Annotated in this window: 37 protein-coding genes (1 of these 37 running past the window's edge); 14 read left to right on the top strand and 23 right to left on the bottom strand. The window is 63.8% G+C overall.

Annotated elements, in window-relative coordinates:
• The 5 genes from AC3WLX_RS24530 to AC3WLX_RS24510 all read right to left on the bottom strand — a co-directional run.
• On the bottom strand, positions 1-2,285 hold a 2,285-nt coding region (locus AC3WLX_RS24530; RefSeq protein ID WP_492337898.1), incomplete at its 3' end, for a caspase family protein.
• 212 nt (positions 2,286-2,497) lie between these two features.
• Positions 2,498-3,025, bottom strand: coding sequence for a DUF2846 domain-containing protein (locus AC3WLX_RS24525; protein ID WP_291630603.1), 528 nt, complete (start codon positions 3,023-3,025; stop codon positions 2,498-2,500).
• Between the two features lie 159 nt (positions 3,026-3,184).
• Positions 3,185-3,928, bottom strand: coding sequence for a carbonic anhydrase (locus AC3WLX_RS24520; RefSeq protein WP_492337897.1), 744 nt, complete (start codon positions 3,926-3,928; stop codon positions 3,185-3,187).
• A gap of 130 nt (positions 3,929-4,058) precedes the next feature.
• On the bottom strand, positions 4,059-7,562 hold the full coding sequence (dnaE, locus tag AC3WLX_RS24515; RefSeq protein WP_492337896.1) for a DNA polymerase III subunit alpha: 3,504 nt from the start codon (positions 7,560-7,562) through the stop codon (positions 4,059-4,061).
• A gap of 456 nt (positions 7,563-8,018) precedes the next feature.
• A complete protein-coding gene (locus tag AC3WLX_RS24510; RefSeq protein WP_492337895.1) occupies positions 8,019-8,744 on the bottom strand; it encodes an outer membrane protein in 726 nt (241 codons plus the stop codon).
• A gap of 253 nt (positions 8,745-8,997) precedes the next feature.
• Here AC3WLX_RS24510 and AC3WLX_RS24505 point away from each other — a divergent pair, with 253 nt between their 5' ends.
• Positions 8,998-9,312, top strand: a complete 315-nt coding sequence (locus AC3WLX_RS24505) for a DUF3551 domain-containing protein (protein ID WP_492337894.1) — start codon at positions 8,998-9,000, stop codon at positions 9,310-9,312.
• Position 9,313: 1 nt separating this feature from the next.
• Complete coding sequence (locus AC3WLX_RS24500; RefSeq protein ID WP_492337893.1) at positions 9,314-9,580, top strand: DUF3551 domain-containing protein; 267 nt, start codon at positions 9,314-9,316, stop codon at positions 9,578-9,580.
• Between the two features lie 53 nt (positions 9,581-9,633).
• Here the strand turns inward: AC3WLX_RS24500 and AC3WLX_RS24495 are convergent, their stop codons facing one another.
• Positions 9,634-10,272, bottom strand: a complete 639-nt coding sequence (locus AC3WLX_RS24495; RefSeq protein ID WP_492337892.1) for an HD domain-containing protein — start codon at positions 10,270-10,272, stop codon at positions 9,634-9,636.
• Positions 10,273-10,314: 42 nt separating this feature from the next.
• Positions 10,315-10,776, bottom strand: coding sequence for a carboxymuconolactone decarboxylase family protein (locus AC3WLX_RS24490; protein WP_492337891.1), 462 nt, complete (start codon positions 10,774-10,776; stop codon positions 10,315-10,317).
• A 115-nt stretch (positions 10,777-10,891) separates the two neighbouring features.
• Between AC3WLX_RS24490 and pdxR the strand changes: the two genes are divergently transcribed.
• Positions 10,892-12,298, top strand: coding sequence for a MocR-like pyridoxine biosynthesis transcription factor PdxR (pdxR, locus tag AC3WLX_RS24485; RefSeq protein WP_291619357.1), 1,407 nt, complete (start codon positions 10,892-10,894; stop codon positions 12,296-12,298).
• Between the two features lie 148 nt (positions 12,299-12,446).
• On the opposite strand, the gene AC3WLX_RS24480 is transcribed toward pdxR, so the two are convergent.
• The gene (locus AC3WLX_RS24480; RefSeq protein WP_492337890.1) at positions 12,447-15,596 is read right to left on the bottom strand and encodes a GAF domain-containing protein; all 3,150 of its coding nucleotides are present in this window, start codon (positions 15,594-15,596) and stop codon (positions 12,447-12,449) included.
• A gap of 109 nt (positions 15,597-15,705) precedes the next feature.
• Complete coding sequence (locus AC3WLX_RS24475) at positions 15,706-16,479, bottom strand: helix-turn-helix transcriptional regulator (RefSeq protein WP_291619358.1); 774 nt, start codon at positions 16,477-16,479, stop codon at positions 15,706-15,708.
• A 109-nt stretch (positions 16,480-16,588) separates the two neighbouring features.
• On the opposite strand from AC3WLX_RS24475, the gene AC3WLX_RS24470 reads away from it, so the two are divergent.
• Positions 16,589-17,668 carry an alcohol dehydrogenase catalytic domain-containing protein gene (locus AC3WLX_RS24470; protein ID WP_492337889.1) on the top strand — a complete coding sequence of 360 codons (1,080 nt, stop codon included), beginning with the start codon at positions 16,589-16,591 and terminating at the stop codon, positions 17,666-17,668.
• Between the two features lie 96 nt (positions 17,669-17,764).
• On the opposite strand, the gene AC3WLX_RS24465 is transcribed toward AC3WLX_RS24470, so the two are convergent.
• The 8 genes from AC3WLX_RS24465 to AC3WLX_RS24430 form a co-directional block, all read right to left on the bottom strand.
• Positions 17,765-18,466, bottom strand: coding sequence for an ABC transporter ATP-binding protein (locus AC3WLX_RS24465; RefSeq protein ID WP_492337888.1), 702 nt, complete (start codon positions 18,464-18,466; stop codon positions 17,765-17,767).
• Positions 18,467-18,473: 7 nt separating this feature from the next.
• Positions 18,474-19,754: a lipoprotein-releasing ABC transporter permease subunit gene (locus tag AC3WLX_RS24460; RefSeq protein WP_291619362.1), complete on the bottom strand. Its 1,281-nt coding sequence runs from the start codon at positions 19,752-19,754 to the stop codon at positions 18,474-18,476.
• A 90-nt stretch (positions 19,755-19,844) separates the two neighbouring features.
• Positions 19,845-21,164: a proline--tRNA ligase gene (gene proS, locus AC3WLX_RS24455; RefSeq protein ID WP_492337887.1), complete on the bottom strand. Its 1,320-nt coding sequence runs from the start codon at positions 21,162-21,164 to the stop codon at positions 19,845-19,847.
• Between the two features lie 239 nt (positions 21,165-21,403).
• Positions 21,404-21,940, bottom strand: a complete 537-nt coding sequence (locus AC3WLX_RS24450; protein ID WP_492337886.1) for a copper chaperone PCu(A)C — start codon at positions 21,938-21,940, stop codon at positions 21,404-21,406.
• Between the two features lie 31 nt (positions 21,941-21,971).
• Positions 21,972-22,469, bottom strand: a complete 498-nt coding sequence (locus tag AC3WLX_RS24445) for a TlpA family protein disulfide reductase (RefSeq protein WP_492337885.1) — start codon at positions 22,467-22,469, stop codon at positions 21,972-21,974.
• Entirely contained in the window at positions 22,466-23,677 is a 1,212-nt protein-coding gene (locus tag AC3WLX_RS24440) for a sialidase family protein (RefSeq protein WP_492337884.1), read from the bottom strand. Before AC3WLX_RS24440 ends, AC3WLX_RS24445 begins: the two co-directional genes overlap by 4 nt.
• A gap of 26 nt (positions 23,678-23,703) precedes the next feature.
• Positions 23,704-26,109, bottom strand: a complete 2,406-nt coding sequence (locus AC3WLX_RS24435) for a TonB-dependent receptor family protein (RefSeq protein WP_492337883.1) — start codon at positions 26,107-26,109, stop codon at positions 23,704-23,706.
• 95 nt (positions 26,110-26,204) lie between these two features.
• Positions 26,205-26,570 carry a DUF2946 family protein gene (locus tag AC3WLX_RS24430; RefSeq protein ID WP_492337882.1) on the bottom strand — a complete coding sequence of 122 codons (366 nt, stop codon included), beginning with the start codon at positions 26,568-26,570 and terminating at the stop codon, positions 26,205-26,207.
• A 479-nt stretch (positions 26,571-27,049) separates the two neighbouring features.
• Here AC3WLX_RS24430 and AC3WLX_RS24425 point away from each other — a divergent pair, with 479 nt between their 5' ends.
• The 9 genes from AC3WLX_RS24425 (at position 27,050) to AC3WLX_RS24385 (ending at position 35,288) form a co-directional block, all read left to right on the top strand.
• Positions 27,050-27,454: a globin gene (locus AC3WLX_RS24425; RefSeq protein ID WP_492337881.1), complete on the top strand. Its 405-nt coding sequence runs from the start codon at positions 27,050-27,052 to the stop codon at positions 27,452-27,454.
• A 142-nt stretch (positions 27,455-27,596) separates the two neighbouring features.
• Positions 27,597-28,619, top strand: a complete 1,023-nt coding sequence (locus AC3WLX_RS24420; RefSeq protein WP_492337880.1) for a sugar ABC transporter substrate-binding protein — start codon at positions 27,597-27,599, stop codon at positions 28,617-28,619.
• Positions 28,620-28,625: 6 nt separating this feature from the next.
• On the top strand, positions 28,626-30,128 hold the full coding sequence (locus AC3WLX_RS24415) for a sugar ABC transporter ATP-binding protein (protein ID WP_492337879.1): 1,503 nt from the start codon (positions 28,626-28,628) through the stop codon (positions 30,126-30,128).
• A gap of 11 nt (positions 30,129-30,139) precedes the next feature.
• Entirely contained in the window at positions 30,140-31,165 is a 1,026-nt protein-coding gene (locus tag AC3WLX_RS24410; protein WP_492337878.1) for an ABC transporter permease, read from the top strand.
• Positions 31,166-31,444: 279 nt separating this feature from the next.
• Positions 31,445-32,071: a TetR/AcrR family transcriptional regulator gene (locus AC3WLX_RS24405; RefSeq protein WP_291619380.1), complete on the top strand. Its 627-nt coding sequence runs from the start codon at positions 31,445-31,447 to the stop codon at positions 32,069-32,071.
• A 128-nt stretch (positions 32,072-32,199) separates the two neighbouring features.
• Positions 32,200-32,874: a L,D-transpeptidase gene (locus tag AC3WLX_RS24400; protein WP_492337877.1), complete on the top strand. Its 675-nt coding sequence runs from the start codon at positions 32,200-32,202 to the stop codon at positions 32,872-32,874.
• Positions 32,875-32,930: 56 nt separating this feature from the next.
• Positions 32,931-33,755, top strand: a complete 825-nt coding sequence (locus AC3WLX_RS24395; RefSeq protein ID WP_492337876.1) for an oxidoreductase — start codon at positions 32,931-32,933, stop codon at positions 33,753-33,755.
• A gap of 51 nt (positions 33,756-33,806) precedes the next feature.
• Positions 33,807-34,655, top strand: coding sequence for an alpha/beta fold hydrolase (locus AC3WLX_RS24390; RefSeq protein WP_492337875.1), 849 nt, complete (start codon positions 33,807-33,809; stop codon positions 34,653-34,655).
• A 102-nt stretch (positions 34,656-34,757) separates the two neighbouring features.
• Entirely contained in the window at positions 34,758-35,288 is a 531-nt protein-coding gene (locus AC3WLX_RS24385) for a VOC family protein (RefSeq protein ID WP_492337874.1), read from the top strand.
• Positions 35,289-35,648: 360 nt separating this feature from the next.
• On the opposite strand, the gene AC3WLX_RS24380 is transcribed toward AC3WLX_RS24385, so the two are convergent.
• A complete protein-coding gene (locus AC3WLX_RS24380; protein ID WP_492337873.1) occupies positions 35,649-36,353 on the bottom strand; it encodes an L-2-amino-thiazoline-4-carboxylic acid hydrolase in 705 nt (234 codons plus the stop codon).
• 45 nt (positions 36,354-36,398) lie between these two features.
• Positions 36,399-36,791 (bottom strand): RidA family protein, encoded by a 393-nt coding sequence (locus AC3WLX_RS24375; protein ID WP_492337872.1) that lies wholly within the window; start codon positions 36,789-36,791, stop codon positions 36,399-36,401.
• A gap of 130 nt (positions 36,792-36,921) precedes the next feature.
• Here AC3WLX_RS24375 and AC3WLX_RS24370 point away from each other — a divergent pair, with 130 nt between their 5' ends.
• Positions 36,922-37,548, top strand: coding sequence for a LysR family transcriptional regulator (locus AC3WLX_RS24370; protein ID WP_492337871.1), 627 nt, complete (start codon positions 36,922-36,924; stop codon positions 37,546-37,548).
• Positions 37,549-37,802: 254 nt separating this feature from the next.
• Here the strand turns inward: AC3WLX_RS24370 and AC3WLX_RS24365 are convergent, their stop codons facing one another.
• The 4 genes from AC3WLX_RS24365 to AC3WLX_RS24350 all read right to left on the bottom strand — a co-directional run.
• Positions 37,803-38,486 (bottom strand): Crp/Fnr family transcriptional regulator, encoded by a 684-nt coding sequence (locus AC3WLX_RS24365; protein ID WP_492337870.1) that lies wholly within the window; start codon positions 38,484-38,486, stop codon positions 37,803-37,805.
• Positions 38,487-39,379: 893 nt separating this feature from the next.
• Positions 39,380-39,577, bottom strand: a complete 198-nt coding sequence (locus AC3WLX_RS24360) for a hypothetical protein (protein WP_291630216.1) — start codon at positions 39,575-39,577, stop codon at positions 39,380-39,382.
• A 530-nt stretch (positions 39,578-40,107) separates the two neighbouring features.
• Positions 40,108-40,260, bottom strand: a complete 153-nt coding sequence (locus AC3WLX_RS24355; RefSeq protein WP_366865689.1) for a hypothetical protein — start codon at positions 40,258-40,260, stop codon at positions 40,108-40,110.
• A 314-nt stretch (positions 40,261-40,574) separates the two neighbouring features.
• Positions 40,575-42,242, bottom strand: the 3' portion of a protein-coding gene (locus tag AC3WLX_RS24350) for a B12-binding domain-containing radical SAM protein (protein WP_492337869.1). 93 nt of this gene lie beyond the right edge of the window; only the last 1,668 of its 1,761 coding nucleotides appear in the window; its start codon lies beyond the right edge, outside the window; its stop codon occupies positions 40,575-40,577.

The following is a 42,242-nucleotide window of genomic DNA, read 5'->3' as shown; positions in this document are numbered from 1 at the left end:
GGTCTCGCCAGCGCCTGGGGATGGGCTGCCGGCGTGGCGGGCCTGACGGCTTGCGGCGGCGGAGCCGGCCGGTGCCCCTGCCCCCCGGACGGCTCCCGGGCAGCCACCGGCGGGGGCGGCGCCGCGGGCCTGACCGCGGTCGGGGCGGCCGGTTTGCCGGCTGTGCTCGGGGCCGGCAAGACGCCCGGCTGGGCGCTGGTGGGCCTGCCGCGCGGGTCAGTTGCGGACAAGGGCGCTACCCCCGGCTTGGGCAGTCCGGCGGAGGGCGGCGTTGAACCTCCAGGCGCCGACGGCGGGTTGGGCGCCGTGGCAGTCGCAGCGGGTTTGCCCTGAGGTGGAGCAGTGCCGGGCGCGCGTCCTGCTCCGGCTGGGGGCGGCGGTCCGCCAGGGGTCCCGGGCACCGGCAAGGTATTGGCCTGCGGCAACGTATTGGCCTGCGGCGGCACATTGGCCTGCGGCGGCTTGGCGGCCGCCGGTGCTGGCGGGGGCGCAGCCGCGCTGCCGGCAGGGGCGGTTGCGGTCGGGCTTGGCGCGGCGTTCGGCGCGACAGCGGCGGGCATCCGCCCTGCCCCGGCCGGCGGCGGCGCGGGTGTGGCAGGAGCAACATTGGCCGGAGCGACATTGGCCGGTGCCGGTGCCGCGATGCCCGGCCTCGCCGTCGGCTGGATCGTTGCGCTCGGCGGCATCGGCGCCTTGCCCTGCTGGATCAGGGCGGCGCGCTGGACCACAGCCTGCGGCACCGCAGGACCTGCCGGATTGGCGCGTCCGGCGACGGCCGGCGCCAGATTGGCCGGTCCGCCCCCTGGGCCTGCTCCCCCCGCAGGCGGCGGCGCCGGCGGGCGGTTGATCACGGTGTTGATGACCGTCGTGTTGTGGATGTTCTGATAGATGATGTTGTTCGGCGGCGGCGCGACATAGACCGGCGGCCTGACGAACACCGGGATCGGCACGAACACCGGCTGCGGCAGCACGAACAGCCCGACCACCGGCAGCGGCGGCGGCAGCACGACGAACTCCGGCGGCGGCGGCGGCAGATAGTAGACCGGCGGCGGCGGGGGCGGCACGAAGCCGAAATCGGGATCGCTGAAATACAGCACCGGGCGATCGACATAGACCACCTCCTCCGGCGGCGGCGGCGGCACGTCATAGTCGATCATGGCGAAGCTCGGCGGCGGCTCGAGCGGTGCGGTCAGGATCGCGAGCCTGCGCCGGGCATCGCCTGCATGCGGCCCGCGCGGATAGCGGCGCAGGTACGACCAGTAGGCGTCCGGCGTATCGGCGCGATAGGTCCGCCGCCAGGTTATCGCTTCCCGGCGCGCCGCCGCGATCGCCCTCACGCGCTTTGCGAGCGGATCATTCGGATAGGCCGCGAGGAATTCCTCATAGGCCGCGAGCGTGTCGCGCTCGAGCGCGGCGGCATAGGCATCCTGCACGCCGAGATCGCGGATCGGCTTGTTGCGGATCGCGGCGACCTGGTCGGGCGCGGCTTGCGGCGGCGGCGCATCGGGCCCGCGCTCGAAAAAGGAGAACGGCGCCGATATCTTCTGCTCGTTCCAGGGTACCTGCGCGCCCTTGCTGGTTTCGTTGACGCGGAGACGGACGCGGTCGAACACCTCTTGCAGCGGCAGGCCGCCGGTGCGGATCATCTCGGCCAGAGACTGGGCATAGATGCCGTAAGGTCCCGCTTCCTCCGGCGCAACCGTGCCGGGCGCGGCGTTGAAGGCGATCAGCATGTTGGCCTCGGGCTCGACCAGCGCGAGGCCACTCGCGATCGGCTGTCCGCCCTCGATGAAGGGCTGCGCACGGGCCGCGTCGAGCACGACGATGCTGGCCTTGAGCGGAATCGACGCGAGCTGGCGGACATAGTCGCTGATGCGCAGCGCCTCGGTCGGAATGTCGGTGTCGCGAGCGATGTTGGAATCGACCGGGACGAAATAGTTCTCGCCGGCCAGCTGCAGGCCATAGCCGGCAAGATAGATCATCGCGACGGTGCCCGGTCCAGAAGCCTGGGCCTTCTGGATGAAGTCGCGCAAGCTCTTGCGCAGCGTGTCGCCGTCGAGATCGCGGGCACCGACCACGTCGAAGCCCGCCGCCTGCAGCGTCTGCGCGATCAGGCCGGCATCGTTCGCAGTCGTCGCCAACGGCGATTTGGCATAGGCGCCGTTACCGACCACGAGTGCAAGGCGCTTTTCCTGCGCTTGCGCGCGCGCCGGTTCTGGCGCGACGGCGGCAAGGGTGAGGAACGGCAGGAGAAGGCAAATGACGACCCGGAGCGTCCCATGCATGGCTTTCTCGCCCGCTGTTGTTGTTGATGTGCCACGGCGCATCAGGCGCGCAGCCGGCTGAACGGTGGTTGAACGAAAGGCTCGGATTGAGGCAGTGACGTGGCCACGCCACAGGAGGTGGTTCCTGTCAGCCTCAAGTCAGCTCGAAACCATGCAAGGCGCGGTCAAGTGCTTGATCCCCGGCGATCGAAGCCAAGGATGTCGGGCACACCTCACTCCACTGCCTGCAATTCGGCGAGCTTGGTTTGCGCGGTCGCCTCGTCGAGCGGCACGAGCTCGGCCGGCCCGGGATTGGCCTCACCAGCGGTCGCGATCGAAACCGCTGCGAGTCCGACCAGCCCGCCGAGAACCGCGCCGCCGGTTGTAGCATCGTGCCTCGGGCTGCTTTTGATCAGATAGAAGTGCGTGCGGCCGGCTTCCATCACGATCTCGCGCTTGGTGTCGCCCGGAAACATCAGTTCGGTCACCAGCAATTGGTGCCGGCCCGCCGGCCGATCGGCATAGACATACTTGCCAGCCACGACCTTGCCGAGCGGCGCGCCGTCGAGCTTCACCTCGCAGGCGCAGATCGCCATGCTGAGGCCATTCCTCTTGTCCTGGAGCAGAACGATGCGCGAATGCCCGGCGCGCGGAGGCCCGACCTTCTTCGAAACAGAGGCAAAGTCGGTCCCGACCTGATTGGTAACACAGCCCACCAGCATCACGCCAACGGCCAGCAACAACGCGGCTCGTCGCAGCATTTCGCACACCCCAGTCCATTCCCCGGGATGCATGCTAGCTGGAATCAGCGCCAGGTTGCAACACCATCGACGACCATTGCGCCGATTGCGTTCTACGGGTTTCCGGCGGCCGGCCTGTGCTGGAAGAGGCCGGCCGCCCCGCTCCGATTCAGGCGAGCCTCAGGCCTGCGCGAGTAACTCGACCGTCCCGGTGCTCAGCCGATAGATCCCACCGACCACCTTGAGCTTGCCCTGCTCGACTGCTGCGTTGAGGATCGGGGCAGCCGATTTCAGCTTGGCGACGTTGTCCATGACGTTCTGGCGGATGGCGTTGTCGAGCGCGTTGCCGCTCTGCTGGGCCGCTGTCTTCACCGCCGGCGCGATCGCCGCGACGAGCGAGGGAATGTGCCCCGGCAACGGCTTGCCGTCCTGCAGCGACTTGATCGTCGCGTCGACCGCACCGCAATTGTCGTGGCCGAGCACCAGGATCACCGGCGTCCCGAGCACCGCGACGGTGTACTCCATGCTCGCAACCGTCTCGTCGCCGGCAAAATTTCCGGCGACGCGGCACACGAAGAGGTCGCCGCGTCCGCTGTCGAAGGCATATTCCGGCGCGATGCGGGAATCGGCGCAGCTCAACACGGCCGCGTACGGATTCTGACCGCCGACCAGCGCCTCGCGCTCGTGCTTGAAGTCGTGGCGCCGCGACACGCCCGACACATAGCGCGCATTGCCGTCCATCAGCCGCTTCAGCGCCGCATCGGGCGACAACACGTTCTGCGGCTTCGGCGGCGCCTTCGCCTCCTTCGCCAGCGCGGACCCGCCAAGCGCCGCCGCCGCAAGTGCCGAACCGGCGAAGAGCATCATCGCGCGCCGGGAGGGAGCAACAGCTTGATGCAGATTTTCAGAGCATTTGTCGCACATGGTTGTTTTTCTTCCTGGTTTCCCGCCAAACGAGATCGTCGAGGCAGCAACTGATAGCTGCGCTCGCGCAAGTTCGAAACCACGTGCGAGCCGAATAGTTAAGCCTTGGTTTGCGGCGATGCAGGCAATGTCAGAGTTGCTGCACGTCCACCACCCCCGCGACCGCCTTGATCGCGCCGGCGATCTGGGGCGAGACCTTGAAGCGGCCGGGCAGCTTCATCTCCACCTCCGTCTCGAGGTCGATCATCATCACCAGCGAGACCTCGCCGTCGCCGTTTCCGCGCGGTGCGATGCCGGGACTGCCGACCTTCGGCGCACTGCCGTTGGAGGCCGCCATGTCGGGCCCGGCAAGACGCTTGGCGATGGACTCCAGCGGCTTGGTGTCGCGAAGGAAGATGCGCAGGCCCTTCTGCGTCTTGGCCGCGGCGTCATCGAGCGGCTCGGCGTGGAGCACGCGGGCGCGGACGTCCTCGCCCTGGAGCTCGGCCCCCAGCTGCAGCAGCACGGCCGCGCCAGGCTCCAGCACGTCGCGATATTGCGCAAGGCCTTCGGAGAACAGCACCGCCTCGAAATGGCCCGTGGGATCCGAGAGCCCCATGATGCCCATCTTGTTGCCGGTCTTGGTGCGCCGCTCCATGCGCGAGACCACGGTGGCAGCGACCTTGCCCGCGGTGGCGCCGGTCTTCACCGCACGCGAGAACTCGGCCCAGCTCTGCACCCGCAGCCGCTTCAGCACGGTCGCGTAGTCGTCGAGCGGATGTCCGGACAGGAAGAAGCCGATGGCGTCGTATTCCCGCCGCAGCCGCTCGGCCGGCAGCCAGGGCTCGACCTGGGGCAGCATGATCGTCGGCGCATCCGCCGACATGCCGAACATGTCGTTCTGGCCGATGGTCGCAGCTTCGTTCGCGCGCTGGCAGGCGGCGAGGATCGCGTCCGCGCCCGCAAAGACGCGCGCCCGATTCGGCTCCAGCGTGTCGAAGGCGCCGGCCGCCGCGAGACTTTCGATGATGCGCTTGTTGATCGCGCGCGGCGAGACCCGCGCCGCGAAATCGGCGAGCGAGGTGAACAGGCCGCCCCTGCTGCGCTCGGCGATGATCTGCTCGATCGCCTGGATGCCGACGCCCTTGAGCGCGGCGAGCGCATAATAGATCGTCTTCTCGCCCACCTCGAAGGTCGCCCCGGACCGGTTGATGTTGGGCGGCTCGACCTTGATGCCGAGACGCTGCGCTTCGGAGCGGAATTCGGACAGCTTGTCGGTGTTGTTGAGATCGAGCGTCATCGACGCCGCGATGAACTCTACCGGGTAATGCGCCTTCATGTAGGCGGTGTGGTAGGACACCAGTGCGTAAGCCGCCGCGTGACTCTTGTTGAAGCCGTAGTCGGCAAACTTCGCCAGGAGTTCGAAGATGGTCTCGGCCTGCCCCTTCGGCACGCCGTTCTTGATCGCGCCCGCGACGAAGATGTCGCGCTGCTTGTCCATCTCGGCGCGGATCTTCTTGCCCATGGCGCGGCGCAAGAGGTCGGCGTCGCCGAGCGAATAGCCCGACATCACCTGCGCGATCTGCATCACCTGTTCCTGGTAGATGATGACGCCGAAGGTCTCTTTCAGGATCGGCTCCAGCACCGGATGCAGATATTCCGGCTCCTCGTCGCCGTGCTTGCGCGCGCAATAAGTCGGGATGTTCGCCATCGGGCCCGGGCGATAGAGCGCGACCAGCGCGATGATGTCCTCGAAACGGTCGGGGCGCATGTCGATCAGCGCGCGCCGCATGCCCTGGCTTTCAACCTGGAACACGCCGACGACGTCGCCGCGCGCCAGCATCTGGTAGCTCTCGGCATCGTCGATCGGCAGCGTCGCGAGATCGACATCGATGCCGCGCGGCTTGAGCAGCTTGCAGGCGACGTCGAGCACGGTCAGCGTCTTCAGGCCGAGGAAGTCGAACTTCACGAGCCCCGCGGGCTCGACCCATTTCATGTTGAACTGGGTCACCGGCATGTCGGATTTGGGATCGCGGTAGAGCGGCACGAGTTCGCTCAAGGGGCGATCGCCGATCACGATGCCGGCCGCGTGGGTCGAGGCGTGGCGCGTCAGGCCTTCGAGGCGCTGGGCGATGTCGAAGGCGCGCGCCACCACCGGGTCTTCGTCGCGGAACGCCTGGAGCTTCGGCTCGCTCTCGATCGCGGCGGCGAGCGTGACCGGCGCCGCCGGATTCTGCGGCACCAGCTTGGTCAGTTTGTCGACCTGGCCATAGGGCATCTGCAGCACGCGACCGACGTCGCGCAGCACGCCGCGCGCCTGCAGCGTTCCGAAGGTGATGATCTGCGCGACCTGGTCGCGGCCGTAGCGCTCCTGGACGTACTTGATCACCTCGCCGCGGCGGTCCTGGCAGAAGTCGATGTCGAAGTCCGGCATCGAGACGCGTTCGGGATTGAGGAAGCGCTCGAACAGCAGGCCGAACTTGATCGGGTCGAGGTCGGTGATGGTCAGCGCCCAGGCGACCAGCGAGCCTGCGCCCGAGCCGCGGCCGGGCCCGACCGGGATGCCCTGGCTCTTCGCCCATTTGATGAAGTCGGACACGATCAGGAAGTAGCCCGCATATTTCATGCGGGTGATGACGTCGAGCTCGAACGCGAGGCGCTTGTTGTAGTCCTCGTCCGTCGTGCCCAGCGACAGCCCGTGCACGCGCAGGCGGTTGGCGAGCCCCTCCTCTGCCTGACGCTTCAGTTCGGCGGCCTCGACCGACGCGGCGTCCGAGCTCTGCGCGGCGCCGACGGTGAAGAACGGCAGAATCGGCTTGCGCGTCATCGGCCGGAACGAGCAACGCTCGGCGATCTCCACCGTCGAGGCCAGCGCCTCCGGAATGTCGGCGAACAGCAGCGCCATCTCGGCGCGCGTCTTGAAGCGATGATCGGGCGTCAGTTGCACGCGGTCGGTCTCGGCGATCAACCGGCCGCCGGCGATGCAGAGCAGCGCATCATGCGCCTCGTAGTCGTCGGTCGAAGCGAAATACGGCTCGTTGGTCGCAACCAGCGGCAGCCCCTTGGCGTAGGCGATGTCGATCAATCCGCTCTCGACGCGCCGCTCCTTCTCGACGTTGTGGCGCTGCAATTCGACGTAGAGACGGTCGCCGAACAGGCCGGCCAGACGCTCGCAGCGCGCGGCGCCGAGCTCGGCCATGCCGCCTGCGAGCGCCAGCGAGATCGGCCCGTCCGGTCCGCCCGTCAGCGCGATCAGCCCCTCGGTCTCGCCCTCGAGCCAATCGAACCTGATGAACGGTGCATGGCTGTCCGGCGATTCCAGGAACGCGCGCGAGTTGAGCCGCATCAGGCTGCGATAGCCGCGCTCCTGCGCGGCGAGCAGCACCACGCGGGACGGCCCGATCGCGTTGCGCGCATTCGGATCCTGATCGCCGAAATCGATCGCCAGCTCGCAGCCGACGATCGGCTGGATGCCGGAGCCCGCCATTTTGTCGGAGAACTCCAGCGCACCGAACATGTTGTCGGTGTCGGTCAGCGCCAGCGCCGGCTGGTGGTCCTTCTTCGCAAGCTCGGCAAGCTTGGCGATCTTGATCGAGCCCTTGAGCAGCGAATAGGCCGAGTGAACGTGAAGGTGAACAAATCCGGCGCTCGGCATGGTCGCGTGACGGCCTCTAACAGATGGAATGGAGCGGTCGCCGGCTCCTCAAGGCATCATGCGCCTGTGCGGCCGACTCGCACCCCCAATGGTGCGGTGCCGCGCCGCGAGAGTCCACGCAGGAAGCGCCACTTCGCCCCGTCCTCCCGCTTTTCCCCAACCGGACACGCTTGGAGCCTCCGGACTCAGAGCTGCGGTATGACCTGGGCCCAGATCGCGATCATCCCGACGAACAGCGTGATCGACGCCAGTGCGGCGGCTTCTTCGACGAAAACCCTGAACATGTCTCGCTCCGTTGCTAGAACGTATGAGGAACATTGTTCTCTTTTCGTTCTCGGGAGTCAAGCGCGGCGGATGATCTCGAGGGGGAATGGTTAACTCGCTGAATTCCCGCAACAAAAAAGCCCCGGCCAAGGCCGGGGCTTTCGATGATCGCTGGAAGGAGAGCGATCTTTATCAGTAGCGACCCATCATCGGACCGCCGAACTTGTAGTTCAGGCGGACGAGGCCCATGTCGACGTCCTGCTTGATGCGGTCGGTTCCCGCTAGGCCGGCGAAGGTGACATCCTTGTCCGACAGGAAGATGTGGTTGTATTCGACGCCAACCGACCAATTCGGCGCGAAGCCGAACTCGAGACCGGCACCGACCGTGCCGCCCCAACGGGTCTGGTCGTTCGAGGACAGCAGCGCGCCCGAAGCCGTGCTGAACACTTCATACTTCGCGCCGACCACGGCTGCACCGCCCTTGACGTAGAGCAGCACGTTGTTCCAGGCGTAACCGACCTGACCGGTAATCAGACCGAACGAGTCGATCTTCGAGCGGTTGCGGGTTGCGAACAGAGCGCTGACGTTGTCGCCGGTGAAGTCGGCCCAGTTGCCCTGACCTTCCACGCCGAACACGAACTGACCGTACTGCATGCGATAGCCGATCTGGCCACCGACCGTACCGCCGGTCGCATCATGCGAACCCTCGCGGCCGCCGCCGACGAGATCCCAGGTGCTGTGAGCCGAACCGCCGCCGCCGTTGACGCCGATGTAAAAGCCGCTCCAGTCGTACACCGCAGCGATCGCCGCCGGCGGCGCCTTGGTGTAGGGCCGAGCCGCGAGGTCAGCAGCCAGCGCCGGTGCAGCCGCGCTGAGCGCAACCAGGCTGACGGCAGCAAGCAACAAATTCTTCTTCATTTGATTCCCGTTCCAGTTTCTTCAGTAGGCCCCCGGGCCGTGGCGTCGTCATATCAGCGATCGACGGAATTGCTGTAACCACGACGCAACAGTCCGTTCGAAAGGGTCTCGCCCGTTAACGAATGTTAGTCAGCGCCTGCGCGGAAACCCTTTGAAACAAGTATTTTCCTGAGTTCCAATGTCGACTACAGATCATCAGCTGCATGCACGCGTGACGTCGTCGCGCGCACATTCGCGTGATTGGAGAATCGAAATGCGCGTTCAAGTTATCCATCCCATTATCGCCACATTTTCGCTCGCATTCGTCACACTCGTACTCGCATCGAGCACGCCCGCGCGCGCATTCGGCAAGAACCATCCCTTCTGCCTCACCGGTGACGAGTGGCCGGGACTGAGCAATTGCAGGTTCGACACCTACGCGCAGTGTCAGGCGAGCGCGTCAGGACGCGCGCTGACCTGCATCGCCAATCCGTTCTTCGCCGGACAGAGCGACGACCCCTACGCGTATCAGAATCGTCCGCGCACCCTGACGCCAGGCTACGCGCCGGGCTATTACGGGGCGCGCTGAGATGCGAAGCGCGCGCCTTGCACTCCTCGTGATCGGCCCCCTGCTCGCAGGAGGATCCGCAAGCGCACAAACCTATGATCCGAGCTATCCGGTCTGCATGCAGATCTACGGCCCGGTCGGCTATTTCGAGTGCAGCTACGCATCGCTTGCGCAGTGCCGCTATCTCGCCGTCGGACGCTCCGCGAGTTGCGTGGTGAATCCGTATTTTCCGTCGAGCAAGCCGGCGCCCCCTCACCGCCCGAGACGCCCCGCCGTTCGCGCCGGATGATCAAAGCCGTTCCGCTGATGCCGGGCATGCCGTGACGGAGCGGCAGCCTCCCCTCAGCTCTGCCAGGGCGTGTTGCGGATGCGCGTGCACGCGTTCGGCTTGCGGAAGCCCGGATCGTGATCCTCGATGTAATCGAAGTTGACCGTCCCGAACGTCGTCTGCGGCTTCTTCAGCGCTGAGCAGGTCTGCACCTTCAAAAACCCGTTCTTGAAGTCGCCGCGCGGGAACGCGGAGATCACCTGGTCGCGCTGCTCCGGCGTGTACTCGTCATATCCGATGCCCACGACGTCCACCAGGACGCCTGCGTTGGTGAGCGCGATCTCCGGTTTCATATATTGCGGAATGCCGGGGGTGGTGTGTAGCGCGATTGCTTCCCACACCAGGTCGGCTTGCGGCTCGGCAATGCCGCGCGCCCGCAGAAAGTCGCGCGCGGCGTCGGCGCCGTCGACCTCAAACCGCTTGGTCTCGGTGTGGTAGTGATCGACGAGACCGAGGTCGTGAAACAGCGCCGCGACATACAGCAGTTCGGGATCGAACTTCAGCTTCTGACGCAGCCCCTTGATCGCGCCGAACACGTAGACGCGAACCGAATGGTTGAACAACATCTCGCCCTCGTAACTGCGCACGAGTTCGGCAGCCTCGCGCGCCAATTGACTGTCGGGGATTTTGACGCCGGAGATCACGCTCGTCATTTTCAGGCTCCTGCTTTCTGTTTCGGCTAATGCCATTCGCCGTCAGGCGGCATTCTCGAGCACGGCCTGCGGCGTTTTCCGGAAGCTGATCGACATGCGATTGTACGCATTCATCAGACTGATCGCGATCGTGAGATCGACGAGCTCGCGCTCATTGAAGACCTTGCGGGCGGCTCGATAGGCATCATCCGGAACGTTGGTCTCGGCGACGCGGGTGACCGTCTCGGCCCATGCAAGGGCGGCGCGCTCGCGCTCGTCGAAGAGATTGCCGGCCTCCGCCCACGCCTGGACCAGCGCCAGCTTTTCGATCTTCACGCCGCCCTTGAGCAGGTCGCGCATATGCATGTCGAGGCAATAGGCGCAGTTGTTGATCTGCGAGACGCGGAGATAGACCAGGGTGACCAGCGTCGCGGGAAGCCCGCTCTGCATGACGTAGCCGTAGACGCCGCCCAGCGCCTTCGCGCCTGCCGGTGCAACGTGGTTGTAGTCGAGACGTTCACTCATCTGCTTGCTCCTTGATGATCGGAGGGATGAACACTCCCCGTTACCCCCTTAGGTGTCCCTGTTCTGGTCCACGAAAAAGTACCAAGAACGCGCAAAAATCGTGTACCACTCAGGCATGACCAAGCCGCTGCGCCTGGAGCTGGATCGATCTGCGAAGACGCCGTTGGCCGAGCAGATACACAGGGGAATCAGGGCCGCCATCGAGAGCGGCGTGCTCGCCCCCGGCGCGCGCCTGCCCTCCTGGCAGGATCTGGCCGCCCAGCTCGGCGTCGCGCGCGGCACCGTGCGGGTCGCATACGAAAAGCTCTCATCCGCCCAACTGATCGTCGCAAGCCGCGCGACTGGAACACATGTCGCGGACCGGCCGCGCTTTCCGGTGCGGCGGGACAAGGCCCCGGCCCCAGGCTCTTTCATGGAGATGTACCAGGAGCTCACGGCCGGGCCGGCGATCTTCCAGATGGGCGTGCCTGCGCAGGAGACCCTTCCTGCGACGTTGCTGGCGCGGATGCGCGCGCAGGCGGTCCGCATCGAGATGAGCGCACCGGCGATCTATCCTGATCCGCGCGGTGAGCCGGCGCTGCGGCGCGAGATCTCCGCCTACCTTGCGCTGGCGCGCGGGATCGAATGCGCGCCCTCCCAGATCATCATCACCGGCGGTTTCAGCGGCGGCCTTGGCCTGACTCTCCGCGTCCTCGGCCTCGAGCAGAAGAAGGCCTGGATGGAGGATCCGGGCTTTCCCTTCACCCGGCACGGCCTCAAGCTCGCGCGAACATCGATCGTGCCGATCCCCGTTGACGCCGACGGCATCGATGTCGATTTCGGCCTGAAGCATGCTCCGGATGCGGCACTGGTGGTCGTGACGCCAGGACAGCAGGCGCCGCTCGGAGCGACATTGTCGCTGGCAAGACGCTCACGCCTGCTCGACTGGGCCACGCAAAGCAAGGCGTGGGTGATCGAGGATGACTATCTGAGCGAGCTTCAGCTCAAGGGCCGGGCGACACCGGCGCTCGCCTCGCTCGACCGCGCCGGTCGCGTCATTCACATCGGCTCTTTCAGCAAGACCGTGACTCCTGCTCTGCGACTGGGCTTTGTGGTTGCACCCGCCGCTCTGGCGGCGCGATTTGCCGAAGTTGCGGCGTGCCTCGTCCCTGCGCCTGGACCTGCGGTGCAGCTCGCGCTGGCCGATTTCATTAGCGACGGCCATTATCTGCGGCATCTTCGGCGCACGAAACGGCTCTACGCAGCGCAAGCCGATGGTTTGCTGAAATACCTGCGCCCCCGCACTGCCAACGTTGCGATTGCCGGATTGGCGGCGGTCCTGCGCTTGCCGGAGGGAGCATCCGATCTGGCCATCGCCAGGGAAGCGGCACCGCTTGGCCTCGCGCCTACGCCGCTATCGCTCTGGTCTGCGTCGAAGGGCACAGCGCGCCCAGGACTGTTGCTCGGCGTCGCAACGTCTCCTCCAGCGAGGATCGAGGCATCCTGCGATCGGCTCCTTCAGATCATCGATCGACTGATGTGATAAATACGCGGCGGCGTGTCCCTCAAAGGTCTTCTTGCGAAAGCCGGGACAACGCCCTCATGCAACGGGAGAGATCTATTCGAAAATCGTCTGGGACAAGCTTCATCGCCCGGCGTGCTCGAATCGAAGGGCGCCTGACACGACGCGCTCAACACTCGTCGAGCAGATTGCGGACCTTGGCGGCCAGGTCTTCGATCGCAAAGGGTTTGGACAGCAGGTGCTTGCCGGCGTCGAGCACGCCATTGTGGACGATCGCGTTGCGCGTATAGCCGGTGGTGAACAGCACCTTCAGATCGGGGTGCCGCCTCGACAGTTCGGCCGCGAGTTCGGCACCTGTCATGTCGGGCATGACGACGTCGGTGAACAGCAGATCCGGAACGAAGCCGCCTTCGATCTTTCTGATGGCATCCCTGGCGCTGGCAGCCTCGACGACGATATAGCCAAGCTCGCGCAGGCTTTCGGACGAGATGCTGCGGACTCGCTCGTCGTCCTCCACGACGAGAATGGTCTCGCTCTGACGGCTCGCACCCGCATATGACGCGCTTTCCGAGGGAGGAGAGACCGGCTCCTCGCCGGCGAAACGAGGCAGATAGATCTTCACGGTCGTCCCGACATCGAGCTCCGAATAGATTTTGACATGGCCGCCCGACTGCCGCACGAAACCGTAGACCTGGCTGAGGCCGAGGCCGGTCCCCTTGCCCACGACCTTGGTCGTGAAGAACGGATCGAAGACTTTTCCCAGCACGTCTTCCGCGATGCCCGTGCCGTTGTCCGTGACCGCGATAAGAACGTACTGCCCCGGCTGCAGGGCGTATTCGTGGGCATACTTTCGATCGATCGAGGCGTTGGCGGTTTCGATCGTCAGCCTGCCGCCCTTCGGCATGGCGTCGCGCGCATTGACCGCAAGATTGATCAGCGCGCTTTCCAGCTGCGCCGGGTCCGCCTTGACGCGCCACAGGCCGGCCATCAGCACGGTCTCGAGCCGGACCAGCTCGCCGAGCGACCGCTCCAGCAGCTCACTCATCCCGCCCACCATCTTGTTGATGTCCAGGACCTCGGGCGCAAGCGGCTGTTGCCGCGAGAACGCCAGCAGCCGTTGGGTCAAGGTGGCAGCGCGGTTTGCACCGTCTATCGCGCTCTCGAGGAAGCGGTCGATGTTGAGCTCACCCTGGCCGAGCCGCCGTTTAGCCAGATGCAGGCTGCCGAGGATGACCGCGAGCATGTTGTTGAAGTCGTGGGCGATGCCTCCGGTCAATTGCCCGACCGCTTCCATCTTCTGCGATTGCCGCAATTGCTCCTCGGCCTTCATGCGTTCGGCGATCTCGTCGGCAACACGCTGCTCCAGCCCGGCATTGAGGGACTCGAGCCTGGTCAACAACCGGGCGTTGTCGATCGCCGTCGCGGCATGGCCGGCGATGCCGAGCAACGCCGCCTCATGTTCTTCCTGGAATCGACCTGGCTCCGCGTGACCGAAAAAAAGCCCGCCGAGCACTTCGCCGTTCCGCGAGACGACGGGGACCGCTAGGTAGGACCGGACCGGAAGATGGCCTTCGGGCATGCCCTTCCGCGGCGCGTTCTTGCCATAGCGCGGGTCCTGCAGAATGTCGTCAGACCGCACCACGCCCGTGCCCTTGAACGTCGGCTCGAACACGGCCGTGTTGCGCGGCATCGGAAAGTTCTCGAAAGCGGACCGCGGCGCGCCGGACAGCGAATACAGCATGTAGCTGCCGCCGTCCGCTGCCACGACGTTGTAGAAAAAGGCTCCGAATTGGGCGCCGGTCAGCTCGACGCCGGCATCCGTCACGATCTGCACGATCTTGCCGAGATCGCGTTCGCGAGCGACCGATGACCCGGTGTCGTTCAGGATCCTCAGATGTCGTTCGGTTTTCTTTTGCGCGGAGATATCCAGCACCGTCCCGATGAATCGAACGGCCTGGTCCTTGGAAAAAATCGCGCGACCGGTTGCGGCGATCCAACGCTCGATGCCGTCCTCGATACCGACGGTCCGGAACTCGATGTTGTAGCTCGCCGGAGAATGAGGGTTCAGGGCTGCCGACACGGCCTCATGGGTGCGTTGCCTGTCGTCGGGATGAAGACCTTGCAGGAATGAGCCTTCGTAACTGACCTCGGCGTCCGCTGATAAACCGAACACCTCCTTGCAGCGGCTATCCCATCGCAGAACATCGTTGACCGGATCGAAATCCCAGGTGCCGATGCCGGCGGCCTTGTTCGCGAGCACCAGGCGTTCGGCAGCTTCCCTCGCTGCCTGCTCCGATCGGACGCGCTCGATATGCGCCCATGACCGCTCCGTCACTTCGCTGAGCAAAGCAAGCTCGCGCGAAGCCCAGCGATGTGGTCCCCGGTGGTGAATCGCCATCAAGGCGTTCAATCGGCCTTCCTTCACCAATGGCATGCAGATCGTCGAGCCGATCCCGATCCGCTGAAAGGCAGCGGCTGCCTCGGGCGCGATCTCCGTCGAATTGTCGTTGATGACGAGCGGCCTGCCGGCACCCAGCTCTCGCACCGCCTTCTCGCCGAAATCTGCGAGGCTATAGTGCCCGAGGATGTGCATGGCACCTGGCGCTGCCCAATCCCCGCGTATGGTGAAGCCGTCCTGATCAGGATCCATGTCGGCATAGGCGCAGTTCGAGACGCCGAGATACTCGCCGACCATTCTCGTCGTGACCGCCATGACGCCGTCCGCGTCGCTGGTCTTTGCCGTTTCCTTGTTGAGAGCGTCCAGGAAGAGCAGGCGCGCCTCGTTCTCCCGCAACGCGCTCTCGGCCCGGCGGCGTTCGACCGCTGTGCGGGTGCGTTCGGCAACCTCGCGGATGAGCTCCAGCTCCGCGGCGCTCCATGGGCGCGGCGTAGCGTTGTTGAGGTAGAGCAGCGCAACGACGCCATCGGGTTCGGAGATCGGCATGTTGACGAACGCGCACGCCGAGATTGCCTCGAGGGCTCGGGCGCGGTCGCCGACGCGCGGGTCTTTCTCGGCATCGGCGCAGATGACCGTCTCGCCCCGCTTCAGGTCCTCGATATAGCTGCCATAGTCGCGAAAGCGCAGCACGCCCGCCAGGCTCGTTATGCCCGGAGCGTTCCAGTCGCGCGCGATGGTGATGGTCTCGGCCGAGGTATCGACGGTGCCGTAACCTGCACGGCTGACATTGAGGCTGCGGCCAAGCAGCTCCGCCGCCGCATAGGCGAGATCGTCGGGATCACCGATCTCCCGAATAAGGTCGCCGAGGCTGGCTAAGACGGCATTGCGGTCGGCCGAGGGCATCCCGGTCGCTGTCGTCATCGGTCACCCCCGAACACGTCCCTCGCTCCACCTGCTTACCGATGAAACGGTAACCGTAGGGCGGCGGTTAGGTTCCCGGCGCGGTCCAGGCCGGGCCATTGCAACGGACTCACGCAGGCGTATAGATCACGAGCTTGAGCGCCGGATCGTCGTTGGCCTGGAAGCTGGAGTGCTCGAACCGGAGCAAGCCCTTGGTCGGATGGTTGATGGTTTTGAGTCCAGAGGCCGTGCTGCGGATCTCGTGCGCCTCCCACCATTTGACGAATTCCGGACTGCCCTCGCGCAGTCGCGCGACCAGCTCGGTGAAGGCGGGGTCGCCGGCCCAGACATCGTGCGTCGCGCGAAACATCGCAACCATGCGCTTGGCTAGGTCGGCCCACCCCGCCCCGTAAGATTTTCGCGCGCGCTTGTTGGTCATCATCAGCAGCAGCGTGTTGCGGTCCTCCTCCGGCAACCGGCCAAACGCGAAGATATCCTCGGCCGCCGCATTCCAGGCCAACACGTCCCAGCGCTGCCCCGTGATGTAGGCCGGATGGGGGAGGCTCTCGACCAGTCGCAAGATCGCAGGCGGCACGATCTCGCGCGTGAACGAACGCCTGTCGCCATTGCGTGCCAAGGCCTTCAGATGCGCGTGCTCGGTCTTACCGAGACGAAGCGCGCGGGCCAGTGCGTCGATGGTGGTGGCGGAGGGGCTGACGGTACGGCCCTGCTCGAGGCGGATGTACCAGTCGACGCCGATTCCAGCGAGTTGAGCCACCTCCTCGCGGCGCAGCCCCACGGTCCGGCGCCGGCTGCCTGCAGGCAGCCCGACCGTCTTCGGCGTCAGCTTTTCGCGGCGGGAGCGAAGGAAATCGCCGAATTCGAGGCGGCGTGGATCAGCCATGATGTCGCTCCCGCAGGAAGGGCCTTGACAATACTAGGATAATACCAGGCCTTCCTGGCCCTTCCAAGTGGGCTCACATCGTCTTCACCCGCGACCTGGAGGTGAACATATGAAAGCTGCCGTGCTGAAATCCTTCGGATCGCCACTGATCATCGAGGACGTGCCCGAGCCGATCCTCGGCACCGGCGAGGTCATCGTCGACGTCGTCGCCACGCGCGTGTTGTCCTACGCCAATGAAGTCTTCAGCGGCGAGCGCAAATATCTGCTCGATCTGCCCGTCATCCCCGGCTCCGGCGGCATCGGCCGAGTCAGGCGGATCGGCCCTGACGCGACGCATCTGGCCGTCGGCGACTGGGTTCTGTGCGATCCGACCGTTCGTTCACGGGACGACGTGCAGGCTCCCGACATTACGCTGCAGGGCTGGAGCGCGCGCGGCGAAGGCGGGATGAAATTACAGAAGCACTTCCGGCATGGCTCGTTTGCGCAGCAGATCATGGTGCCGACCGAGAACGTCAAGCGCCTCGGCGCGATCACGCCGGCCGAAGCGACACAATGGTGCGCGATCGGCACCATGCTGGTCGCCTATGGCGGCTTCCTCGCGGCAAAGCTGCAGCCCGGCGAGATCGTGCTGGTGAGCGGCGCGACCGGCAACTTCGGCAGCGCTGCGGTGGCGGTCGCGCTCGCGATGGGCGCGGCCTGCGTGGTGGCGCCAGGCCGCAATGACAAGATCCTGGCCGATCTGGTCCGTCGTTTCGGCGATCGCGTCAGGCCGGTCAAGCTTGCGGGCGTCGAGGATGAGGACCGCGAGCGGATGAAGCGCGCTTCGCCTGGGCCGATCGACTGCGTGTTCGACATCATGCCGCCTTCGGTCAGCCCCAATGTCGTGCGCGCGGCGATCATGACGGTGCGGTCCTATGGACGCGTGGTGCTGATGGGCGGCGTCGGCATGCTCGGCGGCCCCGGCCTGGAGTTGCCCTACAATTGGATCATGCGCGATTGCATCACCATCCACGGCGTCTGGATGTATCCGCCTGACGCGGCGACCCGCCTGATCGCGATGGTGCGGTCGGGCCTGCTGCGGCTCGATCATTACCAGGCCACGGAATTCGACCTCGACCACGCCAACGAAGCGGTCACCCACGCCGCCGCCAGTGCCGGACCGTTCAAAATGACGGTGATCAGGCCTTGAAACCCGGGGAGCGCGGCAGAGCGCCGTCGCCATTTTTTTCGTCAGTCCAGCCAAGCACTTGGCTACTGTGCATGGGGTTGTTTTTGGGGTTCGTGGCTATTCGAGCTCGACCACCTGGCCGTTCGACAGCGACACGCGCCGGTCCATGCGGCCGGCGAGCTCCATATTGTGGGTCGCGATCAGCATGGAAACGTGCGTCGCCTTGACCAGCTGCATCAGCGCCTGGAACACGTGATCAGCCGTGTGCGGGTCGAGATTGCCGGTCGGCTCGTCCGCAAACAGCACACGCGGCGCGTTCGCCACCGCGCGTGCGATCGCGACGCGCTGCTGCTCGCCGCCGGACAGCTCGGCCGGGCGGTGGGTGATGCGGTCGCCGAGGCCGAGATAGCCGAGGATCTCCTTGGCACGCTTGATGGTCTCGGACTTCTTCAGGCCGCGGATCATCTGCGGCAACATGACGTTCTCGAGCGCCGAGAACTCCGGCAACAGCCGGTGCGACTGGTAGACGAAGCCGATATCGGTTCGGCGCAGCTGCGTGCGCTCGATGTCGGGTAGCTGCGAGGTCGGCGCGCCCGAGACATAGACCTCGCCGGAATCGGGGGCCTCGAGCAGCCCCGCGATATGCAGCAACGTCGACTTGCCCGACCCCGACGGCGCCACCAGCGCGACCGATTGGCCGGCCCACAGCGCCAGATTGGCGCCGTCGAGGATCGTCAGCGGCACCTCGCCCTGCAAGTACTGCCGCTTTATCTCGTGGAGATAAATGACCGGTACATCGTCCGCCCCCTGCTGCTCCATCAGCCCCTCACTCGTACCGCAGCGCTTCGACGGGATCGAGGCGCGCGGCGCGCCACGACGGATAGAGCGTCGCCAGGAACGACAGCGTCAGCGCCATGATGACGACGGCCGTGGTTTCGCCGACGTCGATCTCGGCAGGCAGTTTCGACAGGAAGTAGAGCTCCGGCGAGAACAGCTCGGTCGAGGTCAGCCAGGACAGGAATTGCCGGATCGATTCAATGTTGAGGCAGATCACGAGGCCGACGCAGAAGCCGACCAGGGTGCCAACCACGCCGATCGAGGCACCCGTGATCAGGAAGATGCGCATGATCGCGCCCTGCGAGGCGCCCATGGTCCGCAGGATCGCGATGTCACTGCCCTTGTCCTTCACCAGCATGATCAGGCCGGAAACGATGTTGAGGGCGGCCACCAGCACGATCATGGTCAGGATCAGGAACATCACGTTGCGCTCGACCTGTAGCGCATTGAAGAAGGTGGAGTTGCGCTGCCGCCAGTCGACCAGGAACACCGGCCGACCCGCCGCCTCTGTCACCGCCTTGCGGAAGGCGTCGATTTTGTCGGGATTTGCTGTGAACACCTCGATCGAGGTGACGTCGTTGCTGCGGTTGAAATAGGCCTGTGCTTCGGGGAGCGGCATGAATACGAAGCCGAGATCGTACTCGGACATGCCGATCTCGAATACCGCCACGATCTTGTACGGCTTGATCCGCGGCGTCGTGCCCATTGGCGTGACCGCGCCCTTCGGCGCTACCAGCGTGATGCTGTCGCCGGCGTGCAGCGACAGCTGGTCGGCGAGTCGCCGGCCGATCGCGACGCCCTGCCCTGTGTCGAAGCCTTCGAGCGAACCCTGCTTGATGTTCTTGGCGATCGAGGTGAGGTTGTTCAGATCTTCGGAGCGGATGCCGCGCACCAGGACGCCGGATGCATTCCACGGCGATGACGCCAGCGCCTGGCCGTCCACGACCGGCGCGGCGAGCCGGATGCCCTCGACCTGGCTGAGGCGGTCGGCGACGTCCTTCCAGTCGGTCAACGGCGATTCCAGCGGCTGGACCAGAATGTGGCCGTTGAGGCCCAGGATCTTGTCGAGCAGCTCCTTGCGGAAGCCGTTCATCACGGCCATGACGATGATCAGCGTCGCCACGCCCAGCATGATGCCGAGAAAGGAGAACCCGGCGATGACCGAGATGAATCCCTCCTTGCGGCGCGCCCGCAAATAGCGCCCCGACAGCATCCACTCGAATGGCGCAAAAGGCGCGGTTTGCACGGTTTCGGTCATGGTCTCATCCATCGCTCGATAATCCCATGATTCGGGGTCAATTGTGGCCGGATTGGCGGCCGCGATATCGCGCGACGAACAATATTCAGTCGACCAGGCCTATCAGCCCACAAGTCTTGCGACCGCATCCGCAGGCGACATGGTCTCGCGGGCGCCGTCACTGCGCCGCTTGATCTCGACCTTGCCGTCGGCAAGGCCCTTCGGCCCGATCATGATCTGCCAGGGGATGCCGATCAGATCGGCGGCGGCGAATTTGGCGCCGGCGCGCTGGTCGGTGTCGTCGTAGAGCACGTCGACGCCCTTGGCCGTGAGCTCGGCATACAGTTTCTCGCACGCCGCATCGACCGCCGCATCCCCCTGCTTGAGGTTGAGGATCGAGACACGGAACGGCGCCACCGCCTCCGGCCATTTGATGCCGGCATCGTCGTGGCAGGCCTCGATGATGGCACCCAACAGGCGCGAGACGCCGACGCCATAGGAGCCGCCATGAATCGGCACATCGACGCCGTCGGGACCTGCGACCAGCGCCTTCATCGGCTCCGAATATTTGGTGCCGAAGTAGAAGATCTGGCCGACCTCGATGCCGCGGGTGTTGACCCGCTTGTCCAAGGGCACTTCCTGCTCGAACCGCGCGGCGTCGTGGACGTCCTCTGTCGCCGCATAGACCGAAGTCCATTGCTTGATGATCGGCGTGAGGTCGCTCTCATAGTCGACGTCTTCGCCGGGCACCGGCAGGTCGAGCACGTCGCGATTGATGAAGACGCCGGATTCGCCGGTCTCGGCGAGCACGATGAATTCGTGGCTGAGATCGCCGCCGATCGGCCCGGTCTCGGCGCGCATCGGGATCGCCTTCAGCCCCATCCGCGCGAAAGTGCGCAAGTATGCGACGAACATCTTGTTGTAGGCGACGCGCGCCGCGGCCTCGTTGAGGTCGAAGGAATAAGCATCCTTCATCAGGAACTCGCGGCCGCGCATCACGCCGAAACGCGGACGCTGCTCGTCGCGGAACTTCCATTGGATATGATAGAGATTGAGCGGCAGGTTCTTGTAGGACTTCACATAGGCGCGGAATATCTCGGTGATCATTTCCTCGTTGGTCGGCCCGTACAGGAGCTCACGCTTGTGGCGGTCGGCGATGCGCAGCATCTCCGGACCGTAGGCGTCGTAGCGGCCGCTCTCGCGCCAGAGGTCGGCGAGCTGCAGGGTCGGCATCAGGACCTCGATCGCGCCGGAGCGGTCCTGCTCCTCGCGCACGATCTGCTCGATCTTCTTGAGGACGCGAAAGCCGAGCGGCAGCCAGGCATAGATGCCGGCGGCCTCCTGCCGGATCATCCCTGCACGCAGCATCAGCCGATGCGAGACGATTTCCGCCTCCTTCGGATTTTCCTTCAGAATGGGCAGAAAGAACCGCGACAACCGCATGGCAATACTCTGTGAATCAGTGATCGCCTGCAGTGAAACCGGATTGAGAGAGAAAACACAAGCCGGGAATGAGGAAAAGCCGCTAAGGCTGCGAAATTCCTCGTCATTCCTCCATCGGCTTCAGGTTCGGCTCGCGCCAACGCGGCGCCCCATTACGGCGGCGCCGCCTTGATAGTCCCAAAGCGTCCGGCTCGAAACCGGTCACCGCCCTGTTAAGCCAGCGCCCGACCGGACCGGTCTCACTTCATCTTCATTCCGGAATGATCCGGCGTTTTCTTCATGTCCCCGTGGCCCGCGTGTCCGGCCTCGCCCGGCGCCTGCGCCCCGACGCCCTGGACGTCGAGGGAAACGGCGACCTTGCCCGCCTTCTCGAACTGAAGCGTCACCGGCACTTTGTCGCCTTGCTTGAACGGGCCCTTCAGTTCCTGGAGCATCAGGTGATTGCCCCCAGGCACGAGCTTCACCGTCTTGCCGGAATCTATCGTCAATCCGTTGTCGAGGGGGCGCATCTTCATCACGCCGTTGTCCATCGACATCTCGTGAATCTCGGACTTGCCCGCGATGTCCGCGGAAACGCCGACCAGCCTATCTGCGACGGCTCCCTTGTTCTCGATCGTGAGATAGCCGCCCGCGACCTTGGCGCCGCCCGGCGTCGCACGGCTCCACGCCTGCGAGATCACGAGGTCGCCGGCCTTGACGTCGGCGGCGATCGCCGGCGCCGCGCAGCTTGCAAGAGCGAACGCAACGAGCAGCACATCTTTCAACCCGGTCTTCATATCTGCATTACCTCTTTTTGGAGACTGAACTTCAGTGTTTGGAGAGCTGTTGCGCCGACCATTTCTCGAGATCGGGAATCTCGGCAGAGCCTTCGATCGTCGTGACGGTCCCATCGCGCGAGAACAGCATCGTCCTTGGGATGTCGCCCTGCCAGGCAGGGTCGATCTCGAACCGCAGGCGTTCGACGAAGCCGTCGCTGAAGATGAAGTTCTCGGTCGACGACAGTCCCGCCTTGTCCAGCATCGATTGCGTCGCGGCCGGCAGGTTCGGCACGAGATCGGCGCTGATCGTGACGACATCGATTTCGGGGTGGTCCTTTGCAAATTGTCCAAGCAGCGGCAGTTCGACCTTGCAGGGACCGCATGTCACGCCCCAGAAGTGCACGAGCATCGGACGCCCCGCGTGGCCCTTCAGAACGCTTTGCCAGGTGCCGCGTTCGAATAGCTTGAGAGCGGGAGGCGCCCCCAGAGCGGCCGCGGATCCGATCAGGATACCCAGCCCCAGAATGGCTGCAAATCGGCGTCTCATGGTTGATCCTCGATCGCTGTGAGACGATAGCCGTCGGCTTTCGTCATCCATGACAGATACACTTGCCGGCCATTGGCGACGAGCAAGGGATGGTCAGATGTATCGCTCGTGCTCGATATCGTCCTGGGCGGCGACCAGGTCGCGCCGTCGTCGCGGGAGATCATCATCTGGACCGAAGTCTTCTCGCCGTCGAACTCCTTCCAGACCATCACGGTTCCGGCCGGGCTCGCGAGCACGAAGGGACGGGTCGGATTGCGGCCCGGCTGCCCAAGCGGCATCGGCGCAGAGAACGTGCGGCCCTCGTCGCGCGAATGCGCGTAGAACAATCCCTTCCGCGCCTTGCCATTCGTGTACCAGGCGACGTGATAAGTTCCGCTCGGCGCAACGGTGAGGCTTGGCCCGTGATGCGGGCAGGCGTTGATCTGCCAGTCGTCGGTGCTGACCCGGCGAACTTCGCCTGAAGTCGCGACGTCGGTGAAGGTCATGACCGCATGGTCGCGCACACCGCCGGCGAAGATGTTCCTGAAGATCACGACCGGCCGCCCGGGGGCCGCGAACGCCAGTCCCAAACGGCAGCACTCGCAGGTACCGTCACGCGCCAGTTGGGCCTCCGCATAGGTGGCACCGCCATCGCGCGACGAGGCAAAGAACAGCGCCGCTCCCTCGTACTTCCGCCCCGCCTCTTTCGCAGGGACACGATTGCGCTTGTCGAGCCAGGCCGCGAAGACTGTTCCGTCCTCGTCGAGCGCCAGCGCCTCAAAGCGCTGGCTCTCGTTGCTGGCGGTGATGGGCTTCAGCTCGGCGAAACTCTTTCCGCCATCGGTCGAGCGCGTGGTGAGCACCTGGCCGTTGAAGGCCTCGTCCCTGAAGATCGAGAACGCGACGGCGATCCCGCCCTTGCGATCGACCGCGATCTTCGGCCGGGCGTCCGGGCCCCAGTCGAGGTTCAGCCGCTTCGTCGTGACCTGGGTGGGGATGGAGAAACTTCGTCCCTCATCCCGCGAACTCGCGACCGAGACCTGCCCGCCTGCCATCCAGACCAGCCACAGCGTCCCGTCCGGACCGAAGGCGGGCGTCGCCTTGGTCGCGCAGCGCAGCGCCGGCTCCTCACAGGCAGCTTCGGACGCATGCGGGGCACGCATCTGCGCCTTCGCCTCGCCTTGCACGCACGCGAGAGCGAGGATCGCGAGCACGCCGGTGCGGATCATGGCCCATCTCCCTTCGCGAGCGCCGATCATCTGAATGCCACTTTCATACCCGCAACAAATGTGCGCGGCGAGCCCGCATAGATCGATCCTGTCGTGTTTGCGAGCACGCTCGCTGGATTTTGAAGCCCGGCGCCCGTGACGGTGTTCGCAATGTTGTTGGCGGAGGCGATGTAGGTGCGATCGAACACGTTCCTGACTTCGAGAAACAGATTCAGGGACCTGAATGTGTCGGACATCAGATCGGTCGTGTAGTGAACATTCATATTGACCAGCTCATAGCCCGGCGCTTTCAGCAGGTTTGCATTGTCCATGTAGAACGAGTCCTTCCACTGGACCTCGACGAAGCCGCCCAGGCCGGCCAGCGGCCCGGCGAACGCGTCATAGCCAATTCGAGCGGTCAGCTCGTTGGGCGAGATACCGGGAATCTTGTTTCCGGCACGATTGAAGCTGAACACCGCACCATTGGTGATGTTCTCGACATATTCGGTATAGACCTCGTCGAGATAGGTGTACGCAGCCATGAACCGCCAGCCCGGATAGAACTTCCAGTCGGCGGCAAGCTCGATGCCGCGATGCTCCGACCGCGGCGCGTTGAACGTGTAGCTCGCGTTGGGTGAGCCGGCAGGCGTCGCCTGGCTGACGATCTCGTTGCGGAAGAACTCGTAGAAGCCGGTCGCGCTGAGCTTGAGCGCGTTGTTCGGCGTCCAGTCGAAACCGAGGTCGTAACCAAGATTTTTCTGCGTCTGAAGCTGAGTGTTGTTTCCAGACAGGCCGGTCGGAAGAACGAAGAGATTCGATACCTGCGGCGTGCCGTATCCCGTCGCGACCCGTCCGCGGAACAGCCATTCGTTGTTGAGATTGTAGAGGAGCGCCAACTCCGGCGCGGCATTCTGGAACTGCCGATCCGCAGTCGTGAGCGTCGGCGTGGTGATACCGGTGGGACCTGCGTATGCATAGGCCGTGTTCGTCCCCTTCAGCAAGGTGGTCTCCCAGCCGACGCCGGCGATCGCCGTCAGCGAGGTTGTCAGCCTGAGCTCTTGCCTGGCTCGCACGCCATAATTGGTCGTTTCGCTGAAGAGATTGCTCGAGAGCCTGCCGAGCGTGGCATTGCCCCCCGGCATCACGTTCCGCGTGTCACTCGACGCCGTCAGGGTGTTGTAGAACGCGCCGAAGAACGTGGTCGACTCCAGGCCGAAAAGCTCGCCGCGCTTGGTGAAGTCGCTCATGTAATTGTACGATGGAAAATCTCCGATCGCGCCGGTCGTGCCGGTCGGCTGGCTGATGTTTCGGTCGTCGAAGACGAACTGGTTGCGCCAGGTCAGGGTGTTGTCGAAATCGTGCTCCCATCGGCCGCCGACAATGGTTCGGCGATCGTTACGTCCGAGCCCGGCCTGCAAAGCCGTCTCCGTGTCGGTCCCGGCTGTTGCGTTGAAGCCGTTGTTGAACAGCCTGACTGTCCCGCATCCCGCGGCGGCTGTCGCACCGGTCGTACACCCCTGCTGGAACGGGTTGAGATAGTACTGGTTCAGTGATTGCCGGATCGGCAGCCGCGTGCTGAGGTCGTTGTTGATGATCTTGACCGTGAGACGATCGTCGGGCGTCGCCTTGAGCGTGCCGAGAAAGTTGACCGTCTGAGTGTTGAACCAGCTGTTGCCGAGGTAGCCGTCACCCCGCACGTCGCTCGCGAACAGCGAGCCCTCGAAATTCCCGACCTTCTTGCCGGCGGCCAGGTAATTGTTGAGATAGCCGTAGCTGCCGCCGTCCACGCCATATTCGACGCCGTCGATCGTGCCGCCCGGCCGCGTCCGGAAATTGAGCGCGCCCCCGGTCGCATAATTGCCGTAGAGCGCCGACGAAGGCCCACGGATCACGTCGATCGCGCCATAGGCGTGAGGATCGATCAGGTCGCTCCGCGACAGGCCGTCCGGCTGCGTCACCGGGAAGCCGTCCTCGAAAATCACGAGATTGCGGATGGCGAAACCGTTCCTGGCGTTGGAGCCCCGAATCGAGATGCCGAAATCCCGTGGACCGTTGCCCTGCTTGACCGAGATGCCGGGACTGTCCCGCAAGATGTCGCTGACCGAAAACGCCGGGCGATTGTCGAACTGGCTACGATCAATGGTGGTCGCGGTCTGGCCGGCCGGCGACTGGTTGAGTCCAGCCCGCACGTTAGCGGCGCTCGTCTTGGCGTTTGATCCCACGGCGCCCTCGGCGGTGTTGCGCACGACCGGCTGCGCCGCCCTGGCCGCCGAGGCGGCGCGCGCTCGCGAGGGCCGGGTGACAGGCTTTGGGCGGGAGGCCTGCGGCGCCTCGACCGTCACAGCCGGGATCGTTTGCGAGGCCGACTGGGCGAGCGCGTCTGAACCGAATGGGGCCACCAGTCCGACGAGCACAGGCAAGCCCGCGCGCCCCATTGCACGAATGCGTAACATCTCTTGAATTCCTGACATCCGGCACCTCGGCCGGTTCATTGAGCACGCCGCCGGCGCAACGACAGCACGCGCCAACGGTTCGGTTTGTCGCTACGTCAGGAAAATTGCGGTGGGGCGCGCGCCTGGGCGGCCGAGTCCTCAGGGGAGACGACAGCAATGGAGTCTGCCGGATGCCACTCCAGGCGCTCGGCATGGCGGACCGGAAGCGGCAGAGCCGCGTGCGTCGGCGAATCGAGCGAGGCGTTCGCCTGGGCGAGGCAGCACAGGGCGCAGGCGCCAGCATGCGCAGTCGGCGAGCCGGTCCGATCGCCTTGCTCGCTCGGGCTATGGCAGATGACGGCGGAAGCCAGCGGATCGGCGATCGCCTGCCCCGCCGCCAAACAAGCGGCAATCGGCGCCAGCACCTGCATCGCCAGGGCGAGCAGGACCAGAGGCAGGAACTTTTGCAGCCGTGCGCGCATCTGTCGAACCATTCGTCGTGGGCTCACTAAACACCGCGGCGTCAGCCGAGTCGAGCCAGTTCCGCCGCGCCTTGGACGGTGCAAATCTCGCGAAAACTTTGTTCGTGGATCCGCCCGCTGCCCAGAGGGGGCGGCATTGAGGCAACCAAGCAGCCCTGACCCATCACCGGATTTCTTAAATCCGTCATAGACTTAGGCAAGCAAAAGCCCGATCGTTTCGCCAACTGCTGTTATTTTGAACATTCGTTGCCGAAAATGATGACAAGTGAGAAAAGTTGATCTAGCATCCTCTTGCTCAGGCGCTGACTGCGAGGTCGAAGCCTGGTGGTCCAAGTCTCGGGAGGAGCCCCTGGCGCGCAAAACGCAGCGTCGCCCCGTCAATCAAGAGCAAATCTTAGAATCGGGGATAATAGGGTCGACACAATTTTCGAGCGGGGCCAGGGCCCCGCTCTTTTTTTGTCCGCGCGGCTGAACTGGCGATGAACACGGCCTCTGATCCGGTCCAAGACAGCTTCGAACGCGCGGCCTTGCGCTGCGCCGATCTCACGCCGCTGGTCTATCGACGCCTGTTCGAGCTGCACCCGGAAACGCAGGCGATGTTCCGTTCGGACGGCGCCGATCTCGTCAGGGGATCGATGCTCGCACTCACGATCGAAGCCATTCTCGATTTCGCCGGGATGCGTCGTGGGCCGTTCCGGCTGATCGTCTGCGAGGCAGCTTCGCACGATGCCTACGGCACGCCGCACGAGCTGTTCATCGCGTTCTTCGCCGTCATCAGGGACACGCTCCGCGATCTGCTTGGCGATGAATGGACGCCGGAGATCGCGCAGGCCTGGGACGCCCTGCTCGCCGAGATCGACGCATTCGCCGCCGCACCCACCTGACCCTTTGCGCTGCACCAACGCGCGGGCCGCGACGACGCTGCGGCTGATTGCAGATTGAGTGGCAACAACTCTTGTGAGAGACTTTCGCGGATCGGTCGCGCAAGCAATGACGCGCCGACGACAAGACATATGGGAGCGAGCGATGTCCGGGACGAAAGATTTCTCGACGACGAGGCGCGATCTTCTTCAGGCGGCCGCGACCGCCGGCGCCGCAACTGCCCTCCTCGGCAGCATCGGTATGAACCCCGCACTTGCAGCCGCGGTCGGACGCAGCGAAAAGCCGCTCAAGGCGGCGTTCTCCAATGCGGGCCTGCAGGCGACCTGGTGCGCGCAAGGCAAGCAGGCCGCCGAATTCTGGGGCAAGCTGTTCAACGTCGAAGTCACCTGGTTCGACGGCCAGCTCGACGCCGTGAAGCAGCGCGCGGCGATCGACAACATGGCCTCGCAGAAATGGGACTTCGTCGCGATCCAGGCCTTCGGCATCGGCACGCTCACGCAGCCGGTGCAGAAGATGATCGACGCCGGCACGCCCGTGATCGACATGGACACGCTAATCGCCCCGCTCGACCAGATCAACGTCCACTCCTTCCTCGCCCCCGACAACGAATTCATGGGCGCCTCGGTGACGCAGGCGCTTTGCAACGCCATGGGCGGCAAGGGCAAGATCATCATGACGCAAGGCGCGCTCGGCCACACCGGCGCGCAAGGACGGGCCAAGGGTTTCAACTCGGTGGTCAAGCAGTTCCCCGGCATCGAGGTGCTGGACACGCAGCCGGCCGACTGGGACGTGTCGAAGACCGCCCGCCTCTGGGAAACCTACCTGACCAAATATCCGCAGATCGACGCGGCGTTCTTCCACAATGACGACATGGCGCTCGCCGCCGCCAACATCATGAAGGCGCGCGGCCGCACCAACATCTTGATCGGTGGGGTCGATGCGATGCCGCCGGCGATCCAGGCGGTGAGCGAGGGCCGCATGTTCGCCACGGTGCGCAATCCCTCCTGCCGTATCCATGGCGGCGCGATCATCGCGGGCGTCTCGGCCGTGGTCGGCGGCGAGAAGAGCGGACAAGGCATCCCGAAGAACGTCGTCACCGACGGCCCTGTCGTGACCAAGGCCAACGCCGCGGGGATGCAGTGGATGCAGGAGCACTTCCTGATCTGAGCCTTCATGCCCGAGGTGCGTTCACCCATCCTCGAACTGCAGGGCATCACGAAGAGCTTCGGCGGCGTCGAGGCGCTTCGTAGTGTCGACTTCGCGCTTCGCCCCGGCGAGATCCATGGTCTCGTCGGCGAGAACGGCGCAGGCAAGAGCACGCTGATGAAGATCATCGCCGGCGTGCACAGCGAGTTCGCGGGGCGCTTCCTGGTCGACGGCCAACAGATGCATTTCCGGTCGGCGCGCGATGCGCACGCCGCCGGCATCGCCATGGTGCACCAGGAGCTCTCTGTTGCGCCCGACCTGACCGTCGCGGAGAACGTCTTCCTCGGCAACCAGCCGACCAACGCTTTCGGCCTCGTGCAATGGCGACGGATGGCGCGCGAGGCCGGCGAGCAGCTCGCCCGCTTCGGCATCGACGTCGACCCGATGGCGCGGCTCGGCGACCTCCCGATCGGGCTGCAGCAGCTGATCGAGATCGCCCGTGTGCTGTTCTCAGGCGCGCGCATCGTCATCCTGGACGAGCCGACCTCCGCCCTCTCCCCGCCCGAGGTCGAGCGCCTGTTCGCAACGCTCCGCCGGCTGCGCGAGGAAGGCACGGCCATCGTTTTCATCTCGCACTTCATCGAAGACATCCTGCACGTGTCCGACACCGTGACCGTCTTCCGCAACGGGCGGAAGGTCGCGGAGACCGCGAGCGCGGCAACCAGCAAGGGCGCTCTGATCGAGGCCATGATCGGCCGCGGCGGCGAGGCGCTCGAGCACAGCTACACCGACGACCTGATGCTGCCGCAACCAAGCGCCAGCTCGGTGATCCTGAAAGTCGACCAGCTGTCGCTGTCCCGCAGCCTGAAGGACGTCTCCTTCGAGGCGCGCGCCGGCGAGGTGCTCGGCATCTACGGCTTCATGGGCTGCGGCCAGCAGGAGCTGTCGCGCATTCTGTTCGGGAAGCTCAAGCCCGACAGCGGCACGCTTTTCGTCGAGGGCGTGCCGAAAACATTCGCCAGTACGGCGGCGGCGCGGCGGGCCGGCGTAGCGCTGGTGCCGGAGAGCCGGCGCGACATGCTGTTCCACCAGGAGCCGGTCTACAAGAACATCTCGATCAGCATTTTGGACCGCATTTCGGCCCTGCTGCTGAAACCGGCGCAGGAGCGCGACATCGCCAAGCGCCAGGTCGAGCAGCTCCAGATCAGGCCGCCGGTGGTCGGCCTCGATCTCGGCATGCTCTCGGGCGGCAACCAGCAGAAGGTCGCGCTGGCGAAATGGCTGACCTATCCGCCCAAGCTCCTGGTGCTGTGCGAGCCGACCCGCGGCATGGATGTCGGCGCCAAGAACGACGTCATCAACATCGTCCGCGACCTCAGAACAAAAGGGCTTGCGATCATCGTGCTGTCGACCGAGCCGGAGACGGTGCTGTCGCTGGCCGACCGCATCCTCGTGCTCAAGCGCGGCGCATTGGTGCGGGAATTCAGGAACGAGCCGGTCAGCAAGGACCGCCTGCTGGAAGCGGCGTGACGGAGAAGCACATGAGCAGCGAGACGGCTTCGGCAACAGGACGGCGGGCGCGAGGCCTTGCGCCCTTCCTGCGCTCGCAGATGCGCAACATCGCCCCGTTCCTCACCCTGATCTGCCTGTTCACCTTCTTCGCCTTCGCCAGCCCCTCCTTCGCGACCCTGGACAATCTCGGCAACATCCTCACGCAGGTCTCGATCACCGGCATCATCGCCGTCGGCCTCACCTTCGTGATCCTCTGCGCCGAGATCGACCTCTCGATCGCCGCCATCGCCAACGTCACCGGCATCGCCGTCGCCTACTTCACGCTGCAGGAATCCTACGTCAACATCGCCAACGTGCCGCTGCCCGGCGCGGTCGCGATCCTGCTGTCGATCCTGCTCTGCGCGCTGCTCGGCCTCGTCAACGCGCTGGGGCTGACCGTGATCGGCATCCCCTCCTTCATCATGACGCTGGCCATGATGCAGATCGCGGCCGGCATCTCCGCGCTCCTGGTGCGCGGCCAGATCGCCTACAAGGTGCCGAGCCTGATCACGACGCTCGGCTCCGGCTCGATCGGCGGCATCCCCTGGCTCGTCATCATCGCCGCGCTGATGCTGCTCGGCGGCCATCTGGTGCTGACCTACACTCGGTTCGGCCGCTACGTCTACATGGTCGGGGGCAACCGCGAGGCCGCCGAATATTCCGGCCTCAACGTCAAGCTCATCCTCGGCGCGGTCATGGTGATCTCCGCGGTCTGCTCCGGCATCGGCGGCATGCTCGGCGTCGCCCATTTCGGCAGCGCGCAGCAGAACGAGTTCGACACCTATCTGCTCGACTCCATCGCCGCCGTCGTGGTCGGCGGCACCAGCCTGTTCGGCGGCCGCGGCGGCATCGGCAACACCATCGTCGGGCTGTTCGTGCTCGGCGTGCTCAACAACGGGCTCGACCACGTCAACATCGACAGCTTCCTGAAGATCCTGATCCGCGGCCTGATCCTGCTGGCGGCGCTGGTCATCAACGTCTACGCGCAGCGCTTGAGGGAAAAAGCGGCGGAGTAGACGGCTCCACAGCAAAAGTTGCGAAAACAACCCCATGCACAGTAGCCGGGGCCAGCAGAATCAATGGCTTGCCGGAGACCCTGCCAACGTGCGGATTTAGCGAAGTCAATTTTGACTCGTCGGGCAAAACAGCGGTATGGGGCGTGATGGCGGCGGCTTCGATCGGTCGCCGCTTCCCCGTCATTGCCGACCAACGTATTGCGCGTGTTCGACCGCCTCGTCCAACACGTCCCTTCGATCCGATCTCCAGCATCGCTCGCTATTGCACTTCGGAACCAATTGGTCTATATTGCCTGCATGATGGCTTCCAATTCTCAACTGCCCGTCGGCCGCCCCCGTGAGTTCGATCTCGACGAGGCGGTAAAGCGCGCAATGCAGGTCTTCTGGGATCGCGGCTATCACGATGCGTCGTTGCCCGACCTTCTCGCCGGAATGAAGCTTTCGAAAGGCAGCTTCTACAAGGCTTTCGGCGACAAGAAATCTGTCTTCCTGCACGCCCTCAAGCTCTATACCGAAGACGGCCTGCGGAACGTCCAAGAGGTTCTTCGATCCGATCCTTCGCCGAAGGCGGCAATCCGCAACGCTCTCATACGGTATGCGGATCTGTCTTCTGGAAGCAAAGGCGTTCGCGGATGTTTCGCCGTATTGACCGCCGCTGAGATGTTGCCGGGAGATCCAGAGATCGCAGACCTGATCAAGCGTCTTTTCGCCAGGCTTCAAGACCTGTTCGCTGCCACCGTCTCGAAAGGGCAAGCTGCCGGCGAAATCAGGAAGGGTCGCGACCCCCGTGTTATCGCGCACTTTATCGTCGCCCACGCGCAGGGCATGAGGGTTCTTGGAAAAGTTGGATCACGTCGCGACGACATGCTGAAAAATATCGATCTCCTGATGGAGACCGTTTTTTAAAGCGCAATAAGGAACCAAATGGTTCCTATTGCAGTTGCATCGAAGGCGACACTAGGAAGTTCAATGTCGAAGATCTCGAGAGTCGCCGGCCCGACCGCGGCACTGGCTCGAACCGATCAGGAATTGATATGACGAACTCACACGCAAGGCATTTTGCACGCATCGCAGTGATCGGCGTTATAGCAGTCCTTTTATCGGGCTGCGTCAGCAGCAGCGGTCTGGTGGATGCAGATTTCAGCAGCACGCCTGCTGAATATGCGCAGCTGACCGACGGACCTCGCACAATACCAGCGGTCGACATATCCGCCATTGATCCGGAAATGTTGCGCCAGCGCGTGGACTACCCGACGGGTGAGCCGGTCGGAACCATCGTTGTAGATACGGCTGCTCGTCATCTCTACTTTGTGGAGGGAAACGGGAAGGCGATGCGTTACGGCATTGGCGTCGGCAAAGAGGGACTTGCCTTTGCCGGCACTGCCATCATCAAGCGAAAGGCAGAATGGCCGCATTGGAGCCCGACCAAGAACATGATGGATCGGGAACCGGCGCGGTATCGACATCTCGCAGAAGGGATGGTGGGCGGCCTTGGCAATCCGCTCGGTCCCCGCGCTCTATACCTCTATCAGGGCGATCGGGACACATTGTTCCGGATTCATGGAACGACCGAGCCTGAGACCATCGGCGGCGCCGTTTCGAGCGGATGCATTCGACTGATCAACCAAGACATCATCGACCTCTATGGCCGCGTCAAGATTGGAAGTCGCGTCGTCGTGATTCAGCGCAGCCGGGCGTTGGATTCTTGAGCGCGACTGGCTGGGCCAATCGCGGTTTGTCGTCTGAAAATTCGGAGAACAAGGCAATGAAAACTTGGTTCATCACGGGCTGCTCGAGCGGTTTCGGCCAGCGCCTGGCGCTCGCTGCGGCACAGCGCGGCGATCGCGTCGTCGCGACGGCCCGCAACGTCAAGACGATCGAGGAAATGGCCGAGCCTTTCGGCGACCGCATGATCGCTGTGCCACTCGACGTGACCGATGCGGCGGCAGCCAGGGCAGCGGTCGCAGAGGCGGTCGAGAGCTTTGGCGGGCTCGACGTGCTCGTGAACAATGCCGGCTACGGGCTGTTCGGCGCGATCGAGGAAGGCACGCCCGAGGAGTATCGGCCGATGTTCGAGGTGAACGTCTTCGGCCTGATCGAAACCACCAAAGCCGCCCTGCCCGTGCTGCGACGTTCGGGCGGAACGATCGTCAACATGTCGTCCGGCGCCGGCATCGCGGGCGGCGGCGGCGCAGGTTATTACAACGCCGCCAAGTTTGCCGTCGAAGGGATTTCCGAAGCGCTCGCCGGCGAGCTGAAGCCGTTCGGCGTTCGCGTGCTGATCGTCGAGCCCGGGCCGTTTCGCACCGATTTCCTTGGCCGTTCGATCACGATGGCGGCCAACGAGATGCCGGAATACGCCACGAGCTCGCGCAGGCACTATCGCGAAACCAACAACGGCAGTCAGGCGGGCGATCCCGACAAGGCGGTCGCGGTGATCCTGCAGGCAGTCGACGCCGATGAGGCCCCGCTTCATCTGCCGCTCGGCCCGGTCGCGCACGCGATCGCCGAGCGAAAGCTGGCTGCCTTCCGCAGTGATATCGACGCCTGGCGCAACATCACGATCGCCACTGATTTCGACCAGCCCTGAGCGCTGGCCGCGTGCTTTGTTTGAACGTCAACATCCGACTGGAAAGCGATCATGATCGCAACTTTAGAGGGCTTTACCCAGCAGCTGGTGCCGGTGAACGGCATCAAGATCAATGCCGTCACGGGAGGTTCAGGCCCGCCGATCCTTCTGCTTCACGGCTGGCCTGAAACATGGTGGGAATGGCACAAGGTGATGCCGCTGCTCGCCGAGCATTTCAGCGTGGTCGCCATGGATCTGCGCGGTGCGGGCTTTTCCGACTGCCCGCTCGACGGCTATGACAAGGCGACGATGGCGCGCGACGCGCATGACGTGATGGTTGCCCTGGGGCATGAACGCTACGCCGTGTGCGGACATGACATCGGCGGAATGGTCGCCGTGCCGCAGGCCGCCATCTATCGGAAGGCTGTTACCCACCTCGCCGTCCTCGACGTTCCGCTTCCCGGCTGGAGCGGATGGGAGGCGACGACCGCAAGGCTCTGGCACTTCGGCTTCCATATGAACCGGGACCTGCCCGAGCGCCTGATTCACGGCCGCGAATATGACTATGTTTCGACTTTCATGGCCGAGCGGTTTTACGATCACAGCACCTTCAATCCGGCGGACATCGAGATCTACGCCAAGGCGATGGCGCTTCCTGGCCGCACGCGTGGCGGTATGGAATGGTATCGCACCTTCACCGGCGATCATGCGACTGCGCTCGAATACAAGAAGCAACCGCTCGAGATACCGGTGCTTGGCCTGGGTGGGGAGCAGCGGTTCGGTGCGCAGATGGTGCCGATGCTCCAGGAGTTCGCAACCAATGTGAGGGGCGGCTCGATCGCGCGGTGCAGCCACTATGTCGCGGACGAGCGGCCGAATGAAGTCGCAGCCGCCCTGATCGAGTTCCTCGAGGCCAATTGAAACTCCGCGCCCGCGCCGTCCCGGGCCCGTCGGATTGCGAGGCTGCGGGCGAATTGCGCCGCAGAAACGCGATGGTTCGAATAAAAAGCAAAGGAGACTGTCATGACCACACCCGTCATTCGCGGCGTCAATCATATCGGCATCACGGTGCCCGACATCGAAGCAGCAAAATCGTTCCTCGTGGAAGCTTTCGGCGGCCAGGTGATCTACCAGTCCTTCGGACCGCAGGATCCGCCGCGGCAGGGACCCGAATTCGAGCGGGCCGTCGGCGCTTTTCCCGGAACGGTCGTGCGTGCGCAGGCGATGGTCAAGATCGGAACCGGACCCGACATCGAGCTCTTCGAAATGCACGGTCCCGAGCAAGCCAAGCCGATCCGCGCCAGCGACTTCGGCATCACGCACTTCGCTCTCTACACCGACGACATCGACGTATCGGTCGCGCGCTTCGAGAAGGCGGGAGGCACACCGCTCACTGCCCCGCGCGCCATTCCCTATGCAACCGAAAAAGGTCCTGGAAACAAGGTCTGCTACTGCCGCATGCCGTGGGGTACGACGATGGAATTCATCACCACGCCGGACCGCATGGCCTATCATGACCAGACGGATCTGCGCAGGTGGCAGGACGAGGACTGAGCAGGGAGCGAAAGAGACCCGCATCAGTCAAGTCGCGGCGACACTAGCGATGTCGGAAGGTGCGACGAGGCCCAGCCGCGACGGCTGTCGTGACGGGTCCATCGCGCTGGCGCAGAGCTATCGCAATGGTGTGCACGATCCGGCGACATCGGCAGTGGGCTCCCTCCCCCGCTTGCGGGGGAGGGTTGGGGAGAGGGTGTCTCCGCGCTGGGATTATCGAGATCAACTGAGGACGTCCCAGTGCGGTGAGGGCCCTCACCCGCCGCGCGCGGGACGATGCTTCGCATCGCCCGGGGGGCGCGTCGGCCTCTCCCGCAAGCGGGAGAGGCCGAGCAAGCCCGCAGACAGTCCCCGTGTAGTTCACATGCGATTGCGCTCCCGGTCCGGCGGCAGCCGCGAAAACCGGAAATCGCAGTGGCTGGCGCCGCTGGCCAGCGTCTGGGTCCGTTCCAGGCGGATGCCTCGCGCGGCGTAGGCGACGAAATCCAGGCCGCAGATGTTCGGCAGGATATCCTTGTCGCCATGACGCGCCGCGAGCTTGCAGAAGCCGCAGGCCTTGTAGTTGATGCCGAATTCGAAGCTGTCTTGCGGACCCGGCTCGACGAAATCGTAGACGAAATCTTCCGGAAACTCTGCTTGGTGAGCTCGTGTAACGCTCCTTGCCGCCTGCTCGCGCAGCAAGGCCTGGTTCTCGGACGACATGAACTGACAGCCGGAGGCAAGGCGTTCCGCCGCCGGCGCCGTCAGCAGCTGCGCCTTGTAGGTTTCCCGCTCGATCTCGCCGATCACGGGCACGGGCACGCCGTGGCGACGGAGCACCCGGCTGATGGCCATGAAGCCGGTCAAGCGCATGAAGAAATCGCTCATGCGGCTGGCTGCACCGCCGACAAAGGGCATCTGGGAGAGGACGACCGCGAATTCGTCCATCACCTCTCGCCTGATCTTGTCCATATCGGAGATATGCGCGCGCTCGTGGAGCATCGGTTCAGCGAGGTCTATTCGATCGCGCATGGCGGCCTCCATCGTTTGGCGGTGCGTCTGGTAGAACGGATGGATCTCGGCCATTGGACACCCGATATGATTGGCTCATTGCAATATCGACAAGCCAGCTCATTCGGCGGCGATCGCCTCGATCTCCAGCAGCCATTTGCCGTCGACGGTCTCGACGACCACGACGGTCAGTGCCGGCTGGTGCTCCCCGAGCATGGCGCGGCGAATGGCGCGGTTGGCGACGAGTTGACTGCGATCCGTCAGGAACGTGGTGACCTTGACCAGGTGCTCGACGCCGAGACCTGCCGCGGCGAGCACCTCTCTGACGTTGCGCCAGGCCTGCTCGCATTGCGCCTCGAAGCCGTCGGGCACGGTGCCGTCGGACTTTTCGGGCACCTGACCGCTGATGAACAGCAGGCGGCGATGCTGCTTCAGCTCGAGCCCCATGCAATAGCCGCCGACAGGCGGGTGAACCGTTGCGGGATTGTGGCTGACGATGTGAGCTGGCGACATGGCGTTTCTCCGGATTGGCGCGCCAACCGTAGCCGGCAGACTCGCTGCTTCGCAAAGCATCATTGCTGCGGTTCAGGACAAGAAAAACTATTGCAAGGCTGCAGCCCATCGGTGTCAAAGTGCAGTTGCGATGACCTACGCCCTGCCCCCACTCAACGCGCTCCGCGCCTTCGAGGCCGCCGCGCGCCATCTCAGCTTCAAGCTCGCCGCGCACGAATTGCACGTCACGCCCGCGGCCGTGGGGCAGCAGGTGAAGGCGCTGGAGGCACGGCTCGGCGTGCAGCTGTTCGAGCGGCTGCACAAGCAGCTCATCCTCACCGAAGCCGGCCTGGCCTATCTGCCCGGGATCTCCGAAGGCTTCCGCCACATTGCCGAGGCGACCTCGCAGTTGAAGCCGGCGGGTGCGGTGCTGCTGCAAGCGGGAGTCCACGGCAGCATCGACCTGCGCCGCCTCGAACTTGCAGCGTTTCGCAGCAAACATCCGGAGATCGGTTTGCGCGTGCTGCAGCCCGCCGGCCTGCACGAACTCGTCGATGGCAAGGTGGACGTGCTGATCGCCCGCGGCGTGAGCCATCATCCGGGCTATCGCTGTGAACGGATCGATGAGGGATCGGGCGCGGGTGATTGGCTGGTTGCGCCGGAAGGCACGGCAGATTGTCCGGAGATCGTCAGTTTTCGCGCGTGGCTACGCGCCCTGCCCGCGGCGAAACCGCTCGCAAATCGGCGGCCGCGTCTGGTCGGCGGCGTCGGGAGTTGAGGCGACCCCAACGTTGCGTGCCGAGGCCCAAGGCTGGGTTCAACTCACCGCGCACCTACTCGTACATAGAAAATCGTGGTAAACATCCAGGGCGCGTCGTCATAATCCGCGCAGCAGTTGGAACGCGGATGTCCGCTGTGCTCCTGATAGCCGCGCAGCAGCCGGCCTCACCGGACGTTCGAGGAGGGCCAGAAGCAGAAATCGCGGACGCAAGCCGCTCTTAGAACATCTTCTCATCGAGCATTGTCGGGCTGCTATAGATCGTCATCCCGCTCAATCTCGGGCTTTTCGTGCAAAACGGCATCCAGCAGTGAATTGTGAACTTCTATCTTCCCATTGTAGCTGATGAGTCCAAGTTTGCGGAATTTGTTCATGAAGAAGCTCACCCGGGATCGCGTCGTGCCGATCATCTCTGCCAATGTTTCCTGGCTGATGTCGATCAAAATAGGCCGAGTTGTGCCTTCCGTTCCGAAATGCGCGAGCAGAAGAAGAAGGCGTGCAAGTCGCTTCTCGCTTGAATTAAAAAGCTGGTCGATCAAATCCTCTTCGATGCGGCTGTTTCGCGTCAGGAGATAGGCCATGAACAGCTCGGAAAATTTCGGCTCGGACTGAACGGTGTGGATCATCGCTTCCTTGCTTATTGAAGTGATCACGCATTCCTCCACCGCGGTTGCGGTCGCGATCCGCAGTGGATGACCATTGAGGCACCCTTCGCCGAAGAACTGGCCCGGTTCCAGAATCCCGACGACCGCTTCCTTTCCCCGCTCGGACACGACGGTGAGCTTGACGCGGCCTTTCTGAATGTAAAAAACCGCATCTGCCACGTCTCCTTGCGTGAAGACGTGCTGACTTTTCTCAAATTTCAGGATTGCCTTGCCTGCCCCTACCTTTGCGAGAAAGGCTTGGGGATCGAACGGCTTCTTGGTCGATTTCCCCAAAGGAGTCTCCTTACCCCGATGAGCGCGTACTCATCGTTATAGTGGTTCAGCGCCGACATGTCACTTACGTCTTCGCTGCCTAGGGGGCGCCGAAAATCACGCCCCGATCTGCGGGCTCGATCACGACGCCGCGTTTGCTCGTCGAAATGGCACGAAGTCTTACGTCGGCGCTGGCAATTCACCCCGGAGCCATCCTGCAAGTTCGCCGGACTTCATCGGATCGAAAAGCTCGACCACGCGCTGATGAACGTGATCGCAAGCGGGGCACTTGAATGTTCGGATGTCAAAGCCCGAGGCACTGGAGGTAATCCGTGCCAGCATTGAAATTGCTCTCTTGCACTTTGGACATCGTGGCTCGTGAATCGTGATCATGTGCTTTGCCTTCATCAGGCGGGAGCGCTACAGAACTCTCAGTCACCGGTAGTTGCCGATAAGTGGACGGTGATAAGATGACCCTGCAACTGTCGCTAGTTCCGCGCTGTTCTGTTTTGCTCAGGCAAGAAATTCACTCATGACGTCTGACAGGGGACCAAAGACGGACAGAGGCCATCGTTCAACCACCGGAAACGTCCGGTGATGGTCAAAGGCAAACAATGCGACCTGAGAACTGAGCGGACCTCACCGCACTCCGCGACTTTGCTGATGGGCCAAGACGGCATGCGGTTCGTCTTTAAGGGAAAGAGGCCGCAGGCGGCCTCAGTTCGTTTTGCGACGCAGCTTCCAGATGATCTCGCGGAGGTCGCTCATATACTCGGAAATCACCCGCTGCGCTTCTCCACGCGGGAGGACGTAAGTTGCTTTACGTCGCTCTGCTGTTCGGACTTAGTCATGTTTCTAACGCTCCCAGAGTGGCTGCCGGGAGACGCTCCGCAGGAGGCTGGCTGTTTCAACGTTCACCTCGGCGGCTGCAATCCGGGCGAATTTAGCCATTCGCTGATGTGAGCGCCGGTCTCTGCTTGCCGGGCTTTGCGGATCGCGCGTTCCCGCTCGATACCAGGTGGAAGCGATGTGGCTTCCTGACGGAGGCGTTGGGCTTGTTCGGCAAGGCGCTCTTCAAGGGACGTGGTTTGCTTGAAACGGCGTCGCTGCATAGCGCTGCTCCTTTGTAGAGTAGGCGGGATCGCTAGTGGCGTTCTCATCACCGATGAAAGCCAAGGGCCGTGCGGTGATCATGGAAGTCTGGCAGGTCCGGTGACCGACATCTGGTCAATATTGACCACCAGCTAGAATACAGATTCGGGAACGTGGCCCACGGCAGGTCTGTAAGAGTCAGAAGCGCCGGTTTGAACGGCGCCGCGTCACTTCCGGTGTGCCACGATCAGCAGACCATATCTGAGCCAAACCGAGTCGTCGGCACCGAACCACAACCTGAAATTGACATTCGTGGCTACGCTCGACTAAGCAAGCGCGCCGCATGTGGAGGGACCAATGGACAAACGATCCAGCAGCGCAGGAGAGTACAGGTTCTTTCTCGAACTGTTCATCGTGCATCCAACCGATAGGCCACAACAGGCCGCGTCTTTGTCCACATCATCAATGACGACCGCTTCTCGGCTTTGCCGGATTTCGTGGCAGATGATTCTTTCTACCTTGAGTTCATCTCCGGGCTTCAAACCAAAAGCTAATTCATCTCGCGAAGCGCAGGTGATCCATCTGTCTCGGTCACCCGTGCAACGGCCGTAAATCCCATACCGGTAACCCGGCTGACGACGTCCAAAATGGTGGGAACAGCGGCGATCCCGCTGACTTTGGTAATATCGCTATCGTAATTCATCCGCCCCATCATTGTGTAGGCAAGCTATTATTGCGCAATACTTGGATCAAGCGGCCCGCAAGGCCATTATCCGTCAAGCGCAGGATCCCTTTGGACGGGTGCGCCCCTAGTGTCCGTTCCGTGTCATTAGCGGCGTCAGCGCAACCATGACGCCATGTCCGGTGTCTCAGAAAGCCGAGACGCCTGCGACTCGTCTCTGGTCAGCTTGGGGCACATCCGAAGTATTGGTTTGGGCTGTTCCGCGCAACTGGACGCCGGTTGATCTGATCCGATGGATCGCGGCGTCTGAGAAATCAACCAACGAGAGTCGCCTCCTATCCCCCGGCTAACTTGGGTTTCTGTGCCTCCTCGATATGCCGCCGCTGATCGAGAAACGCCTGGCTGGACCGCGTCTTGTACAAATCCAGACTCGCGGTCTCGTCGGCCTGCAGCGTGATCGCCGCATCGACATAGGCGAGCCGGTGCGGATCCGACTTGACCTTGCGCGCCAGCCGGTGGAGGCGCAGCGCGAGCGAAGCCCATTGTACCGCCTTCACGGCGGTGTCGGCGGCATAGCGAGGATAGAACGACCAGGCCGGCTCGACCGGCAGATGCGGACGGCGCTCATCGCGGCTCTTGAGCCGCAGCACACCCCCTTCGAGCGGATGGACGCGCTCGATGGGATGGTAGCCTTTGAAATAGAGCGCGTAGGTGCCGATCTTGCCGACATTGTTGCCTGTCGCCGCGGCACGCCGCATCAGCGTCTCGATGTGCTCCCAGCTGTAATAGGTGTTCCAGGCGAGCTCGACGGCTCGCTCCCAGTCCGCCCTGGACATGGCAGGATGGTCCGTCGTGACGTGGTCCAGGTCGTATTTGTTGAGGTCCGCATCCATCGCGATGCCCTTGAGGTAGAGCGTCTTATGATCTTCCGAGCCCGGCAGCGGCGTCAGGAAGAAGAACTCCAGCATGTCGATCGGCAGCTCATGCTTGATGATCTCGATGTCGCGGACGATCGATTCCGGTGTGTCGTTGGGAAAGCCGACAATATAGCCGCCGATCGTCATGATCCTGGCCGTCTTCCAGGCCAGCATCATCTCGCGATAGTCGGTGATCTTGTTCTGCCGCTTCTTGGCGCCGAGCAAACTGTCCGGGTTGATGTTTTCGAGACCGATGAAGCAACGCCGGACGCCGGCCTTCGCGCATTTCTCGATGAAGTGAGGCAGCTTGTGGCAGAGCGTGTCGACCTGGATCGTGAAACGGAGGTCCCAGCCCTCCTGCTCGCGCAAAGCGATGATGCGGTCGAGCAGACTTTCCCAATCCCTGTTGCGCGCAAAATTGTCGTCGGTGAGAAAGAAGGCGAAGACGCCCTGGGCGACGTTGGCGCGGATCACGGCCTCGATGTCGTCGGCGCTGCGGCGCCGCGACTTGCGGCCCTGCACGTTGATGATGGTGCAGAACGAGCACTGGAACGGGCAGCCGCGCCCCGCATCGAAGCTCGTGGTGTGGCCGATGACCCGTCCGATCTGCTGGCGGGGAATGATCGGCAAAGGCTGGCTCTCCAGGTCCGGCAGATCGTCGACGTAGTTGTAGAGAGGCCGCAATCGTCCGGCGACCGCATCCTGCAACAGCTCCTCGAGCCGTCCCTCGGCTTCGCCTGCGAAGACCGATACACCGAGGTCCATCATCTCCTGAACGCCGGGATCGCGCTTGGGCAGCATCGAGAGTGTGCCGGACACATGGAAGCCGCCGATCGCAACGTCGATGCCGAGCTTGCGAAACTGTCTCGCCAGATCGAGCGATCGGGGAAACTGGTTGGACTGGACCCCGACCAGCATCACCATGCCGGCATCCGCAGCCTTGATCGCGCGCGTCAGATCCGCGACACGCACCTTCCAGTTGGTCTCATCGATGGCGTCGATCTCGATGTTGCAATCGGGCCCGAGAACCCCGCGTTCACGACAATCGAGCGCGATGCCGTAAAGGCAGGCCAGCGAATTCGAAGG

It is taken from the genome of Bradyrhizobium sp. FW305-F6, assembly GCF_058782905.1.
Note: the sequence above shows the minus strand (reverse complement) of the source record. Positions and strands in the feature narration are given on the sequence as shown.

Bases quoted from the DNA above. Each gene is read 5' to 3' on its own strand.
- AC3WLX_RS24445 (WP_492337885.1), bottom strand. From the start codon at position 22,469: ATGAGACGCCGATTTGCAGCCATTCTGGGGCTGGGTATCCTGATCGGA.
- AC3WLX_RS24440 (WP_492337884.1), bottom strand. From the start codon at position 23,677: ATGATCCGCACCGGCGTGCTCGCGATCCTCGCTCTCGCGTGCGTGCAA.
- AC3WLX_RS24395 (WP_492337876.1), top strand. From the start codon at position 32,931: ATGAAAACTTGGTTCATCACGGGCTGCTCGAGCGGTTTCGGCCAGCGC.
- AC3WLX_RS24460 (WP_291619362.1), bottom strand. From the start codon at position 19,754: ATGGATGAGACCATGACCGAAACCGTGCAAACCGCGCCTTTTGCGCCA.
- AC3WLX_RS24525 (WP_291630603.1), bottom strand. From the start codon at position 3,025: ATGCTGCGACGAGCCGCGTTGTTGCTGGCCGTTGGCGTGATGCTGGTG.
- AC3WLX_RS24360 (WP_291630216.1), bottom strand. From the start codon at position 39,577: ATGCAGCGACGCCGTTTCAAGCAAACCACGTCCCTTGAAGAGCGCCTT.
- AC3WLX_RS24480 (WP_492337890.1), bottom strand. From the start codon at position 15,596: ATGACGACAGCGACCGGGATGCCCTCGGCCGACCGCAATGCCGTCTTA.
- AC3WLX_RS24420 (WP_492337880.1), top strand. From the start codon at position 27,597: ATGTCCGGGACGAAAGATTTCTCGACGACGAGGCGCGATCTTCTTCAG.
- AC3WLX_RS24380 (WP_492337873.1), bottom strand. From the start codon at position 36,353: ATGGCCGAGATCCATCCGTTCTACCAGACGCACCGCCAAACGATGGAG.
- AC3WLX_RS24400 (WP_492337877.1), top strand. From the start codon at position 32,200: ATGACGAACTCACACGCAAGGCATTTTGCACGCATCGCAGTGATCGGC.
- AC3WLX_RS24430 (WP_492337882.1), bottom strand. From the start codon at position 26,570: ATGCGCGCACGGCTGCAAAAGTTCCTGCCTCTGGTCCTGCTCGCCCTG.
- AC3WLX_RS24520 (WP_492337897.1), bottom strand. From the start codon at position 3,928: ATGTGCGACAAATGCTCTGAAAATCTGCATCAAGCTGTTGCTCCCTCC.
- AC3WLX_RS24375 (WP_492337872.1), bottom strand. From the start codon at position 36,791: ATGTCGCCAGCTCACATCGTCAGCCACAATCCCGCAACGGTTCACCCG.
- AC3WLX_RS24465 (WP_492337888.1), bottom strand. From the start codon at position 18,466: ATGGAGCAGCAGGGGGCGGACGATGTACCGGTCATTTATCTCCACGAG.
- pdxR (WP_291619357.1), top strand. From the start codon at position 10,892: ATGACCAAGCCGCTGCGCCTGGAGCTGGATCGATCTGCGAAGACGCCG.
- AC3WLX_RS24435 (WP_492337883.1), bottom strand. From the start codon at position 26,109: ATGTTACGCATTCGTGCAATGGGGCGCGCGGGCTTGCCTGTGCTCGTC.
- AC3WLX_RS24385 (WP_492337874.1), top strand. From the start codon at position 34,758: ATGACCACACCCGTCATTCGCGGCGTCAATCATATCGGCATCACGGTG.
- AC3WLX_RS24415 (WP_492337879.1), top strand. From the start codon at position 28,626: ATGCCCGAGGTGCGTTCACCCATCCTCGAACTGCAGGGCATCACGAAG.
- AC3WLX_RS24495 (WP_492337892.1), bottom strand. From the start codon at position 10,272: ATGACGAGCGTGATCTCCGGCGTCAAAATCCCCGACAGTCAATTGGCG.
- AC3WLX_RS24410 (WP_492337878.1), top strand. From the start codon at position 30,140: ATGAGCAGCGAGACGGCTTCGGCAACAGGACGGCGGGCGCGAGGCCTT.
- AC3WLX_RS24475 (WP_291619358.1), bottom strand. From the start codon at position 16,479: ATGGCTGATCCACGCCGCCTCGAATTCGGCGATTTCCTTCGCTCCCGC.
- AC3WLX_RS24510 (WP_492337895.1), bottom strand. From the start codon at position 8,744: ATGAAGAAGAATTTGTTGCTTGCTGCCGTCAGCCTGGTTGCGCTCAGC.
- AC3WLX_RS24450 (WP_492337886.1), bottom strand. From the start codon at position 21,940: ATGAAGACCGGGTTGAAAGATGTGCTGCTCGTTGCGTTCGCTCTTGCA.
- AC3WLX_RS24500 (WP_492337893.1), top strand. From the start codon at position 9,314: ATGCGAAGCGCGCGCCTTGCACTCCTCGTGATCGGCCCCCTGCTCGCA.
- proS (WP_492337887.1), bottom strand. From the start codon at position 21,164: ATGCGGTTGTCGCGGTTCTTTCTGCCCATTCTGAAGGAAAATCCGAAG.
- AC3WLX_RS24355 (WP_366865689.1), bottom strand. From the start codon at position 40,260: ATGAATTACGATAGCGATATTACCAAAGTCAGCGGGATCGCCGCTGTT.
- AC3WLX_RS24470 (WP_492337889.1), top strand. From the start codon at position 16,589: ATGAAAGCTGCCGTGCTGAAATCCTTCGGATCGCCACTGATCATCGAG.
- AC3WLX_RS24490 (WP_492337891.1), bottom strand. From the start codon at position 10,776: ATGAGTGAACGTCTCGACTACAACCACGTTGCACCGGCAGGCGCGAAG.
- AC3WLX_RS24370 (WP_492337871.1), top strand. From the start codon at position 36,922: ATGACCTACGCCCTGCCCCCACTCAACGCGCTCCGCGCCTTCGAGGCC.
- AC3WLX_RS24390 (WP_492337875.1), top strand. From the start codon at position 33,807: ATGATCGCAACTTTAGAGGGCTTTACCCAGCAGCTGGTGCCGGTGAAC.
- AC3WLX_RS24425 (WP_492337881.1), top strand. From the start codon at position 27,050: ATGAACACGGCCTCTGATCCGGTCCAAGACAGCTTCGAACGCGCGGCC.
- AC3WLX_RS24505 (WP_492337894.1), top strand. From the start codon at position 8,998: ATGCGCGTTCAAGTTATCCATCCCATTATCGCCACATTTTCGCTCGCA.
- dnaE (WP_492337896.1), bottom strand. From the start codon at position 7,562: ATGCCGAGCGCCGGATTTGTTCACCTTCACGTTCACTCGGCCTATTCG.